Annotated in this window: 51 protein-coding genes and 3 tRNA genes (1 of these 54 cut by a window edge); 21 read left to right on the forward strand and 33 right to left on the reverse strand. The window is 56.3% G+C overall.

All coding sequences use genetic code 11. From position 1 onward, the window contains the following. The first annotated feature begins 92 nt into the window (after nt 1-92). From VNZ60_RS07665 to VNZ60_RS07690, 6 genes are all read left to right on the forward strand, one after another. Nucleotides 93-707 carry a DUF2239 family protein gene (locus VNZ60_RS07665; RefSeq protein WP_325657829.1) on the forward strand — a complete coding sequence of 205 codons (615 nt, stop codon included), beginning with the start codon at nt 93-95 and terminating at the stop codon, nt 705-707. An 83-nt stretch (nt 708-790) separates the two neighbouring features. Further along, nucleotides 791-2,287 carry a protein adenylyltransferase SelO gene (locus VNZ60_RS07670; protein WP_325657830.1) on the forward strand — a complete coding sequence of 499 codons (1,497 nt, stop codon included), beginning with the start codon at nt 791-793 and terminating at the stop codon, nt 2,285-2,287. A gap of 15 nt (nt 2,288-2,302) precedes the next feature. After that, nucleotides 2,303-2,701: a peptide-methionine (R)-S-oxide reductase MsrB gene (gene msrB, locus VNZ60_RS07675; protein ID WP_325657831.1), complete on the forward strand. Its 399-nt coding sequence runs from the start codon at nt 2,303-2,305 to the stop codon at nt 2,699-2,701. 56 nt (nt 2,702-2,757) lie between these two features. Then, the gene (locus tag VNZ60_RS07680) at nt 2,758-3,390 is read left to right on the forward strand and encodes a septation protein A (RefSeq protein ID WP_325657832.1); all 633 of its coding nucleotides are present in this window, start codon (nt 2,758-2,760) and stop codon (nt 3,388-3,390) included. Beyond that, complete coding sequence (locus VNZ60_RS07685) at nt 3,374-3,646, forward strand: BolA family protein (protein ID WP_325657833.1); 273 nt, start codon at nt 3,374-3,376, stop codon at nt 3,644-3,646. The genes VNZ60_RS07680 and VNZ60_RS07685 overlap by 17 nt, the downstream gene beginning before the upstream one ends. 119 nt (nt 3,647-3,765) lie before the next feature. After that, the gene (locus VNZ60_RS07690; protein ID WP_325657834.1) at nt 3,766-4,545 is read left to right on the forward strand and encodes a peptidylprolyl isomerase; all 780 of its coding nucleotides are present in this window, start codon (nt 3,766-3,768) and stop codon (nt 4,543-4,545) included. Between the two features lie 192 nt (nt 4,546-4,737). On the opposite strand, the gene VNZ60_RS07695 is transcribed toward VNZ60_RS07690, so the two are convergent. The 5 genes from VNZ60_RS07695 to VNZ60_RS07715 form a co-directional block, all read right to left on the reverse strand. Further along, nucleotides 4,738-6,162 (reverse strand): Dyp-type peroxidase, encoded by a 1,425-nt coding sequence (locus tag VNZ60_RS07695; RefSeq protein WP_325657835.1) that lies wholly within the window; start codon nt 6,160-6,162, stop codon nt 4,738-4,740. 95 nt (nt 6,163-6,257) lie between these two features. Further along, nucleotides 6,258-6,677 carry a hypothetical protein gene (locus VNZ60_RS07700; RefSeq protein WP_325657836.1) on the reverse strand — a complete coding sequence of 140 codons (420 nt, stop codon included), beginning with the start codon at nt 6,675-6,677 and terminating at the stop codon, nt 6,258-6,260. A 535-nt stretch (nt 6,678-7,212) separates the two neighbouring features. Next, on the reverse strand, nt 7,213-7,371 hold the full coding sequence (locus VNZ60_RS07705) for a S26 family signal peptidase (protein ID WP_325657837.1): 159 nt from the start codon (nt 7,369-7,371) through the stop codon (nt 7,213-7,215). After that, entirely contained in the window at nt 7,359-11,363 is a 4,005-nt protein-coding gene (gene purL, locus VNZ60_RS07710) for a phosphoribosylformylglycinamidine synthase (RefSeq protein ID WP_325657838.1), read from the reverse strand. Before purL ends, VNZ60_RS07705 begins: the two co-directional genes overlap by 13 nt. A 188-nt stretch (nt 11,364-11,551) precedes the next feature. Next, nucleotides 11,552-12,568, reverse strand: a complete 1,017-nt coding sequence (locus VNZ60_RS07715; protein WP_325657839.1) for a zinc-binding alcohol dehydrogenase family protein — start codon at nt 12,566-12,568, stop codon at nt 11,552-11,554. A gap of 160 nt (nt 12,569-12,728) precedes the next feature. Between VNZ60_RS07715 and VNZ60_RS07720 the strand changes: the two genes are divergently transcribed. Then, nucleotides 12,729-13,631 (forward strand): LysR family transcriptional regulator, encoded by a 903-nt coding sequence (locus VNZ60_RS07720; RefSeq protein ID WP_325657840.1) that lies wholly within the window; start codon nt 12,729-12,731, stop codon nt 13,629-13,631. 47 nt (nt 13,632-13,678) lie between these two features. Here VNZ60_RS07720 and VNZ60_RS07725 read toward each other — a convergent pair whose 3' ends face one another. After that, a complete protein-coding gene (locus tag VNZ60_RS07725; protein ID WP_325657841.1) occupies nt 13,679-14,569 on the reverse strand; it encodes a LysR family transcriptional regulator in 891 nt (296 codons plus the stop codon). Between the two features lie 128 nt (nt 14,570-14,697). Here VNZ60_RS07725 and VNZ60_RS07730 point away from each other — a divergent pair, with 128 nt between their 5' ends. From VNZ60_RS07730 to VNZ60_RS07745, 4 genes are all read left to right on the forward strand, one after another. Then, nucleotides 14,698-15,297, forward strand: coding sequence for a short chain dehydrogenase (locus VNZ60_RS07730; protein WP_325657842.1), 600 nt, complete (start codon nt 14,698-14,700; stop codon nt 15,295-15,297). 111 nt (nt 15,298-15,408) lie between these two features. After that, complete coding sequence (locus VNZ60_RS07735) at nt 15,409-16,611, forward strand: DUF2252 domain-containing protein (RefSeq protein ID WP_325657843.1); 1,203 nt, start codon at nt 15,409-15,411, stop codon at nt 16,609-16,611. 142 nt (nt 16,612-16,753) lie between these two features. Beyond that, entirely contained in the window at nt 16,754-18,031 is a 1,278-nt protein-coding gene (locus tag VNZ60_RS07740) for a D-amino acid dehydrogenase (RefSeq protein WP_325657844.1), read from the forward strand. Between the two features lie 100 nt (nt 18,032-18,131). Then, nucleotides 18,132-19,637 carry an NAD(P)H-hydrate dehydratase gene (locus VNZ60_RS07745; RefSeq protein WP_325657845.1) on the forward strand — a complete coding sequence of 502 codons (1,506 nt, stop codon included), beginning with the start codon at nt 18,132-18,134 and terminating at the stop codon, nt 19,635-19,637. 37 nt (nt 19,638-19,674) lie between these two features. Here VNZ60_RS07745 and VNZ60_RS07750 read toward each other — a convergent pair whose 3' ends face one another. From VNZ60_RS07750 to VNZ60_RS07765, 4 genes are all read right to left on the reverse strand, one after another. Beyond that, nucleotides 19,675-20,241, reverse strand: coding sequence for an NnrU family protein (locus tag VNZ60_RS07750; RefSeq protein ID WP_325657846.1), 567 nt, complete (start codon nt 20,239-20,241; stop codon nt 19,675-19,677). A 151-nt stretch (nt 20,242-20,392) separates the two neighbouring features. Next, nucleotides 20,393-22,450 (reverse strand): S46 family peptidase, encoded by a 2,058-nt coding sequence (locus VNZ60_RS07755; protein WP_325657847.1) that lies wholly within the window; start codon nt 22,448-22,450, stop codon nt 20,393-20,395. An 83-nt stretch (nt 22,451-22,533) separates the two neighbouring features. After that, a complete protein-coding gene (gene hmpA / locus VNZ60_RS07760) occupies nt 22,534-23,772 on the reverse strand; it encodes an NO-inducible flavohemoprotein (protein WP_325657926.1) in 1,239 nt (412 codons plus the stop codon). 100 nt (nt 23,773-23,872) lie between these two features. Continuing rightward, nucleotides 23,873-24,319 carry an RrF2 family transcriptional regulator gene (locus VNZ60_RS07765; RefSeq protein WP_325657848.1) on the reverse strand — a complete coding sequence of 149 codons (447 nt, stop codon included), beginning with the start codon at nt 24,317-24,319 and terminating at the stop codon, nt 23,873-23,875. A 322-nt stretch (nt 24,320-24,641) separates the two neighbouring features. Here VNZ60_RS07765 and VNZ60_RS07770 point away from each other — a divergent pair, with 322 nt between their 5' ends. The 4 genes from VNZ60_RS07770 (at nt 24,642) to VNZ60_RS07785 (ending at nt 28,702) form a co-directional block, all read left to right on the forward strand. Continuing rightward, nucleotides 24,642-25,196 carry a Csu type fimbrial protein gene (locus VNZ60_RS07770; RefSeq protein WP_325657849.1) on the forward strand — a complete coding sequence of 185 codons (555 nt, stop codon included), beginning with the start codon at nt 24,642-24,644 and terminating at the stop codon, nt 25,194-25,196. An 8-nt stretch (nt 25,197-25,204) separates the two neighbouring features. Further along, nucleotides 25,205-25,951: a fimbrial biogenesis chaperone gene (locus tag VNZ60_RS07775; RefSeq protein ID WP_325657850.1), complete on the forward strand. Its 747-nt coding sequence runs from the start codon at nt 25,205-25,207 to the stop codon at nt 25,949-25,951. A gap of 73 nt (nt 25,952-26,024) precedes the next feature. Beyond that, the gene (locus VNZ60_RS07780; RefSeq protein ID WP_325657928.1) at nt 26,025-28,232 is read left to right on the forward strand and encodes a fimbria/pilus outer membrane usher protein; all 2,208 of its coding nucleotides are present in this window, start codon (nt 26,025-26,027) and stop codon (nt 28,230-28,232) included. Then, nucleotides 28,229-28,702, forward strand: a complete 474-nt coding sequence (locus VNZ60_RS07785; RefSeq protein ID WP_325657851.1) for a Csu type fimbrial protein — start codon at nt 28,229-28,231, stop codon at nt 28,700-28,702. Before VNZ60_RS07780 ends, VNZ60_RS07785 begins: the two co-directional genes overlap by 4 nt. Nucleotides 28,703-28,798: 96 nt before the next feature. Here VNZ60_RS07785 and aceB read toward each other — a convergent pair whose 3' ends face one another. Continuing rightward, entirely contained in the window at nt 28,799-30,385 is a 1,587-nt protein-coding gene (aceB, locus tag VNZ60_RS07790) for a malate synthase A (protein WP_325657852.1), read from the reverse strand. A gap of 258 nt (nt 30,386-30,643) precedes the next feature. Between aceB and VNZ60_RS07795 the strand changes: the two genes are divergently transcribed. Further along, nucleotides 30,644-31,549 (forward strand): LysR family transcriptional regulator, encoded by a 906-nt coding sequence (locus tag VNZ60_RS07795; protein ID WP_325657853.1) that lies wholly within the window; start codon nt 30,644-30,646, stop codon nt 31,547-31,549. A 328-nt stretch (nt 31,550-31,877) separates the two neighbouring features. Beyond that, on the forward strand, nt 31,878-32,600 hold the full coding sequence (locus tag VNZ60_RS07800) for a TerC family protein (protein WP_414648795.1): 723 nt from the start codon (nt 31,878-31,880) through the stop codon (nt 32,598-32,600). Nucleotides 32,601-32,664: 64 nt separating this feature from the next. On the opposite strand, the gene fghA is transcribed toward VNZ60_RS07800, so the two are convergent. The 4 genes from fghA to alr all read right to left on the reverse strand — a co-directional run bounded on the left by fghA (nt 32,665) and on the right by alr (nt 37,233). After that, on the reverse strand, nt 32,665-33,522 hold the full coding sequence (fghA, locus tag VNZ60_RS07805) for an S-formylglutathione hydrolase (RefSeq protein ID WP_325657932.1): 858 nt from the start codon (nt 33,520-33,522) through the stop codon (nt 32,665-32,667). Next, nucleotides 33,519-34,625 carry an S-(hydroxymethyl)glutathione dehydrogenase/class III alcohol dehydrogenase gene (locus VNZ60_RS07810; RefSeq protein ID WP_325657854.1) on the reverse strand — a complete coding sequence of 369 codons (1,107 nt, stop codon included), beginning with the start codon at nt 34,623-34,625 and terminating at the stop codon, nt 33,519-33,521. Before VNZ60_RS07810 ends, fghA begins: the two co-directional genes overlap by 4 nt. 68 nt (nt 34,626-34,693) lie before the next feature. Then, entirely contained in the window at nt 34,694-36,064 is a 1,371-nt protein-coding gene (radA, locus tag VNZ60_RS07815; RefSeq protein ID WP_325657855.1) for a DNA repair protein RadA, read from the reverse strand. A gap of 92 nt (nt 36,065-36,156) precedes the next feature. Continuing rightward, the gene (alr, locus tag VNZ60_RS07820) at nt 36,157-37,233 is read right to left on the reverse strand and encodes an alanine racemase (protein ID WP_325657856.1); all 1,077 of its coding nucleotides are present in this window, start codon (nt 37,231-37,233) and stop codon (nt 36,157-36,159) included. A gap of 199 nt (nt 37,234-37,432) precedes the next feature. On the opposite strand from alr, the gene lplT reads away from it, so the two are divergent. Further along, nucleotides 37,433-38,695, forward strand: coding sequence for a lysophospholipid transporter LplT (gene lplT, locus VNZ60_RS07825; RefSeq protein ID WP_325657857.1), 1,263 nt, complete (start codon nt 37,433-37,435; stop codon nt 38,693-38,695). Nucleotides 38,696-38,748: 53 nt separating this feature from the next. Here the strand turns inward: lplT and VNZ60_RS07830 are convergent, their stop codons facing one another. Genes VNZ60_RS07830 through tsaB form a run of 4 tightly spaced genes read right to left on the reverse strand, consistent with a single transcriptional unit; the run spans nt 38,749 to nt 41,816 of the window. Continuing rightward, on the reverse strand, nt 38,749-39,735 hold the full coding sequence (locus VNZ60_RS07830; protein WP_325657858.1) for a DUF1853 family protein: 987 nt from the start codon (nt 39,733-39,735) through the stop codon (nt 38,749-38,751). Further along, nucleotides 39,710-40,633: a uracil-DNA glycosylase gene (locus tag VNZ60_RS07835; RefSeq protein ID WP_325657859.1), complete on the reverse strand. Its 924-nt coding sequence runs from the start codon at nt 40,631-40,633 to the stop codon at nt 39,710-39,712. The genes VNZ60_RS07830 and VNZ60_RS07835 overlap by 26 nt, the downstream gene beginning before the upstream one ends. Further along, on the reverse strand, nt 40,630-41,115 hold the full coding sequence (gene rimI, locus VNZ60_RS07840) for a ribosomal protein S18-alanine N-acetyltransferase (RefSeq protein ID WP_325657860.1): 486 nt from the start codon (nt 41,113-41,115) through the stop codon (nt 40,630-40,632). The genes VNZ60_RS07835 and rimI overlap by 4 nt, the downstream gene beginning before the upstream one ends. Then, on the reverse strand, nt 41,112-41,816 hold the full coding sequence (gene tsaB, locus VNZ60_RS07845) for a tRNA (adenosine(37)-N6)-threonylcarbamoyltransferase complex dimerization subunit type 1 TsaB (protein WP_325657934.1): 705 nt from the start codon (nt 41,814-41,816) through the stop codon (nt 41,112-41,114). Before tsaB ends, rimI begins: the two co-directional genes overlap by 4 nt. A gap of 143 nt (nt 41,817-41,959) precedes the next feature. Here tsaB and VNZ60_RS07850 point away from each other — a divergent pair, with 143 nt between their 5' ends. After that, nucleotides 41,960-42,382 (forward strand): thioredoxin family protein, encoded by a 423-nt coding sequence (locus VNZ60_RS07850; protein ID WP_325657861.1) that lies wholly within the window; start codon nt 41,960-41,962, stop codon nt 42,380-42,382. 23 nt (nt 42,383-42,405) lie between these two features. Here VNZ60_RS07850 and VNZ60_RS07855 read toward each other — a convergent pair whose 3' ends face one another. The 3 genes from VNZ60_RS07855 to VNZ60_RS07865 are packed head-to-tail and all read right to left on the reverse strand — an operon-like array spanning nt 42,406 to nt 44,503. Next, nucleotides 42,406-43,320, reverse strand: a complete 915-nt coding sequence (locus VNZ60_RS07855) for a LysR family transcriptional regulator (protein WP_325657862.1) — start codon at nt 43,318-43,320, stop codon at nt 42,406-42,408. A 45-nt stretch (nt 43,321-43,365) separates the two neighbouring features. Continuing rightward, nucleotides 43,366-43,704, reverse strand: coding sequence for a hypothetical protein (locus VNZ60_RS07860; RefSeq protein ID WP_325657863.1), 339 nt, complete (start codon nt 43,702-43,704; stop codon nt 43,366-43,368). 49 nt (nt 43,705-43,753) lie between these two features. Then, complete coding sequence (locus VNZ60_RS07865; RefSeq protein WP_325657864.1) at nt 43,754-44,503, reverse strand: ABC transporter ATP-binding protein; 750 nt, start codon at nt 44,501-44,503, stop codon at nt 43,754-43,756. Between VNZ60_RS07865 and VNZ60_RS07870 the strand changes: the two genes are divergently transcribed. Both VNZ60_RS07870 and VNZ60_RS07875 read left to right on the forward strand, forming a co-directional pair. Then, nucleotides 44,502-45,206, forward strand: a complete 705-nt coding sequence (locus VNZ60_RS07870) for an arylesterase (protein WP_325657865.1) — start codon at nt 44,502-44,504, stop codon at nt 45,204-45,206. The two genes, VNZ60_RS07865 and VNZ60_RS07870, sit on opposite strands and share 2 nt — an antisense overlap. 219 nt (nt 45,207-45,425) lie before the next feature. Further along, nucleotides 45,426-46,157: a carbonic anhydrase gene (locus VNZ60_RS07875; RefSeq protein ID WP_325657866.1), complete on the forward strand. Its 732-nt coding sequence runs from the start codon at nt 45,426-45,428 to the stop codon at nt 46,155-46,157. Between the two features lie 134 nt (nt 46,158-46,291). Here VNZ60_RS07875 and VNZ60_RS07880 read toward each other — a convergent pair whose 3' ends face one another. From VNZ60_RS07880 to VNZ60_RS07930, 11 genes are all read right to left on the reverse strand, one after another. Continuing rightward, on the reverse strand, nt 46,292-48,217 hold the full coding sequence (locus VNZ60_RS07880; RefSeq protein ID WP_325657867.1) for a SurA N-terminal domain-containing protein: 1,926 nt from the start codon (nt 48,215-48,217) through the stop codon (nt 46,292-46,294). A gap of 341 nt (nt 48,218-48,558) precedes the next feature. Further along, a tRNA-Asp gene (locus VNZ60_RS07885) sits at nt 48,559-48,635 on the reverse strand. A 61-nt stretch (nt 48,636-48,696) separates the two neighbouring features. Further along, nucleotides 48,697-48,772: transfer RNA gene (locus VNZ60_RS07890), tRNA-Val, on the reverse strand. Between the two features lie 105 nt (nt 48,773-48,877). Continuing rightward, nucleotides 48,878-49,150: an HU family DNA-binding protein gene (locus VNZ60_RS07895; RefSeq protein WP_325657868.1), complete on the reverse strand. Its 273-nt coding sequence runs from the start codon at nt 49,148-49,150 to the stop codon at nt 48,878-48,880. A 294-nt stretch (nt 49,151-49,444) separates the two neighbouring features. Beyond that, a complete protein-coding gene (lon, locus tag VNZ60_RS07900; RefSeq protein ID WP_325657869.1) occupies nt 49,445-51,856 on the reverse strand; it encodes an endopeptidase La in 2,412 nt (803 codons plus the stop codon). Nucleotides 51,857-52,171: 315 nt separating this feature from the next. Continuing rightward, nucleotides 52,172-53,440 carry an ATP-dependent Clp protease ATP-binding subunit ClpX gene (gene clpX / locus VNZ60_RS07905; RefSeq protein ID WP_325657870.1) on the reverse strand — a complete coding sequence of 423 codons (1,269 nt, stop codon included), beginning with the start codon at nt 53,438-53,440 and terminating at the stop codon, nt 52,172-52,174. 174 nt (nt 53,441-53,614) lie between these two features. After that, the gene (gene clpP / locus VNZ60_RS07910; RefSeq protein ID WP_325657871.1) at nt 53,615-54,241 is read right to left on the reverse strand and encodes an ATP-dependent Clp endopeptidase proteolytic subunit ClpP; all 627 of its coding nucleotides are present in this window, start codon (nt 54,239-54,241) and stop codon (nt 53,615-53,617) included. A 94-nt stretch (nt 54,242-54,335) separates the two neighbouring features. Continuing rightward, nucleotides 54,336-55,688, reverse strand: coding sequence for a trigger factor (tig, locus tag VNZ60_RS07915; protein ID WP_325657872.1), 1,353 nt, complete (start codon nt 55,686-55,688; stop codon nt 54,336-54,338). Nucleotides 55,689-55,901: 213 nt separating this feature from the next. Next, entirely contained in the window at nt 55,902-56,390 is a 489-nt protein-coding gene (locus tag VNZ60_RS07920; protein WP_414648796.1) for a CreA family protein, read from the reverse strand. Between the two features lie 144 nt (nt 56,391-56,534). Further along, nucleotides 56,535-56,621, reverse strand: a tRNA-Leu gene (locus VNZ60_RS07925). A 136-nt stretch (nt 56,622-56,757) separates the two neighbouring features. Continuing rightward, nucleotides 56,758-57,671, reverse strand: the final stretch of a protein-coding gene (locus tag VNZ60_RS07930; RefSeq protein WP_325657873.1) for an efflux RND transporter permease subunit. 2,197 nt of this gene lie beyond the right edge of the window; the window shows 914 of its 3,111 coding nt (coding positions 2,198-3,111); the start codon falls outside the window, past its right edge — the gene reads right to left on this strand; it ends in the stop codon at nt 56,758-56,760.

The raw sequence follows: 57,671 nt of genomic DNA on the forward strand, positions 1-57,671 counted from the left end.
AAGCACCTCATATTTTACCAAGGTAATATTGACTCACCAATTAAACCCGGGTAATATCCACTCATTGTCATAGCTTACAAGGAGTATCCGAGATGAGCACCACCACCCCGCACCCTGTTATCGCCTTTGCCGGCGCTCACCGTATCGCTTCCGGCCAGCTGGCGCTGGTGGCGTTGAAAGCCAAGGAACTGATCGATAGAAACGACTCGGCGGCCATCCTGATCTTCGACGACGTTACCAGCGAGCAGGTCGAAATCGACTTCCGCGGCAGCGCCGAGCAAGTGCTGCAACGCCTGTCCGCGACCGAGGCCGGCGCGGCCACAGCGGAAATAACTACGGACAACCAACAGACGGCGCGTGGCCCCGGGCGACCGAAACTGGGCGTCATCGGCCGTGAAGTCACCCTGCTGCCGCGCCATTGGGAATGGCTCAACCAGCAATCCGGCGGTGCTTCGGTGGCGCTGCGCAAACTGGTTGAAGAAGCAAAACGCCGCAGCGAAGTACGCGACCAGATGCGCCGGGCTCAGGAATCCGCTTATCGCTTCATGTCGGCGATGGCAGGCAATCAAGTCAATTTTGAAGAAGCGACGCGCGCTTTTTTTGCCGGCGACCAGCCGCGCTTCGAGGAATTGAGCGAAACTTGGCAGATCGACATCCGCGATCACGCACGGACTCTGGCGGCCAGAGCCTTCACCGCGGCGGAATGAAACCGGGGGGCTCGCCAATCGCGCAGCCATGCGATACTTGAGGCTTCCCGTCACTCTTCATCGCCATCAGGATCAACGCTTTCATGAACAACCGCTTGGCTTTTCCCACGGCACCCGGACTCGAACATCTGCGCTTCGCCAATTCGTTTGCGGACTTGCCCGCAGCCTTTTATACCAGGCTGACGCCGACACCTATACCTGCGCCGTACCTGGTTGCCGCCAGCGAGCAGGCGGCGCAACTGATCGGACTGGCTCCGACGGCATGCGCCAGCGATGATTTCATACAGATCTTTGCCGGCAACCGTGCCGCGGCCGACTCACAAACCTTGGCGGCAGTGTATTCCGGCCATCAGTTCGGCGTCTGGGCCGGACAATTGGGCGACGGCCGCGCCATACTGCTGGGCGATGTCGCCGCCAGTGACGGCGGCCGCATGGAATTGCAGCTGAAAGGATCGGGCGCGACACCTTATTCCCGCATGGGCGACGGCCGCGCCGTGCTGCGCTCGTCGATCCGTGAATACCTGTGCTCGGAAGCCATGGCGGCGCTCGGCATCCCTACTTCGCGGGCGCTGTCGGTGATCGGTTCGGATCAGTTGGCGATGCGCGAAAGACCGGAAACCACCGCGGTGGTAACCCGCATGGCGCCCAGCTTTGTGCGCTTCGGTTCGTTCGAACATTGGTATTACAACAATCAGCCTGAGGCGCTGAAAGCCCTGGCCGATCATGTCATCGCCGGTTTTTATCCTGAATTGCTGGCGGCCGAGAATCCCTATCAGGCGCTGTTGACGGAAGTGACGCGCCGTACCGCGCACCTGATCGCGCAATGGCAGGCGGTCGGCTTCATGCACGGTGTGATGAATACCGACAATATGTCCATCCTCGGGATCACCCTGGATTACGGTCCGTTCGGTTTCATGGAAGCCTACGACCCGCGTCATATCTGCAACCATAGCGACCAGCAAGGCCGCTACGCCTATAACCAGCAACCGCAGATCGGTCACTGGAACTGCTTTGCGCTGGGTCAGGCGCTGCTGCCGCTGATCGGCAGCGTCGAAGCGACCGAAGCTGCGCTAAGCAGCTATCAGGCTGAATACGGCGCAAAGCTGGATGAGTTGCTGCATGCCAAGCTCGGCTTGCTGTCGCACCAGGCCGACGATGACAAGTTGCTGGACGCCATGTTTGCCTTGATGCAGGGCAGCCATGTCGATTTCACCCTGTTTTTCCGCCGGCTCGGCAATTTGCGCCAAGAGGAAAGCAGCGGTGACGCCCCTCTGCGAGATCTGTTTATCGATCGTGCGGCGTTTGACGCATGGGCGTTACAATATCGGGCGCGCCTGAAACTGGAAAACAGCCAGGATCAAAGCCGCAAGCTTGCAATGGATGCAAGCAACCCCAAATATGTGCTGCGAAACTATTTGGCGCAAACAGCAATCGAACACGCTCAGAATAAGGACTTCTCGGAAGTCCGGAAATTGCAGCAGATTCTTGAAAACCCGTTTGACGAACAACCGCAACATGCGCAGTACGCCGAATTGCCTCCGGATTGGGCGCGCGGATTGGAAGTCAGTTGTTCGTCGTAGATTGGACACCACCACATGAGCAGCAAAGTTATTAAAACCGACGCCGAATGGCGCGCCGAGCTGGATCCGATGGAATATGAAGTGACCCGTCACGCCGCCACTGAACGCGCGTTTACCGGCAAGTTCTGGGATCATCACGAACACGGCGTCTATACCTGCGTGTGCTGCAACACGCCCTTGTTCGAGTCTGACGCCAAATTCGATTCAGGCTGCGGCTGGCCGAGTTATTTCAAGGCTATCAATCCCGATAATGTTGAAGAGCGTATTGACCGTAGTCATGGCATGATGCGCACTGAAATTTTATGCAAGGTGTGCGACGCCCATCTCGGCCATGTATTCCCCGATGGACCGCCGCCGACCGGTTTGCGCTACTGCATCAACTCGGCATCGCTGCGCTTTGACCCGGCCGGCTGAAGCACTGATTTTACGTTTCGACACTTACTTATCCTGACTGAAAGCAAACCAAACAAATGAAGTTCCTGTTCGACCTGTTCCCGGTAATCCTTTTCTTCGGCATCTTCAAATGGACCAAGGACAGCCCCGATACTGCGCAAGCGCTGGTCAGCCAGTATTTGTCGGGCTTCGTGTCCGGCGGCGTGGTCACCGCTGACCAAGCGCCGGTATTGCTGGCGACCGCCGTAGCAATCGTCGCCACGATTGCGCAAATCGGCTATCTGCTGCTGCGCCGAAAAAAAGTCGATGCGATGCTGTGGGTGTCCTTCGTCATCATTTGCGTCTTCGGCGGCGCCACCATCTACTTCCATAACCCAAACTTCATCAAATGGAAGCCAACCGTCCTGTACTGGGCGTTTGCGACGGCGTTGCTGTTCAGCCAGCTGCTGCTGAAAAAAAACCTGATCCGGACCATGATGGAAAAGCAGATCGCCCTGCCCGACCCGATCTGGCTGCGCGTAGGTTTTGCCTGGATCGCGTTCTTCATTGCGATGGGGTTCCTGAATCTGTATGTCGCGTTTAATTTCCCGACGGCGACCTGGGTTAACTTCAAACTGTTCGGCGGCATGGGGCTGATGTTTGCCTTCGTGATCGGCCAGAGCATCCTGCTCTCCAAATACATCAAGGACCCAGATGAACCCAAGGCTTGATACCATTCGTAACAAATTGACAGCAACCCTTGCACCGTTGGAATGTATAGTTGAGGACGAATCGGCGCTGCATGTGGGACACGCCGGTGCTGCAGCAGGCGGCGGGCACTACAAAGTACGAATAGTTTGCGCAGTTTTTGAGGGACAAAACCGTTTAAATCGGCATAGGCTGGTGTATGATTGCTTGGCTGACATGATGCATTCTGAAATTCATGCGCTTGCTATCACTGCATTGGCTCCATCTGAAATTAATTGAAACTAAAGCTGCGTAAAACATAGTGATCTTAAAGAATAATTGTCCTTCAAACATACTTCGGTTATTCTGCCTTGCTTCGCATTGATTTATTAACAACCTCCCCATTTTAGGATTTGATAATGACATTTAAACCTTCACGTTTACTGGTGATTCTTTTTGCAGCAGCGACATTGCCGGTTATGGCCCAAAACCTTGCGGTCGTGAACGGTAAGGCAATCCCGTCGTCGCGCGCCGACATGATGGTCAAGCAATTGTCGGCACAAGGCGGTCAAGCCGATACCCCGGAACTGCGCAGCATGGTCAAAGACGAACTGATCAACCGCGAAGTGTTGATCCAGGAAGCCGACAAACTGGGCCTGGGTAACAACGCGGACGTCAAGGCACAAGCCGACATCGCCCGTCAGTCGATCCTGATCCGCGCTCTGGTAGCCGACTTCATCAAGAAGAACCCGATCAAAGATGCCGACATCCAGGCTGAATACGACAAGTTCAAGGCACAGGCCGGCGACAAGGAATATCACGCACGTCATATCCTGGTCGAAAACGAAGCCGATGCAAAATCCATCATCACCAAGCTGAAAGCCGGCGGCAAGTTTGAAGATCTGGCCAAGCAATCGAAAGATCCAGGTTCGGCAGCTAACGGCGGCGACCTGGGCTGGGCAACTCCAGCTTCTTTCGTGAAGCCTTTCTCCGATGCGCTGGTAGCCCTGAAACCAGGTCAATTGACTGAAACACCGATCAAGACCCAATTCGGTTATCACGTGATCAAGCTGGAAGAAGTACGTCCAGCCAAGATCCCTACCCTGGCTGAAGTCAAACCGCAAATCACTGAAGCTCTGCAACAGAAAAAACTGCAAGCTTACCAAGCTGATCTGCGCGCTAAAGCCAAGGTGCAATAAACCTTTGGCGGCAATCTGCAGCGCTCGCAAGGGGCTGCAGGAAATACGAAAAATCCCTCCAGATAGCAATATCTGGAGGGATTTTTTTTTGCCATGACGACTGGATATCCACGTATTCGCAGGCGGATGGACGGGCATGCCGGCCGGGTCCAGCGGCACAGCCGCTTGTCAATATCCAAACTGAAACGCGCCTTAGCTTGTTTGCGGCAACCCCGCCAGATATCGCAAGCCTTTGATGCTCGGGAAAAAACAATAGGCACCACCGCGCGTGGTGATCGTCCGGGAAAAGCCCGTCAGCTCCTTGTTTTTGCTTCCCAGGGGTCCCTCTCGCGGCAAGGTGAAAGAACTGTCAGTCGGATTATTCACACCAAGAAAGACATCTTCACCGCTGATGTTAAAGACTGCATTGCCGGCATTTTGACCACCCGGCCCGGTCGCCGCCATCACAAATTCCGACGAATTGTTCCATTGGCTGATCAGGAATTCAAACTGATTGATGACGCTGGCGTTGATGAAATAGCCGACCAGGCCGCGCGCCTCGGTGTCGGGATGTTGCGGATCGTATGCCGGCCCATAAGGCATGGCGCGACGCACGATGCGATGATGCGGGCTGCCTGCGCCCACCACCGCTCCGTTGCGCGGATTACTGCGGCGGATATGCGATCCTATCGGGCAGTTGAATCCCAGCGTATCGTCGGTTGCGGCATCGCTGCTGACGTAAGTGAAGTTATTCAATTGCTCAGTCGGCAGCACAGGGCCTTGCTTATCCGGTGCCAATTCCAGAGGATTGCCGTTGCGCCAGCGCCCGCAGATCTGTGCCGCCAGCTTTTCGGTATCCATTTCAGCCTCGCCGGCATAACTCGCCAGCAGGGCGTCGAATCCTGCCACATCCTGCTCCAGGATACGGAAAGCCGCGTAGCTGCTGTTGATCGACAGCTCAACCGGCGACACGCGATAACTGCCACCGGTCTCGTTCTGATAGCCCAGCAAAAATTCACCTGTCTTCACCGCAGGCTGATCGTCGGGCGTCTGCCGTTTGCTCGGCGGCGCGCCTATCACGGTCGGTTGCGCGATGCTGTCGCGATAGCCGAAATGCACCTTATTATCCGGCAGCGCGGCCGCGTCTTGCGCGTATAACTCCGTCATGCAGCCGCCAAAGGCGCTGCGCAACTGTGCTGAAACCGTCTCCAGCACAGAGCCGGATTCGGCCACCCACAAGCTCAGCAAAACATGGACTTGCGCACCGTTATTCAAGCCGCCTATCCAGTTTTCCGGTGCGCTCGAGCCGACATCGCCGACTGTAGTCGCGCTCTTGGGACTGGTGGCGCCGAGCTGGAACGAAGCGTCGAAACTGCTCAATTGCTGTGCGCTGAGGCCCATCGCTGTCAGGCCGGCACTGGTAAAACTGAGATTGAGAAAGCAATCCGGCTTGGGCATGACGCGTCTGGCCGTGGTGATCTTCGGCAAGCCATTACTGCCCTCGACCAGCGCCTCGATCAGCCTGCCGGTTGCTTGCGGATTGGTGATACTCAAAATGAAGTGCCGTGCCAAATCTACGCGATAGCCGCGCAGGATGGTGCCTTGAACATCGTCGTAGTCAATCGCGGGATCGGCCATGCTGTCTCTCCGGATGGGAAATTCGATTAAATTCAGATTAAGCAGAAGAAAAAAGGTCTGCGACTGGCGCAGACCTTGTGAGGGGCAACGAACGGTTATTGCGGCGGAAACACAGCCAGAATTTTTTGCACAGTCTGAGGATAGGCTTGATACAGATCTGCGTTCGGAATGTGTTGCGAAGCATCATTGAGAGTGATGTAGGCTTGGAACGCGGCGACATTGTTGTCCACCGGAATGAGCTTCTTGCCATCCACCACGAACTCCAGCAGCGCATCGAACACACCACCCAATTTCGAGACGAAATCTTGGATGTACATATTGAAATTGCCGTCGTATTCGGTGATGACACCTAGCACCAAGGAATTTGACGCCGTTTTCGCGGTGAGGTCCGGCTGGAGGTTGGGTTTTGAACTATCCAACAGCAGGAAGCGGGCGAAATGGACAGTGCCTATTGTTTTCAGCGCATCGTCAATTTGCTTTGTATTTTCTGCCAGGGTTGCTGCAATGGCAGTCAAGCTAGTGCCTGGGATGATAGGCATGATCAAGGTAAGAGGGCTGCTCATAAAAGTCCTTAGTTGATTATCAATGGGAATATCAAAACCACATCCGCCTGCCAGAGTCGTTACACCCCGTCAGTTACACACTAAAAAAGCTCCCCCGAATTTCATGGAGAACAATGCAGATTAAGTTGGCAGCGCCGATCAGGCAGACGCCAGGCGCTGATGGTAAGCCTCGGCTTCTGACTCCGGGATTTGCTTGGCATCGATCCGGACATAAGTCGCTTCTGCTGTATCAAAAGGTTCGGGTCCAAAAAATGGCATGATTGTCCTCGCTCTTCTACATGGTCGACTGACCGGATAGTCAGCTAAACCAAGATATACGAGCAAGCAAGCTCCCGCCATCGCAAATTTGACAGCTAGACAGCGGGCTCACAATATGATTATTTGTTGGCGCCGATTAATTCAAGGGCGCTCGGGATAGCTGATAGTTGATAGTTGCTCGATCCGCTAGCCATAAGCATGCGCCAGCCTGGCTGGCGCATGCTTATGGCTAGCGGATTCGTGGCACGGCGTGGCCGGTCAGCAGTTGGCGTTTGACGAAACCGATGTATCTCGCATCTTCGCTGTTGTCGCGATCATCGCCGAACATCGGGTATTCGTCTGCCTGCACCGTATATTGTGCAGGCCCGGGAAAAATTACCCGACCCACTTCCGCGCATTACGGAACATGCGCATCCATGGCGAATCCTCACCCCACGATTCAGGGTGCCACGATTGCTGCACCGTGCGGAACACCCGCTCGGCGTGCGGCATGCAAACCGTGAAACGGCCATCCTGGGTAGTCACCGAGGTGATCCCTTGCGGCGAACCGTTGGGGTTGTACGGATAGCCTTCGGTCACTTGCCCTTGGTTGTCAACGAAGCGCATGGCGACCAGCGCTTCCTTGATATCGCCGGTTTGCGAGAAATCGGCAAAACCTTCACCGTGCGCGATGGCGATGGCGCTTTGGGTGCCCGCCATGTCCTGGAAGAAAATCGATGGCGACGATTCCACCTGCACCATCGAGAAACGTGCTTCGAATTTCTCCGATTTGTTGCGAGTGAATTTCGGCCAGGCCTGAGCGCCGGGAATGATCGCCTTCAGGTTGCTCATCATCTGGCAACCGTTGCAGACACCGAGTGCAAAGGTGTCGCCGCGCTGGAAGAAGACGGAGAACTGTTCCGCCAGCTTGGTGTTGAACAAGATCGTCTTGGCCCAGCCCTCGCCGGCTCCCAGCACATCGCCGTAAGAGAAACCGCCGACTGCGATGAAACCCTTGAAGTCGTCCAGCCGGGCGCGGCCGGCAATCAGGTCGCTCATGTGGACGTCGACTGCGGAGAAGCCAGCCTGATGCATTACATAAGCAGTCTCGACATGCGAGTTGACGCCTTGCTCACGCAAGATCGCCACCCGCGGCTTGGCAGCCAGGTTGAGGAAAGGCGCGGCAATATTCTCTTGCAAATCGAAGGGGATTTTCGGGCTGATGCCAGGATCGGCGGCATCCAGGATGCGATCGTATTCAGCGTCGGCGCTGGCAGGATTATCGCGCAGGCGGGCGATGCGCCAGCTGGTTTCGCTCCACAAGCGTTGCAGATCGATGCGGCTCTGGCTATAGATGGTCTTGGCGTCGCGGCTGAATTCGATGACGTCGCGCGTATTCGGTTTGCCGATGATATGGCTGCATGCGCCCAGGTTAAAGCTGCGCAGTACATTCATTACGTCCGATTTCTGTTCGGCGCGTACTTGCAGCACCGCGCCCAGCTCTTCGCTGAACAGCGCGCGCAAGGTCAGTTCATTGCGGCGCTCGGCCACCTGGCCAGTCCAGTTTTTCGAATCGCCCCAGTCGGCTGCGTGTTCGCTTTCCATGGTCAGGATATCGAGATTGATCGACAACCCGCTATGACCGGCAAACGCCATCTCGCACAAGGAGGTGAACAAGCCGCCGTCGGAACGGTCATGGTAGGCCAGCAGTTTTTGCTCGCTATTGAGTTGCTGGATCGCGGCGAAGAATGCTTTCAAGTCTTCGGCGCTGTCAACGTCCGGCGTCTCATTGCCGATCTGCTGCATCACCTGGGTCAAGGCCGAGGCGCCCATGCGGTTCTTGCCACGCCCGAGGTCGATCAGGATGATCGCAGTATCGCCGACATCGGTGCGCAGCTGCGGCGTCAAGGAACGGCGTACATCGCTCACCGGCGCGAAGGCGGAAACGATCAGCGATACCGGCGAAGTTACGGCCTTGGCTTGATCCTGGTCTTTCCAGGTGGTGCGCATCGACAGCGAATCCTTGCCGACCGGGATGCTGATACCCAGCGCCGGGCACAATTCCATGCCGATCGCCTTGACCGTATCGAACAAGGCGGCGTCCTGGCCCGGCTGGCCGCAAGCGGCCATCCAGTTGGCGGACAACTTGACGTCGGAGATATCGGCAATCGCTGCTGCGGCAATATTGGTCAAGGCCTCGCCCACTGCCATGCGGCCGGATGCGGCGGCGTTGATGACGGCCAGCGGTGTACGCTCGCCCATCGCCATCGCTTCGCCCAGATAACCTTCGAAGCTCATGCTGGTGACCGCGCAATCGGCAACCGGAATCTGCCACGGGCCGACCATCTGGTCGCGCACCGACGTCGCGCCCACAGTGCGATCGCCGATGGTGATCAGGAACGATTTATCGGCCACCGTCGGCAGCTTCAAAACGCGCTGCGACACTTCCAGCAATTCCATGCCGGTCAGGTCAACCGGCGGCAGGACTGGATTCAGATGCTTGACGTCACGCTGCATTTTCGGCGGCTTGCCGAGCAATACATCCATTGGCATATCGACTGGATTATTGTCGTGTTGCGGGTCGATCACCTTCAGCTGGCGTTCTTCGGTAGCCGTGCCGACCACCGCAAACAGACAGCGCTCGCGCTGACAGAAATATTCGAACAGCGGCAGGCTTTCAGGCGCAATCGCCAGCACATAACGTTCTTGCGATTCGTTGCTCCAGATTTCCTTCGGCGCCATGCCGCTTTCTTCCAGCGGCACTTTGCGCAAATCGAAAATCGCGCCGCGCTTGGCGTCGTTGGTGATTTCCGGGAAGGCGTTCGAGAGGCCGCCGGCGCCGACGTCATGGATCGACAGAATCGGATTCTTGTCGTCCATGGCCCAGCAGGCGTTGATCACTTCCTGGGCCCGTCTTTCCATTTCCGGATTGCCGCGCTGTACTGAATCGAAATCGAGATCGGCGGTATTCGAACCGGTCGCCATCGACGACGCCGCGCTGCCGCCCATGCCGATCCGCATGCCGGGGCCGCCCAACTGGATCAACAAGCTGCCGACCGGCAGCTCGTTCTTCTTGGTGTGCTTGTCGGAGATGCTGCCGATGCCGCCGGCGATCATGATCGGCTTGTGATAACCCTGCACATTGCCGCCGACGTTTTGTTCGTAGGTGCGGAAATAACCGCCCAGGTTAGGACGGCCGAATTCATTGTTGAACGCAGCGCCGCCAAGCGGGCCGTCGATCATGATTTGCAAGGCTGAAGCGATGCGCTCCGGCTTGCCGTACTGGCCTGCATCTGCTTGGCCGGCAGCAGTTACGTCGGCAGCATTCTCCCAAGCCTGCAACGCATCCGGCAACTGCAGATTGGAAACGGTGAAACCGGTCAGACCGGCTTTCGGCTTGGCGCCACGGCCGGTAGCGCCTTCATCGCGGATCTCGCCGCCGGCGCCGGTGGAGGCGCCAGGGAATGGCGAAATCGCGGTCGGGTGATTGTGCGTTTCGACCTTCATCAGGATATGCGTCAGCTCATCCGAAGCGCGATAAGTGTTGCCTTCCGCCGCGCCGCGCGCATAGAAACGCGAGACGGTTGCGCCTTCGATAATCGATGAGTTGTCGCTATAGGCGACGATGGTGCCCTTGGGTTGCAATTGATGGGTGTTCTTGATCATCGCGAACAAGGACTTGTCTTGCGCCTCGCCGTCGATGATCCAGTCGGCGTTGAAAATCTTGTGGCGGCAATGTTCGCTGTTGGCCTGGGCGAACATCATCAGCTCGACGTCGGTCGGATTGCGCTTGGCGCTGGTGAATGCGGCCAGCAGATAGTCGATCTCATCGTCCGACAAGGCCAGTCCCAATTCGCTGTTGGCTTGCTCCAGGGCGGCTTTGCCACCGGCCAGCAAATCGACAAAGGCCAACGGCTTGGCATCCAGTTCGCGGAATAGATCAGCGGCTTGCTCAGCGCTGCGCAAAACGGTTTCCGTCATACGGTCATGCAGCACATCGGCGATAGCGCGCACGCTGTCGTCGCTGAGTTTTTTAACCCCGCCCAGCAAACCGCTCTTGAGTTTTACCTGATACGCAATGCCGCGCTCGATGCGCTTGATGTGCGCCATGCCGCAATTGCGGGCAATGTCGGTGGCCTTGCTGGCCCACGGGGAAATCGTGCCGAAGCGCGGGATCACAATGAACTGTTCGCCTTCGTCGCTGCCAGTAAATGGATCGCCGTACGTCAACAACGCGTTCAAACGGCCGATATCATCCTGGCTGAGCGCGGTTGATGCATCGACAAAATGATCGAAGCGCCCGCTTATTTCGACGATATTGCTATCGATCGCTTGCAACTGGGTTAAAAGACGTAGGGAACGGAAGGCGGGGACAGCGTTGGAACCGGGCAAAATCAACATGGCGAGAAGGGGGGAGTTGATGCAGCGTGGCTGCGGGTTAAATCAGAAGCCGCCATTATACAGTGCCGATCAGCCCGCTGCCCCGGGAACTGATGACAAAATCACCTTGCCGCGCCACACAAAAGCATGGCGGGCCGGAAAAATGTCAGCTGCCTCGGACCGTCATTGCATTTCAGGCAATTTAACGCTTAAAAATCCCTCAGGACGATCTTGCCGATCACACGCCCGGTTTCCAGCGTGGCGTGGGCTTGCCGCAGGTTGGCGGCATTAATCGGCGATAAAATCTGGTTCAACGTGGTAGCAATGGTCTTGTCGTCGATCAGGCGCGCTATCTGGTTCAGCAAACTGCCCTGCTCCTGCATGTCGGCGGTCTGGAACATCGAGCGGGTAAACATGAACTCCCAGAAAAAGCCGGCGCTCTTGGCTTTCAACAGGCTGACATCGAGCGGCGCGGCGTTTTCGACGATGGTGCAAATCCTGCCTTGCGGCGCGACAGCTGCTGCCGCTGCCGGGAAGTGGCGGTCGGTATCATTCAGGATCAGCACGTAATCGACCTGCTCGAAGCCCTGCTCCTCAAGCTGCGCAGCCAGATCGCCGAAATGATTGATTACGTGCTGTGCACCGAGATCACGCACCCACTTTTCAGATTCCGGGCGCGAAGCCGTGGCGATCACGTTCAGCCCGGCGACCTTGACCGCCAACTGGATTGCAATCGAACCGACGCCGCCGGCGCCGCCGATGATCAGGATGGATTTGGCCGGTGTTGCCGGTGAGGACGCCACCTGCAGGCGCTCGAACAACGCCTCCCAGGCGGTGATCGTCGTCAGCGGCAGCGCAGCCGCCTGCTCAAAGGAAAGCGACTGCGGCATGTTGCCGACGATCCGCTCATCGACCAGCTGGAATTCGCTATTGCAGCCTGGGCGGGTAATGTCGCCGGCATAAAACACCCGGTCGCCAATCTTGAAGCGGCTGACCTCCGGCCCCACCGCCTGCACCACGCCGGCGGCGTCCCAGCCCAGCACGCGTGGCGTCTTTTCAACCGTATCCTTGGGAGCCCGTACCTTGACGTCGACCGGATTGACGGCAATCGCCTTGACTTCGACCAGGATATCCCGGCCTTGCGGTACAGGTTTGTCGAGTACCGCATCGAACAGGGATTCGGGATTATCGATAGGCAGGTAACGGCTTAATGCGATGGCTTTCATGCTGACTCCTGATTGACTAGGTGTTGATTAATTTGCGATGGCTGATACCGATTGCTATTCGGTTGGCCTCGGGTTGAACTCGGGTTGACCTCATTATGATAATGTTGAATTATTTTATAAAGACAGCAGTATTTGATTCACTTTCAAACCATATTTGATAATGTACTCAACCACCGACTTGCAGCTGTTTATTCATACCGCCGATCTGGGCAACCTGTCGAAGGCGGCGCGCCAGCTCGATTTGCTACCCGCGACCGCCAGCGCCAGCCTTAAACGACTGGAACAGCAACTCAATGCGCGCCTGTTTGTGCGCTCGACCCGCAGCATGCGGCTGACGCCGGCCGGCGCCCTGTTCCTGGACTATAGCCGTCAGGCTCTGGCCTTGCTGCAAGAAGGCCAGGCGCTGCTCAACGCCGACGGCCCGGTGAGCGGGCATCTGCGGCTGTCGATGCCGTCCGATGTCGGCCGCAATATCCTGCTGCCGTGGCTCGATGCATTTCAAAAAAACTATCCGCAAGTCACCTTGTCGCTGCAATTTTCCGACCGCGTGATCGACCTGTTTCGCGATCCGGTCGACGTCGCTTTCCGCTACGGCAAGCTGGACGACTCGACCCTGGTATCGCAGCCGCTGGCCGCCAGCCGCCGGGTGCTGGTGGCGGCGCCGAGCTACCTGGCGCAGCACGGCCGGCCGCAATCGCCGCAAGATCTGCAGAACCACAACTGCCTGCTGTATTACCTGCAACGCGGCTTGTTCAACAATTGGCGCTTTTATGCCGGCAAGACGCCAATCGACGTCAAGGTGCGTGGCGACCGCATGAGCGACGATGCCGCGATTGCGCGGCTATGGGCAATCGCCGGCATCGGCATCGCCTATAAATCCTGGCTGGATGTACGGCAAGACGTGGCCGAGGGACGCCTGGAAATCCTGCTGGAACAATTTGCTGGAGAGGAAACGCCGCTCAGCATGGTTTATCCGCATCGCAACAGCATGTCGCCGTCGCTACGCGCATTGCTGACATTCTTGCGCGAAAAATTCGAGGAGATTGAAACGACTAGCCGCTAATTAGTGGGAAATTGAGAGGGGATCGCAGACCTGTCTTAAAGCCGGGATTAAAGATGCAGTCCAAACTGCTCGACAACGAACTCGACAAACGATTTCAACTTCGGTGTCATCTTGCGGTTCGAGGCAATCACGATATGCATCGGCCGGTGTTCCAGCTCGTAGTCGCCCAGCAAACGCTGTAAGCGGCCGGCTGAGACCTCATCGCGCAGCAAGGCTTCCGGCTGCATGATGATGCCGATGCCGTTGAGGGCGGCGGTGCGCAGAGCCAGGCCGTTATTGGCGCGGAAATTTCCATGTACCTCAATCTCTTGCCGCACGCCTCCCTGCGAAAACTGCCAGAGGTTATAGCGATTGCCGTGTGCAAAGCTGAGGCAATTATGCATGGCCAGTTGTTGCGGCGTCTGCGGCGTGCCGCAACGCGCCAGGTACTCCGGAGCGGCGCACACCATGGCCCGATACGGCTGCAAGGGACGCGCAATCAGGCTCGAATCCGGCAGCGCGCCGATCCGGATCGCCACCTCGAAGCCCTCTTCGACCAGATCGACTACCCGGTCATTCAAGGACAGGTCGAGTTCGACATCGGGATAACGCTCCAGATAGGCGCGCACCACGGCAGCCAGCATCTGGCCGCCGAAAGTGGCCGGTGCAGTCACCCGCAGCACGCCGCGCGGCAGCAACTGCATTTGCTTGACCGAAGCGTCGGCCGCTTCGATTTCCAACAGCGCCTGCTTGCAGCGTTCGAAATACAACTGGCCGATCTCGGTCAGGCTCTGGCGGCGCGTGGTGCGGTTCAGGAGGCGCACCCCGAGTTGCTCCTCCAGCTGGCGCACGTGCTTGCCGACCATGGTTGGCGAAATCCCGGCCTCCTCTGCCGCAGCAGAAAACCCGCCCTTTTCGACTACCCGGACGAAAATCTGCATACTGGTTAACCTATCCATAAAACCTCTTATTGAGAATGATCATTAAGAACCATTGGTTTCAAGTGATAGGAATATTAAGGCATTTATCCACCACAGAGAAGCAATCATACTGACACCCTGATTTCAACCTCATCACGGAGTTCAACATGAAAATCGCAGTTATCGGCGCCACCGGCACAGTCGGCAAGGCAGTCGTGGCGCAACTGGCAAGCCGCCATGACATCATCGAAGTCGGCAACACTAGCGGCCAGTACCAGGTAGACATTACCGATATCAAGAGCGTGGAGCAGTTATTCGACAAAATCGGCAAGGTCGACGCCATCGTATCGACCGCTGGAAAATTGCATTTCGGCCCGCTGCAAGAACTGACGCCAGAGAAATTCGAGATCGGCTTGCGCGACAAATTGATGGGCCAGATCAACCTGGCGCTGGTGGCGCAGCATCGCTTGAACGATGGCGGCTCGATCACCCTGACCAGCGGCATCCTCAGCGAAGAGCCGATTCTGCAAGGCGTCAATGCTTCCACCGTGAACGCCGCCCTGGATGGATTTGTACGTGCTGCGGCGATCGAACTGCAACGCGGCATCCGCATCAATATCGTCAGCCCGACGGTGCTGCAGGAATCATTGGCCAGCTACGGTCCATTCTTTTACGGCTTCGAAGCAGCACCCGCCAGCCGCGTCGCCCAGGCTTACAGTCGCAGCGTCGAAGGTGCGCAAACCGGCCGCGTATATCGGGTCTGGTAAACCGGCACCGCCTGCGAGGATGCCGCATCGTTATTGTCAGCATTTTGTCAAGATGATGCAGTAAGATTGGCCGCAGATCGACGCGACCAACCCCATCCTCAAGAGGCTGTTATGGTGAATGTAGTAAAACGCATTCAGGAATACAACGCAGGCCGCGATCCGCAACGCCTGCAGATGAAATACCGCAACATCCGCAACGACCCGTTCACCTTTCTGCGTGGCACCTGCCATCTGTTCTACGAACGCCTGCCGCAAAGCGGTTTGATGCGCTCGGCGCCGCTGGCCTGGATTTGCGGTGATATGCATTTGGAAAATTTTGGCAGTTACAAGGGCGATAACCGCCTGGCTTATTTTGACCTGAACGATTTCGACGAAGCTGTGCTGGCCCCTCTCAGTTGGGAACTGGTGCGCCTGCTGACCAGCGTGTTGATTGCTGCCGACGGCACGCCCAATGGCGCCACCGACAGCCGGCTGCTGTGCCGCAACCTGATCGACGCTTACGGCGCCGCCCTGACCCTGGGCAAACCGCGCTGGGTCGAGCGCGATATCGCGCAAGGCATGGTCGGCGACTTGCTGAACAGCTTGCGCGGCCGCCAGCGCGCCTCCTACCTTGATAGCCGAACCGTAGTCAAAGGCAAACTGCGCGTGCTGCGCGTGGATGGCAAGAAAGCGCTGCCGGTATCCGATAAACAGCGCGCCAAAATCAACGCATTCATGCAACGTTTTGCCAGCGAACAGCCCAATCCCGATTTCTACAAAGTGCTGGACGTAGCACGCCGCATCGCCGGCACCGGCAGCCTCGGCGTCGACCGTTACGTGATTCTGGTGCAAGGCAAGGGTTCGCCCAACGGCAATTACCTGCTTGATTTGAAACAGGCGCTGCCGTCTTCATTGGCGCCCTATTTAAAGGTGGCGCAACCTAAATGGAAGAACCAGGCACAACGGGTGGTCACGCTGCAGCGGCGCTGCCAGGCGGTATCCATGGCTTTCCTGCAGCCGGTCATGCTGGGCAAAACTCCTTACGTGCTGCGTGGTTTGCAACCCAGTGAAGACCGAGTCGCGCTTAAGCAGCCGCGTCACACGCTGGCCGAAATCCAGCAAGTCATGAGCGTCATGGGCAATCTGGTCGCCTGGGCGCAATTGCGCAGCGCCGGCCGCCAGGGGTCGGCGATTGCCGATGAGCTGATCGCTTTCGGGCAAAGCAAGAAGTGGAAAAAGCAGTTGCTGGATGCCGCTCAGGATTGCGCGGCGCAGGTGCGCAAGGATTGGCAGACTTACAGCAAAGCGTATGATGCTGGCGCATTTGAGTTGTAGTTGCGTTGTAGTTGCGCTGTAGCCGCGTTGTAGCCACGGCCAGCACCGCCGATGACGATGTAATTGTGCTTTGCTGTCCTATTATCAAGTAATTCAAGGTATGATTCTGATCGCCTGCAACGCGTGGTGCCGCGCAGAACCCTTGAGAACAATAGTGATACAGCAGCAGACACAGAAACAAATCGTGGTTATCGGCGGCGGCGTGATGGGAGTCTGCAGCGCTTACTTTCTAGCCGAAGCCGGGCACCAGGTTGCCGTAGTGGAACAACGCAGCAATGTCGCGGAACAAGCGACGCTGGGTAATTCCGGCATCTTGTCGGCTGGTGCGGCGCTGCCTTGGTCGGTACCCGGCATGCATCGCAAGATCTTGGCTGGCATGTTTAACCAGGAAGCGCCGAATGTGCTCAACGCCCGCTTCAGCCCTTCGCTGTGGCGCTGGATGCGGCGCTGGATGGCGGAATCCGAGCTCCAGCGCTTTCGCTCCCATACCCATCAAATGCAAAGACTGGCTTCTTACAGCCAAGACTTGCTGGAGCAGATACAACAGCATTTCCAGCTCGATTTTGAACAAAGCCCGGGCTTGCTGCGCCTGTTCCGCAGCGAAGCCGAACTGGCGGCGCTAGCCCCTACCCGGGAGCTGCTGACCGAATGCGGCGTGGCGCATCAACTACTCGATGAAACCGCTGTACGGTTGCAGGAACCAACCCTGGCCGGCGCCGGCAAGCTGGCCGGCGGTGTGTATTTTCCGGATCTGGGTTCCGGCAACTGCACCCTGTTTACCAAACAATTGAAAGCCATCCTGCAAGGACTGGGGGTGCAGTTCCATTTCGACAGCAAGGTAAGCGCGATCGCGCCGCAAGGTGCGCAGGTAGGTTTGCAGATAGATGGCAATTTGCTGCTGGCCGACGCCGTGGTGTGCGCCGCCGGCAACGCCAGCGCCCATCTGCTAAAACCGCTGGGACTGCGCCTGCCGCTGCACGCGATCAAGACCTATACCGCCACTGCCACCGTAAAGAATTATGAAGTAGCGCCGCAGATGGCGGTGCTGGATGACAGTTACCAAGTCACCATGGCGCGCATCGGCGCCCGTATCCGTCTGGCCGGGATTGCCGAATTTGGCGCGCAAGACTTGTCGCTCGACGACAAGGCTCTACGCACTCTGCTGAAAGTGGCGCACGACTGGTTCCCCGACGCCGCCAATTTCAACAACGCCAGTTTCTGGTGCGGCCATACGCCGATGCTGGCGGACGAAGTGCCGCTCATCGGCCACACCGGCGCCAGCAATGTTTTTGTCAATATCGGGCATGGCGGCTCGGGCTGGAGCATGGCGCTGGGCGCCGCCAAAATATTGGCGGATCAGGTCTCCGGACGGATACCCGAGGTTGATCTGGACGGGTTGACAGTGGCCCGTTATCGCTGACAAACGTAGTTAAGTGGGGTCAGAGTTTTTTTTACGACATGCTTTATCGTCGTAAAATTACTCTGACCCCAGTTAACGGGGCACGGAGTACACAATCCAAATGAGCACCATCTACCCCGTCGCCGAAATCCGCAAAATCGAGCAAGCCGCCTTGCGCGAACTAGCGCCTTACAGTCTGATGCAACGCGCCGGTCACGCTGCCGCGCAAGCGGCTTTACGCATACTCCCCGGCCCGGCTCATGCCGCTACCATCCTGGTGCTGGCCGGCCCCGGCAACAATGGCGGTGACGCCCTGGAAGCCGCGGCCGGACTGGCTAAGGCCGGCGCCGAAGTGATGGCCTTGCTTAAAACCGCCCCCTCGCAACTACCGGCCGATGCAGCCCAGGCGCTGAGACGCGCTCAGCAACACGGTGTGCACCTGATGCCGCCCGAGCAGTTTGCCGAGATCGACAGCAATCAATGGACCTTGGTCATCGACGGCCTGTTCGGCATCGGCCTGAGCCGCGCACTGGATGGTGACTGGCGCCGCCTGGTGCAGGCGGTAAATTCTATGGCGTGCCCGGTGCTGGCGCTGGATGTGCCAAGCGGCCTGAACGCTGACACCGGCGTAGTGGTGGGCGCTGCTGCCGGCATCGCAATCCAGGCCAGCCATACCATCACCTTCATCGCCGACAAAGCCGGCCTGCATACCTGCGACGGCCCTGATTACGCCGGCAAAATCGAAGTGGCGACGCTGGCGATTGCGGAAAACCATTTTCCTACGCCCCATATGTGGCTGAACCACGCCGGATTGTTCGCCGAATACCTGCGGCCGCGCCGGCGCAATTCGCACAAAGGCAGTTTTGGCGATGTTGCTGTTATTGGCGGTGCGGCAGGCATGGCCGGCGCACCGATATTAGCGGCGCGCGCCGCCGCCAAGTGCGGTGCGGGCCGGGTGTTTGTCGGCTACGCTGAGCAGCCGCCGGCCTACGATAGCGCGCAGCCGGAACTCATGTGCCGCCACGCCGCCGATCTCGATTTTTCCTCGGCGGTACTGGTGGTCGGCCCCGGCCTCGGCATGGCCGATACCGCGTTGACATTGCTGACCCGCGCACTGGATGCGCTCAGCTGGCTGGTGCTGGACGCCGACGCCTTGAATCTGCTGGCGCGCCAGCCGCAACTGCAAGCCCAGGTGGCACAACGCCAGCATGCCGTGCTGATGACGCCGCACCCGCTGGAAGCCGCCCGCCTGCTTGGCGTCAGCACCAGCGACATCCAGGCCGATCGTATCGCTGCCGCACGCGCCCTGGCCAGCCGCTTCAATGCCGTGGTAGTGCTGAAAGGCGCCGGCAGCATCATCGCCCGCGCCGACGGCGCAGTGGTCGTCAATTCGACCGGCAACCCGGCTTTGGCCACCGCTGGCAGCGGTGATGTCTTGTCCGGCGTCTGCGGTGCTTTGCTGGCCCAGGGCTGGCCACAGTGGGAAGCGGCGCTGGCGGCAGTATGGCTGCACGGCCGCGCCGCCGATCAACTGGTGGCGCAAGGCATCGGCCCGATTGGACTGACTGCCGGCGAGTTGATCCCGGAAGTCCGGTCATTGTTGAATCAGCTGCTGCAAGATCGCTAACTCATACAACCCTTCATACATCCCTTCATACATCCCGTCACACACCCCACGGCACCACCGCCACACCCATCAGCTGGCGATGAAATGTCATCACCAGTAAAGCCAGCAGCAGGCCCGAGATAACTGCAATCACGTCAAACTTCCACGCGGGAGTGAATTGCTTGTAAGTTTTCCGCTGGATCACGGAAAATAAATCAATTACCGCATAAGCCAAAAAGGCTGAAAACAACAGCGTGGCTTTGCCATGTCCGTTCGCCAGCAAATGCACCAGCGCCCAGATTGCCAGCCCGAGCAGCATCGGGTGTTTTACCCAGGCTCGGATATGGGTTTTCATATTGGCGGCGGAAAATAGTATGAAGCTGATGACCATGGCCAACGGCGCGGCATGGCGGGCGCCGATGGACGACGCGAATAATCTGGTTCCGCCGGGTGCGCTGGCGTAGCCGGCTATGATCAAAGTCAGCCCAAACGCTGCCAGCAAGGCAAACAGGCCCTTATAGCGATTTTCACCAAAAGCGTGGACCAGCGGCGCTTTCAAAGCGGGGACAGTGGGAATCAGATGGAGGCCGAGAAAGAGCAGCAGCCCCAGGATCAATATTTCCAAAATAGTTCTCCTTGCATGACAGTCAAACGGCGGCCAGGGCCGGCTAGCATGTGCAATGAAAAAATCCCTCCCGGCGTCGCTGCCAGGAGGGATTCATTATAAGTACTAATTGCAAAACCTTGGCGCTGTTTTACCGGCTTCTGTCAGTGCCTCAATGCGCCTGGATTTCCTTGACCAGCTCGCCACTGCCATAGACCTTGCCCAAGGTTTCCAGAATGGCGCCGCTATGCACTGCAATCGAACGATTGGTGCGTGGATCGAACCAGAATGCTCCACCCAGCGAATGGATATTGCCGTCGAAAATCAGGCCGACGATTTCACCGCTGCGATTGATCATTGGGCTGCCTGAATTACCGCCGATGATGTCGTTGGTGGTGGCCAGGTTATACCGCTGCGCCAGATTCAGCTTGCTCTTGGCGCTATCCCAGGACGCAGGCAAGGCAAACGGATCAGCGCCGGTGTCGCGCTCGAACGCACCGCCAATAGTGGTGAACGGCGCGATTTTTTTATCGCCGTCTTGCCAGCCTTTGACTTCACCATATGACAGGCGCAAGGTGAAAGTGGCGTCCGGATAGGCGCTGGTGCCCTGCTGAGCAAAACGTGCCTGGGCGATCAGTTCGGAGTTCTTTTGTTGTACCGATTCCACTTCTTTTTCATAGCGCTTGCGAATTGCACGCGCGACCGGATCGAGCGCCAGCTCCATCTTGATAAACGGATCGTCGGATTTCAGGATAGCTTCTTTGCCGCCCTGCCACAGTGCCTTGCGCACCGCCGGATCGCCCAGCTTGGTATGGTCGATCAAAGCAGCGCTAAGTTGATCCGGCGATTGTTTGCCGAGCACCTGTTTGACGACGGGATCATCGGTACCGAGGATTTCGCGCAACTTGGTGAGCGAAAAGCCGAGCATCACTTTTTCGTATTCCGGATACACCGGTGCGGTCGAAAACAACTCTTGCTCAAGTTCAGGCAGCTTGGCGTCAGCATATTCCGGCAGGCGCTCGCCGTTCGGCTTGGCCCGTTCTTCCGCACCGCGTACCAAAGCCTGCGCGTAACTGAAGTACTTGCTGTAGAAACCGCGGCCGCCTTCAATCATGTTGTAAGGCGCTTCGATCTGGCGATAGGCTTGCTGCGACGCGGCGATGACGTCCCAAGCACCGCCGATCTTGGCTTGCAACGCTGGCTGCTGCGATACGAATTGACGCAAGGCGGTTTCCTCATCCTGCTTTTGCTTCATCAATACCGGATCTTGCAAGGCGCTGAGACGTCCTCTGTATGCCTTGTAAGCATTTTCCACGCCGAACAAGGCATGCTCGGCGTTACGCGCTGCTTCTGGACTATTTTTGCTGTACTGCTCCAGTACACCGCGCATTTCTGCCAGTCGAATCACATTATTGACTAACGTGAGATCGCGCAAAGTGGTCAGTTGCGATACTGTCAGCTGCCGTTGCGTCGAGCCTGGCTGGCCGGTGACGAATACCATTTCGCCCTCTTCCGCACCGCTTTTGCTGAACGGGAAATAATTCTCGATCCTGGCTGGCTTGCCGCCTTCGTAGGCGCGCAACAGAGTGATGTCGAGGTCGTAGCGCGGGAAGTTAAAATTGTCGGGATCGCCGCCGAAAAACGCTGCGGCCTTTTCCGGCGCCCAAACCAGGCGCGTATCCTGGAAACGATGGTATTTATAGACTTGGTATTGACCGCCGTGATACAGGTCGACGACGTCGCACCGCACGGTTTCCTTGTCGTTGCCGACACAGGCTGAAGTCAGTTTGGCTTTGACTGCATTTTGCGCATTCTTGAAAGCCGCACCATCCAGGCCTGCGGTCGCGCTCTTGACTTCAGTAGTGACGTCGGTGATTTGTTCCAGCCGGTTCAATTCGATCTCAGGGCAGCTCAGTTCTTGCTCGCGGCCCTTAGCCAAAAAACCGTCCTTGATCAGATTTTTTTTTGCTGTCGATAACTGATCCAGGCACTCGGACGCGCAGTGATGATTGGTCATCACCAGCCCATCTTTCGAAACGAAGGAGGCCGAGCAGCCACCGGCAATCCGCACCGAACCCAGCATGGTGCGCTTGATCCAGCCTTCGCTCGGCGTAAATCCGTATTCGGCCTGCATCTTCGCCTTCGGCAAATTATCTAAAGTCCACATTCCCTCCGCTGCCATCGTCATGCCTGGCGCCAGCAGTGCTGCAAAAAGCCAATGAATTCGCATCGTCTTCCCTATCAATAATAAATTTTTAGGAGTGAAACATTACCACAATGCAATACGAAGCGTCATCATCGGCATGTTGTGCGTTATTGCAGGTGCTGCAGCAAGGACGGGCCAAATACTTCCTGCTGAATCTGATGGGCCGCTACACCGCGCGCCAGCAAGGCCTCGCGCTGGATCTGCATGAACGGCGTCGGTCCGCACAAGAAATAAGAACCGTCATGCGGCAGCAAGGCGTCCGGCAATTGCGCCAGCTGCAAATAGCCCTGCTGCTGATAATCCTGTTGCAGGCGATCGTCGGCGGCCGGTTTTTCATAGGCGATATGCGAGCGCATCTGTGCATGCCGACGGCGCAGGTTGTTCAACTCGCCCTTGAGCGGATGGTGGCGGCCATTCAGCGTGGCGTACAAGAAATTGACCGGCCGTTGCGGGCTCTGCTGCAAGCTGCTGTGCAATATGCTCATCATCGGCGTGACACCGACGCCGGCGCTGATCAGCACCAATGGCGTGTCGTCCTTTTGCGGCAAAACAAAATCGCCGCATGGCGGACTGACCCACAGTACATCGCCTTCCCGATACTGCTCATGCAACAGGTTCGATACCAGGCCGGCCGGATAGGCAGCAGCTGCCTGTCCATCCGCATCGGCGCTGCCCTGCTCGCGCTTGACGCTGATGCGCCAGTGGCCGTTGTCCGGCGCATCGGACAAGCTGTACTGGCGTAGCTGACGCAAGGCCAGTTGTTCGATATTCACCGCGACGCTGATGTATTGACCCGCCTGGAAACTCGGCAGCGCACTGCCGTCGCTTGCCTGTAAATAGAAAGAGCTTACGGTATCGCTCTCCTTTTGTTTACGGACCACGGTGACCGAGCGAAATTCGCCAGGTTCGACGCCATGTGCCTGATACTGCTTGCGCTCTTCCTCGATCAAGGCCGCAGCCAGCAAACCGTAAGCCTCTGCCCATGCGGCCATCAGTTCTGGCGTTGCCGCGGCACCGAGGATTTCTGCAATCGCTTCCAGCAAATGTTTGCCGACGATGGGATAGTGCTCTTCCCGAATCCCCAGGCTGACATGCTTTTGAACGATACGGCTGATCACCGGCGCCAACGCTTCGGGATTATCGATATTGGCGGCGTAAGCAAAGATCGCAGAAGCCAGTGCCTGTTGCTGCTTGCCGGACTGCTGGTTCGGCATATTGAAAATATTCTTGAGCTCAGGATGGGCGGCAAACATGCGCTGGTAGAAGCAGCGAGTAATGGTCAGCCCATGTTCACGCAAGACAGGAACGGATGCGACGATATAGGGACGGGAAGCGGCGGAAAGCACGGGGGAAGCCATATAAACACTCCTATTGTGACATTTAAAATACTACAATTAATTTAAAAAAATGCGCCGCGCGATGGCGGCGCTCCGGTTTTCGACAGGATCAAGCCGCTGCCGTCGGCTGAAAATGCATGCGCGTGATGACGCTGGAGGTTGGTGGCAGGACCAACTCAGCCAGGTTGTGCCGGTTCATGCCGGCATAAAATTCTTGCTGGCCGATATCCAGCACGCGCTTCAGATGACAACTGCCTTTTAAAACGCAAGGCGGTTTGTCGCAATCGACCAGGCCGCCGTGCCCTTCCAGAGCACTGAGAATATCGCCCAGATACAAACTCGCCGGCGCCTGCGCCAGTCGCAAGCCGCCGTTGCGGCCCGGGGTTGCGCTGATCCAGCCCAGCTTGACCATGCGGTTGACCACCTTATTCAGATGATTCTTTGGAATATCGAAGTAAGCCGCCAGCTCGCCAACGGTAATCACGCCTTGTTCCGGCGTCGCCGCCAGATACATCAAGACGCGCAAGCCGAAATCGGTGAATTTGGTGAATTGCATGGTTTTGTTTCCTGCTGACGGCAGAAAGTCTCGATGGAATGACACCATCATATTATTGTTGCATTTAAAAAGCAACAATAAATATTTTTGTTAAAAAAACACATTTATTGACTACAACATTAATCTGATGGAAACTTAAGCAAGCTATTATTTTTTTAACAAAACTCAATAGCCCTTGACGCAGCTACCCTATGATGTTACTAGTAATCCAAAGAAACATTTCCTTAAGGAAAATTTAATAGAGAGGATGCTATACATAACAAATGTTCAAGCAAGCGCTTGGATTTCCATAAAGCAATAAAATGTGAGTTGGAGATTTGTCATGAAAAGATTTGTTCGGAACGGCATTTTGCTTATCGCATCGGCAGTCGCATCGCTAGTCGTATCCTTAACCGCATCGTTAATTATCAATACCAGCGCCTCGGCGACCACCGCTACCGCCACCATGACCAACACGGTCACCATCACCAATAACTGCAGCATCTCCGCCCTCGGCTTCACGACGACCTATGACCCGATCGTCACCAATGCCACCACAAACCAGGACGTCACCGCCAGCGTCACCACCACCTGCACCGTAGGCGCCTCTCCGGAGATTACGCTCGGACAGGGAGCGAATGCGAATACCGGTTCGACCGACGCCGTACCGTTGCGCCGCCTTAGCAGCGGCGGCGGCACTCCCGTCTTTCTCAACTATGCCTTGTATTCCGATTCCGGCCGCTCGGTCACTTGGGGCAACACGGTAGCAACCGCGCCTACGGCCGTCACGGCTACCGGCAGCGCTACGCCGATCACGATTTATGCGCGGGTGCCATCCGGCCAGTCTGTCAAGGCCGCCACTTATACCGACACGGTAGTTGCCACCGTCACTTTTTAGGATGGTCGATGATGCCCAATCTGAATCTATGGCGGGCTGCCTGGCAGCCCGCGCTGGTCTTGTGCCTGGCTTCTGCGCAGACTGCTGGCGCCGCCTCGTTCAACGTTAATCCGATTGGTTTCGACCTGAACGCGGAGCGCGCTTCCGGCGTGCTGCAAATCAGGAACACCGGCGATCAAGCGGTGCGTATACAAGTCTCTGCCGTCGACTGGAGCACGGATGGCCGCCAGGAAGTGCTGGCGGACACCGACGCCCTACTGTTGAATCCGCCGATCTTTGCGATAGAGCCGGGACAAACCCAGTTTCTGCGTTTCGGCGTGCGCCACCCCGAGAATTCGGCAACCGAGAAAAGCTACCGCTTGCTGCTCGACGAGGTGCCGCCCAGCGGTCCGCAGGCACCGGGCTTAAAAACTTTGCTGAGGGTCAGCATTCCGGTATTCATTGTCCCGCAGAAAAAACAGGAAAGGATTTCCTGGCAGTTAAGACGGCAAGCCAAAGGTTTAATACTGGTGGCGGCCAATGACGGCAACGTCCATAGCAAGATTATCGGTATCCAGCTGAAGAACAGTGATAGCGATAGCCAGGATGGCCTGCAAATCAGCACGCCTGCCTACGTATTGCCAGGCCAGCACAAGGAATGGTCTCTGGCAAACGGCAAAATCCGTGCCGGCGCGGTCCGACTGCAAGTTCAGACAGATAAGGGCGAGATTGAAGAACACCTCATGCTGGAGGCTGACCAAGTATCTAGCCGCTAGCCTGATCGCATGTCAAATCCCCGCTCTGGCAGCAGCTGACAAGTCAGTCGCAGAACAGGAAATCATCTTGGCTGTGGTCGTCAACGACAAAAAATTGACGGACACAGCGGTGATTGTACGGACTGCTGCTAGCGGCATCATTGTGCCGGCGCGGTTATTGATTGACGCTCGCTTGCGCTTGCCAGATGGCGCCGCCGTCAGCAGCCATCAGGAAAATTATTATCCGCTGACAGCGCTGCCGGGCGTGCGCGCGGAGATCGAGGCAAGCACCCAGACACTGAATATCCATGCGCTGCCAAGCGCTTTCATCGATTCGGAACTCAACCTTGGCGATCACCAGCCTTTGCTGCTGCAAGCCGCGGAAACCGGCGCTTTTTTAAACTACGACATCAACTACGCCAGGGGCCAGGAGCGCAGCAATCTTTCCGGTCTGGCGGAAGTGGGCGTGTTCAGCGGCGGTGGAATTTACACCAGCCGTTTCGTCGGCCAGGACTTGACCGGCCAGCGTTCGCTGTTTCGGCTCGACAGCCAATACACGCGGGATTTTCCGCAGCAACAGACTACGCTGGTGGTCGGCGACAGCATTACCGGCAACAGTTCTTTATCGCGCCAGGTATATTTCGGAGGGCTCCAATGGCGGACAAAATTCTCGACCGTTCCGGGTTACCAGGCAATCCCGCTGCCGGCGTTCAGCGGTACCGCGGCGGCCCCCTCGGTGGTCGACATCTACGTGGATAACATCCTGCGCCTCAAACAAGCTGTCGACACCGGCCCGTTCACGATCAACAACCTGCCGGTCTACGCCGGCCAAGGCAATGTGCAAATGGTGGTGCATGATGTGCTCGGGCGGCAGCAGGTCTACACGCAGGGCTACATCACCAGCGCCCAGTTATTACGGCAAGGCAGCAAGGATGTCTCTTACGAAGCCGGCGCACTGCGCAACAATTTCGGCAGCAAGGACAGCGACTACGGCCGCGTGTTCAGCTCCGCCACCGTGCGTTACGGCGTCAGTAATGCCAGCACCGTCGAAAGCCACGGCGAGATCATGCGCGGCCGCGAATCGCTGGCTGTCGGCGCTACCTTTGCAATCAGCGATATCGGTTTGTTGAGCAGCGGCCTGGCAGCCAGCAATTCGGAACGCGGCAGCGATACCGAGCAATATATGCAATTCGATCGCCAGGGTAATCAATATGCCGTGACCCTGCGCGCGCAAACCGCCGGTCGGCGCTTTTGGCAGTTGGGTTTGAGCGATGATGTTCTGGCGCCGGCGCAGCAATTCCAGGCGCAAGCCAATGTCGCGCTGGGCGAGCGCACTAATTTCTCGGCAGGCTATCTGAGCCAGACCAACCGCATCCAGGATAATGTGCGCGCGATCAATGCCGGCCTCAACGTTAACTTGCGGCAGAACGGCAGCATCAGCATCGGCTTGCTGAAATCGCTGACACAGGATCGCTTGCTTTCTGCCAACGTGGTCTGGGTCATCGCGCTGGAACATCAAAGTTTCCTGCAGCTAGTGGCCAGCGGCCAGCGAGGCAGCAAATACATGAGCGCCGAATACCAGCAAACCGCACCGCAAGAAGGTGGCTGGGGTTATCGCGCACGCAAGGCTGTGTTCGATAACGGCGGCGAAGATGTCGGCGCCAATTACATCGGCAGCAACGGCGAATACATGCTGAGCGCGAATCACGTGAATCGACAAAACAATCTGCAGCTTGAGGCGCGCGGCGGCGTCGCCCTGCTCGGCGGCCACGTCCGGACGACCCGCTGGCTGGATCAAAGTTTTGCCATGGTCGAAGTCCCGGTCAGCCAGCCCATCGATATCTACGCCAACAATATCAAGGTCGGCCGGACTGACAAATATGGCGTCGGTTTTATTCCTCGCCTGATCCCCTACGAATCCAACACCGTTTCCCTGGACGACGCCAGGCTGCCGCTGTCGATGTCGCTGGACCTGGCTCAGAAATCGGTCACACCCGGCTACCGGACCGGCAGCCTTTTGAAATTCAGCGCGCAGCAAAACCAGAGCGCAACCTTGATCCTGGTCGATGAGAACAATAAACCCTTGGATACCGGCACCCGGGTGTATGTCAATCGAAGCAGCAGCGCGCAGGAAGTCGCGCTGCGTGGCCAGGTTTTTGTCGCGGCGATCGACTATCCGGCAGAAGTCGTGGTGCGTGATAACGGCTCAGGCATAAGGTGCCGCTTCAATATCGATGTTCAACCAAAAACAGACATTTTCCCGGTGCTCGGACCTTATATCTGTTCTCAGGAGATGAAATGAAATCTTGCTTGAAATGGCTGGCAGCTATAGCGGCCCTGACGCTCCCGCTCAGCGCCTATGCACTGCTGTCCACCTGCACCGTCAGCGCGACCGGCATTTCATTCCCCGCCTATGCTTCGCCTGGCGTCGCCAACTCCGACAGCACCGGCGACATCGCCGTCACCTGCACCGCAACTCTGGTAGCAGGGACCGGCAACTACACCATCGCCATCAGTACAGGAAGCGGCACTTTTACCAATCGTAAAGTGACATCGGGCGCCAATTTCCTCGACTACAATATATACACCGACAGCGCCCGTTCTATCGTCTGGGGCGACGGCACGGGAAGCACGCAAATGGTGTCCGACAGCTACACGATCCTGCTGACCCCGACCACCCGCCATTACACACCCTACGGCCGCGTGCCTGGAAGCCAGAACAAGCCAGCTGGAACCTACACCGATACCGTGACCGTCACAATTACCTACTGAGCAGATCCGATCTATCGCTCGCCGAGGACAAAAAAAACCGATCTCTCGATCGGTTTTTTGCTCGGCATGTGCGGCTCAACAAGCCACAACTCCGATTTAGATTTCTTCGTACAGCGGCAATGTCAGGAATTCGGCAAACGATGCCGATGTCGACATTTCTTCGAAGATCTTCGCAGCGCGATCATAAGTAGCGCCATCGCCAACCAGCGCCTTGACCTTCGCCAGCTCTTGCGGAATCATCGCCACCACCATTTCGGCGGTCACTTTCTTGCCGTCTTCCAGCACGCCCTTGGTCGAGCGGATCCATTGCCATACTTGCGCGCGGCTGATCTCGGCGGTAGCCGCATCTTCCATCAAATTGTGGATCGGCACGCAACCGTTGCCGGCCAGCCAGGCGCCCAGATAGTGGATGCCGACGTTGATGTTGTAACGCAGACCGGCTTCCGTGATCGGCGCTTCCGGTTTGAAGTCGAGCAGATCGGCGGCGCTGACATTGACGTCCTCGCGCTGCTTGCTGATCTGGTTCGGCTGGTCGCCCAATACCTTCTTGAATTCGGTCATGGCCAGCTCTACCAGGCCCGGATGAGCGACCCAGCCGCCGTCGTAACCGTCGGTGGCGTCGCGCGCCTTGTCGGTACGCACGCCGCCCATGGCGATCTCATTCTTCTCGGGATCGTTCTTGATCGGGATCAACGCAGCCATGCCGCCGATCGCTGGCGCATTGCGCTTGTGGCAGGTCTTCAGCAGCAGCAATGCGTAGGAGCGCATGAACGGCGCCGTCATGGTTACCTTGGCGCGGTCGGCCAGGCAGAAGTCCTTGTCCAGCTTGAATTTCTTGATGCAAGAGAAAATGTAATCCCAGCGGCCGGCGTTCAGGCCTGAGCTATGTTCGCGCAGCTCGTACAGGATCTCATCCATTTCGAAAGCGGCCAGAATGGTTTCGATCAGGACGGTGGCCTTGATCGTACCCTGCGGCAGGCCAAGTTCGTTCTGGGTCATCACGAAGATGTCGTTCCACAGCCGCGCTTCCAGGTGCGATTCCATCTTCGGCAGATAGAAATACGGGCCGGCGCCGCGCGCCAGTTGTTCCTTGGCGTTGTGGAACATGAACAAGGCGAAATCGAAAATGCCGCCGGAGATGCGCTTGCCGTCGACCAGCACGTGCTTCTCGTCCAGGTGCCAGCCGCGTGGGCGCACCACCAGGGTTGCCACCTTGTCGTTCAATTTGTAAGACTTGCCGTTCTGCTCCAGCGAAATCGTCTTGCGGATGGCGTCACGCAGATTGATCTGGCCGGTGATCTGGTTATCCCAGACTGGCGAATTCGAATCTTCGAAGTCGGTCATGTAGCTGTCGGCGCCGGAGTTGAAGGCGTTGATCACCATCTTGCGCTCGACCGGGCCGGTAATTTCGACGCGGCGGCATTCCAGGGCGGCCGGGATCGGTGCGATCTTCCAGTCGCCGTTACGGATATGCGCGGTTTCAGGCAAGAAATCCGGGCGCTCGCCGGCATCCAGGCGTTTGGCGCGCTCTACGCGTACTGCCAGCAATTCCTGACGACGGGTTTCGAATGCGCGGCTGAGTTTGGCGACCAGCGCCAGTGCATCCGGCGTCAGAATCTCGGCGTATCCAGGTTCAATCGCGCCCTTGATTTCCATCCCTGCTGGCAGTGTCAGTTGAGTCATGCTTTGCTCCTGTTGGTTCTATGAAATGTTTATTTAATCTCTGCAACGGTCCGGACCACAAGCTATTGTGCGCCGCTACATTCTGTTTTTCACCATGCTGGATATGCAAAATCCTGAATGGCATTATCTAATTTTTACGCTATATAGTATATTTAAACCAAATCATCATAGGTGGAACGATTTATCATTTGATCTATGTGTTTTAGTCACAAGTGAGCTTAGCACAGCCTTCACATCTAACAAACCCGGATCGGCGACATGGATCAATTCAAGCAGATTTCCACTTTTGTCGAGGTAGCCGCCAAAGGCAGCCTGTCGGCAGCAGCACGCGCCGAAGGCATCGCTCCGGCCATGATCGGGCGGCGGCTGGATGCATTAGAGGAACGTCTCGGTGTGAAGCTTTTGCAACGTACCACCCGCAAAATCGCACTGACTAACGAAGGCGAAGCCTTCCTGGAGGATTGTCAGCGCATCTTGTCCGACCTGGAAAACGCCGAAACGGCGGTCTCGGAGCGCAGCGCACACGCCAGCGGCCATTTATTGATTTCGGCGCCGGCCGGATTCGGACGGCAGCACGTGGCGCCGCTGATGCCGTCTTTCCTCACCGAGCATCGCGACGTCACCCTCACCCTTAACCTGAACGACCGCGTGGTTGACCTGATCGGCGAAGGAATCGACGTTGCAATCCGCATTGCGTCGCTCTCGGATTCGTCGCTGATCGGCGCCAAGCTGGCGGACAACAAACGTATCGTGGTGGCCTCGCCGGCCTACATCAAACGCCACGGCAAACCGCGCAGCGTCGACGATTTGCAAAAACACAATTGCCTGGCGATCAGCGGCGAAGGCAGCCAGCGCGGCTGGAGTTTCCGCCAGGGCGGCAAAATTGTCACCGTCAAGGTGGCTGGCAACATGGTTTGCAACGATGGTCAGGTCTTGCACGACTGGGCACTGGCTGGCAAAGGGCTGGCGTGGCGCTCGATGTGGGAAGTCGGCAGCGAGATCGAAGCCGGCAAACTGGTCACGGTGCTGGACGAATTTGCCGCGCCGGGCAACGACATCTACGCGGTTTTCGCGCAACGGCGCCATCTGCCTTTGCGGATCCGGGTGTTTGTCGATTTCTTGCGGCGCGCCTATGCCCAGCCGGATTACTGGCGCCACGGCTGAGCTGAATTTTCTAAACCACGCCTCCACTTTTTTATCCGCTGATGTACAATAGCGCCCAGCCGCACGGCATGTCGCCTGCGGCGCCCTCTCAAAGGGGAGTAGCTCCTGAACATTGATCGACGTGCTTTATTCGTTGCCCAATGTTCTGCAAGGTAGTCGTCATCACGGAACAGGCACAACGCCTGCGCCCGGTTACCTTGGCAGCAACGCTGTTGAGCAAGACCTTTGTCAGCATGGATTCCATGCAGGCAATGTGTCGCGTATACTCTCGCCATTCCTGATGTTGTCCATGCCAGAGGCCGTTTATCAACCCTGTCGGAGACACTTTATGGATTTTTCTGGTTTACTCTCAATGCTGGGCATGGCTGACTGGAATGCAGGTGCATTCTTCGCCGCACTGCTGGCTATCGTCGTTATCGACCTGGTGCTGGCCGGCGACAACGCCATCGTGATTGCGATGGCAGCCCGCAACCTGCCCGATCATCTGCGTCGCAAAGCAATTGTGTGGGGCACCATGGGTGCAGTCGTCACCCGGGTGCTGATGACGATAGGCGTGGTCTGGCTGTTGAAGGTACCGGGCTTGCTGATGGTTGGCGGCGTCGCCCTGCTGTGGATAGCCTACCGTCTGCTGACGCAATCGGATGACGGCGAAGCGCATGGTGTGAAGGCGACCACCATGGCCGCCGCACTAAAAACCATCATCATCGCCGATACCGTGATGGGCATCGACAATGTTTTGGGCGTGGCCGGCGCCGCCAAAGGAAGCATGGCTTTAGTGATTATCGGTTTGCTGATTTCGGTGCCGATCATGGTCTGGGGTTCGACCCTGGCGCTGAAGCTGATAGAACGCTTTCCGGTCACGATCTTTATCGGCGCGGCAATCCTGGTATATACCGCGATGCACATGATCATCGCGGAACCGATAGCGCAGCCATTGTGGGATAGCATCCCCGGCTTGAGCTACATCGCTTACGCGATTGGTTTTGCCGTCGTACTTGGCGGCGGCTGGGCGGTCTCCAGACGACGCGGCGGCGAAAAAATCGCTGAATAAAACCAACTAAAACCAACTAAAACCAACAGCCCCGCCTGATCATCTGGCGGGGGCTGTTTTTAATTCAAGACTTCTGATTTGCCGTCAGTATGCGCTGATGAAAAGCCAGATGATCCTCGATCAAAGTCGAAATGAAATAATAACCGTGGTCATATGCCGGGTGACGGCGCAGTGTCAGGCTCTGCCCCACCTTCGCGCAAGCGGCTTCAAACTGTTCCGGCAATAATTGCTCGGCCAGAAATTTATCCCCCAATCCCTGATCGATCAAGATCTCCTGCGGAAACGGCTTCTGCAGCCGCAGCATCAACTGCGTCGCATCGTAAGACTGCCAGTCCGCCCGATCCGCTCCCAGGTAATTGCCAAACGCTTTCTGTCCCCACGGACAAAGGCTGGGCGCAGCAATCGGCGCAAACGCCGACACTGAACGGAACACATCCGGATTACGCAGAGCCAGCACCAGCGCGCCATGCCCGCCCATCGAATGGCCAAAGACGCCGATGCTGTCGGCTTGCGCCGGGAACTCTTGGACTATGGTTTGCCGCAACTCATGCAATATATAAGAGTACATCCGGAAATGCGTCGCCCACGGCGCTTGTGTCGCGTCCAGATAAAAACCGGCGCCGTTGCCGAAATCCCAGCTAGCGTCAACACCGGCGATCCCGGTATCACGCGGGCTGGTGTCGGGCGTCACCAGCATGATGCCGTGCTGCGCCGCGTAGCGTTGGGCGCCGGCCTTGATCATGAAGGTCTCTTCAGTGCAAGTCAGACCGGCCAGATAAAACAGCACCGGTACCGGAGCCAGCCTGGCTTGCGGCGGCTGGAACACGGAAAACCGCATGGGCAAACCGATCTCAGCCGACTGGTGCCGGTAAAACTCCTGCTTGCCGCCGAAGCAGACGTGTTCGCTGATCAACTCCATCAGTAAATCACGACCGAACGGATCGATTCGCCGCTTTTCATCAGATCGAAACCTTCGTTGATACGCTCCAGCGGCAGGCGATGGGTAATCAAGTCATCGATATTCAGCTTGCCGTCCATATACCAGTCGACGATTTTAGGCACATCGGTGCGGCCGCGGGCGCCGCCGAACGCCGAACCCTTCCAGACGCGGCCAGTCACCAGCTGGAACGGCCGGGTGCTGATTTCCTGACCGGCGGCAGCGACGCCGATCACGATCGATTGGCCCCAGCCCTTATGGCAGCACTCCAGCGCCTGGCGCATGGTAGTGGTGTTGCCTATGCATTCGAAGCTGTAGTCGGCGCCGCCATCGGTCAGGCCAACGATGGCATCGACCACGTTTTCGACTTCCTTGGGATTGATGAAATGGGTCATGCCGAATTTGCGCGCCATCGCCTCGCGCGCCGGATTGATATCGACGCCGATGATCTTGTCGGCGCCAACCATGCGCGCCGCCTGGATCACGTTCAAACCGATGCCGCCGAGTCCGAACACCACCACATTGGCGCCCGCTTCGACCTTGGCGGTGAACAGCACTGCACCGACGCCGGTAGTGACGCCGCAGCCGATATAACAAACCTTGTCGAACGGCGCATCTTCACGGATCTTGGCCAGGGCGATTTCCGGCACCACGATGTAATTGGAAAAAGTCGACGTGCCCATGTAATGGAAAATCGGCTTGCCGTCGATGGAAAAACGGCTGGTGGCGTCCGGCATCAAGCCGCGCCCCTGGGTCGAACGGATCGATTGGCACAGATTGGTTTTCTGCGACAGGCAGAATTTGCATTGGCGGCATTCCGGCGTATAGAGCGGAATCACGTGATCGTTCTTTTTCAGGCTCTTGACGTCCGGCCCGACATCGACCACCACGCCAGCGCCTTCGTGGCCCAGGATCGATGGGAAAATACCTTCAGGATCGGCGCCGGACAAGGTGTAGTAATCGGTATGACAGATGCCAGTGGCCTTGATCTCGACCAGCACCTCACCGGCGCGCGGGCCGCCCAGTTCGACTTCCTCGATAGTCAGTGGCTGACCGGCTTTCCATGCGATAGCTGCTTTGGTTTTCATGTTGCTGACCTTTACCAGAATGAAATTGGGAATACAGGATTATTCGGGATTAACGGTAATCTTGCCAACTACTCGGCGTCGCGTATCTTGCTCAAAGCGTCATCGATACGCTCCACACCGATCACTTTCAAACCTTCGATGTCTTGTTTTGGCATATTCGCCTTGGGAATCATGGCAATCGAAAATCCCAGCTTGGCGGCTTCACGCAAACGTTCCTGACCGCGTGGCGCCGGCCGGATTTCACCCGCCAGGCCAACCTCGCCAAATACCACAAGGCCACGCGGCAACGGTCGGTTGCGCATCGATGAATTGATCGCCAGCAGCACCGCCAGATCGGCTGCCGGTTCGGTGATCTTGACGCCGCCGACGGCATTGATGAACACGTCCTGATCGAATGCGGCAATCCCTGCATGCCGATGCAACACAGCCAGCAGCATCGCCAGCCGATTCTGCTCCAGCCCGACCGACAGCCGGCGCGCATTCGGCACATGCGAGGCATCCACCAGCGCCTGGATCTCAACCAGCAGCGGCCGTGTCCCCTCTTGCGTCACCATCACGCAAGAACCAGGCACCTGGTTATCGTGCTGCGACAAGAACAGCGCCGAGGGATTCGAGACCCCTTTCAAGCCCTTTTCCGTCATGGCAAAAACACCCAGCTCATTGACCGCGCCGAAGCGATTCTTGAAGGCCCGCACCAGGCGGAAGCTGGAATGGGTGTCGCCCTCGAAGTACAACACCGTATCGACAATATGCTCCAGCACCCGAGGCCCTGCCAAGGCGCCTTCCTTGGTCACGTGACCGACCATGATGATGGTGATGCCGGATTGCTTGGCGACACGCGTCAATTGCGCGGCACATTCGCGCACCTGCGCAACCGAGCCGGGAGCCGAACTGAGCGCATCCGAATACACGGTCTGAATCGAATCGATGACCGCTACTTCAGGTTTGTGTTCCACCAAGGTATTGAGAATTTTTTCCAGCTGGATTTCAGCTTGCAGCTTGAGATCCTTGGCGTCCACCGCCAGCCGCTTGGCGCGCAGAGCGATTTGCGCGCCGGATTCTTCGCCGCTGACATACAGCACCTTTTTCAATTTCGACAGGTTCGCCAGCGCTTGCAACAGCAGCGTTGACTTGCCGATGCCAGGATCGCCGCCGATCAGCACCACGCCGCCCGCCACCAGGCCGCCGCCCAACACCCGGTCGAACTCCTCGATGCCGGTGCCGAAGCGCGGCACGTCGATCGCTTCAATATCGGCCAGGGTCATCACCGGCGCCGTCTGCGCCAGGCCCTGATGCTGATTGGAAAAACGGTTGCCGACCGCTTCGACGATGGTTTCCACCAGGGTGTTCCATTGCCCGCACGACGGGCATTGACCGGTCCATTTATTGGCGACGCCGCCGCATTCGGTGCAGGTGTAATTGGTTTTAGCTTTTGCCATTCGGTTCTACAATCTTTTTCAGTGGACTCACCAGGACTTGCCAGGGCTTACCATTTTTATATCGGCAGGGGTAACTCAAACCTGCCGCGCCGTCACAAGTCCACCACTCTAACCCTTGCAGCCAAAGCGCACATCAACTCATATCCTATGGTACCGGCCGCATGCGCCACCTCATCGATCGGCAAGCCGTTACCCCACAAGGTCACCGCGCTGCCGACCCCGGCGCCCGCCACATGGCTCAGATCGACCGAAAGCATATCCATCGATACCCGCCCGACGGTTGCGGTGCGCACACCGTCGACCAGCACCGGCGTGCCGTTCGGCGCATGGCGCGGATAACCGTCCGCATAACCGCAGGCAACCACGCCGACGACCATCGGTGCTGCCGCGACAAAGCGGCTGCCGTAGCCGATCGCCTCGCCGGCGCCGACGCGCTGGATGCCGATAATCTTGCTGCTCAGCGTCATCGCCGGTTTCAGGCCGAACTGTTCAGCGCTGGCGCCGCCGGGACTGGCCCCATATAACATGATGCCCGGCCGCACCCACGCCGACTTCAGTTCCGGATGCATCAGGTCTGCGGCGGAATTGGCGATGCTGCGCTCATCGCTCAGATCCGCGACGCCTTGTTCGAACTGCTGCATCTGCTGCTGCAATGGCAAACCTGGATTCAGCGGATCGTCGGCATTCGCAAAATGCGTCATCAGCGTGATCTTGCGCACCGCAGGAATCGCTTGCAAACGCTGGTAGGCAGCGCGATAAGCCTCTGGCTTGAAACCGAGCCGGTTCATGCCGCTGTTCATTTTCAGATGGACATCCAGCGGACCGCTCAACCCGGCCCGCTCCAGCCAGACGATCTGCTCGCTGCAATGCACGGCAAAGTCGAGCCTGGCCCGCGCTACGGTTTCAAGATCGGCGGCGTCGAAGACACCTTCCAGCAGCAGGATCGGCTTTTGCCAACCCAGCTCGCGCAAACGCAAGGCATTTTCCGGTTCAATCAGGGCCAGCCCGTCCGCTTCCGCAAAGCCGCGTATGCCGCGCTCCAATCCATGACCGTAAGCATTGGCCTTGACCACTGCCCAGATTTTCGCTTCAGGGGCATGCGATTTGGCGATACGCAGGTTGTGACGTAGAGCAGAAATATCGATGGTGGCGACTAAGGGTCTGGGCATGGATTTGCTGGATTTATGAGAATGCGTTGTGAGGATTCGTAGAGCGCTCTATTTTACCGGATGCACCGGCGATGATGGATTGGCAATACCAATAAATCCGCGGAACGTTTTCTCTTTTGCATCCCTCATAATCACGAATCGGTCATATTTTCATGGTATAAAGCAGGCCGGGGACACATTGTTACATTCTGGGATGCGGATGAATCGCGGTTTTTACACCATCATGGCAGCGCAGTTTTTTTCTTCGCTGGCCGACAACGCCCTACTCATAGCGGCAATCGCCTTACTGGCTGAAATGTCCTCGCCGGACTGGATGACACCGTTACTGAAATTGTTTTTTGTCCTGTCTTACGTGCTGTTGGCCGCTTTTGTCGGCGCTTTCGCCGATTCACTACCCAAAGGCCGGGTGATGTTCATCACCAACATGATCAAGATTTCCGGCTGCCTGATGATGTTCGTCAACGTCCATCCGCTGATAGCGTATGGTGTGGTCGGCTTCGGCGCGGCCGCATATTCGCCCGCCAAATATGGCATCCTGACTGAATTGCTGCCGGCGGAAAAACTGGTGGCGGCGAATGGCTGGATCGAAGGCTTGACCATGGCTTCCATCATTCTCGGCACGGTACTCGGCGGGGCTCTGGTCAGCCCGCACGTGGTTTCCGTCATGTTGCAATGGCATATACCTGTATTCAATTGGCATCTGAACACGCCGACTCATGCGGCGCTGATGGTAATTGGTTTGCTGTATCTGATCGCCACCGGTTTCAACCTGAAAATCCCCGACACCGGCGCCCGCTACCCACATCAGCAACACAGGCCAAGCAAGCTGATCGTCGACTTTGCCAACTGCTGTGCGATCCTGTGGAAAGATAAGCTGGGACAGATTTCACTGGCCGTCACCACCTTGTTCTGGGGCGCCGGCGCCACTCTGCAATTCATTGTGCTGAAGTGGGCCGAAAAATCGCTAGGCATGCCGCTCGACAAAGCCGCCATTTTGCAGGGCGTAGTGGCGTTTGGCGTCGCCATCGGCGCCGGCGCCGCAGCACGCATGATCCCGCTGAAAAAATCGCTGACCGTCATGCCCATGGGGATTGTGATGGGCGTGGTCGTGATGGCAATGACCATCGTGCATTCGGTCTGGGTCGCCTATCCCTTGCTGATCATCATCGGCGCACTGTCCGGTTATTTCGTGGTGCCGATGAATGCGCTGCTGCAGCATCGCGGCCACGTGCTGATGAGCGCGGGTCATTCGATCGCGGTACAGAATTTCAATGAAAACCTGTCGGTGCTGACCATGTTGGTGCTGTATGCATTGATGATCAAAATTAATCTCGACGTGAATATCGTGATTTTTCTGTTCGGCCTGTTTGTTGCCGGCATCATGCTTCTCATCATGCGCAAGCATGCGGCCAATCAACGCGAACATGATTCGCTGGCCTTGATTGGTGAAGTCAAGCATTAGAAAACAGCACAACTCGGGCGAGCCTGCGATCGACTCGCTATCTGGGAAACCGACTAGGGGTTCAAATGACGCTGGGCTGCTGCCCGCCCCGCCCAGTCGTCCGGTACCACAAAACCCCTGCGGGTTTCCAGTCCGTAGCCAGCTTCAACGCGCAAAGTCGCCAACAACACCGGCGAGGCATCTGTAGCGAAATGCTGCGACAGAGCCAGGCGCGCATCTGCCGCGCTGAGCGCATGTTCAAGCGCTATTTTTGCCGGCGCCAGCCAGCGCAGGCGCGGCAATATCTGATACATGGCTGACGGCTCCAGTTGCAACGCTGACAAGCTGCACCAATAGCCGCGGCAGGCGTTGGCGGATACGCCAAGGACAGCCGGCGGAGACAAGTGATCATCGGGATAAAACAACCAGCCCTTCACCAGCGCCTGGGCCGAAGCGAGCGACTCGCTTAGATGAATCTGCGCCGCAGGATGCAGAGACAAAGCCAGCTGGCGCTGCAAAATCTTTTGCATTTTTGCACCCAGCGAATCTGCCAGATTGGGGCCGAGAAAATCATCCGCTTGCAGGCTTTCACCGCTAGTCTCAAGCAAATAGAATTTGGTCGCGAACTCCCAGTGGACCATGCCGCCGTTGAGCCGCAACAAGAAATCGAATTCACCTATGGTGTCGTTCTTGCTGGCCCGGACTTGTACGCTATGCGCCACCAGCATTTGGCGTTGCTCAAAGTAGAACGCCAGCAGTTTTTCTGCATACAGGCCGAGCCGCGTCGATGGCAGGCTGCCGATATAGCGATGCAAGGCCTGCAGTTTTTCCGGGGTCTGCTCCAGTTCGCTCAGCCATGCGGCCAGATTGGCGTCAGCGTAGCTGGCGATCTTCCCTTGCCACTGAACAGCCTGGGGATCCAGCAGATCAGGTGCATCCAGCAACCATGCCAGCGCCCTGACATGGGGATCGAGCAAATGATTCCAGCGCCGGTGAAACTGTTCCTGGCAAGCGCTGACAGGCGCCGCCGAAGGATCATTCACCGACGTTGGCATCGACATTGGCAAAAGCGCTCATGGCCAGGCATAGATCGCTCCAGACCTTGCCCTTGTCGGCCAGCTGACGCAACAGATAGGCCGGATGATAGGTCACCACCAAAGGGCGATCGGCGTAGCGATACACAGTGCCGCGCAGCTTCGAGACCGGCGTCGCCGGATCGAGCCCGAGCAAGGACAGGGCCGCAGTCTTGCCCAGCGCGACCAGGATGGTTGGCTGGATCAATTCGATCTGGCGCTGCAGATACGGCAGGCAAGCCGCCACTTCGTCAGCCGCAGGCGGACGGTCACGCCCTGTACCGTCGGTGGGCCGGCATTTGACGATATTGGCGATGTAAGCGTTTTCACCGCGCTTCAAGCCCATCGCCAGCAGAATATTGTCGAGCAACTTACCGGCCGGGCCGACGAACGGCTCGCCCTGGATATCCTCGTTGCGTCCCGGGCCTTCGCCGATAAACAGCCATTTTGCCTTGCTGTCGCCGACGCCGAACACGGTATTTTTACGTCCATGGCAAAGTCCGCAAGCAGTACATCCGGCTACGGCTTTTTGCAATTGATGCCAGTCCATGGCTGCCGGGGAATCCGCAATAGCGATGCTGACTATGGGCGAAGATGGCGACTCATCGTCATCGCCCCAGGCCGAAACGGCGGCTTTATTCACCGGCGCGCTATGCCCCTGAGTTGCTACTGCCGCTACCGTTGCCACTTCGGCACGCGGCTCCTGTTGCAGAACGGCCGTCGGCGCCGCAAGGATTTCCGCTGCCGGCGCAAACGTCTGCTCCAGCGCAATATCGGCATCAATCAAATCTGTACCCGGCAATTCAACAGCGCCATCGCGCCGCAACCAAAGCGGGCCGAGGCCGATCTCATCGAGAAAGACGCTGCGCCTGGTCATCTGACTCATAAGGGCAACCTCATCACGATGGCTTCTTCGCGCTTGTCGCCAGCCGCCGGATAATAATCTCGGCGGCGGCCGATCTCGACAAAACCGTAGAGCTGATAAATCGCAATCGCGCGCGTGTTCGACGGCCGCACTTCCAGCAATATCGATTGCATCTGCAATTGATGCGCCAGGATGCACACTTTATCGAGCAGCATTTTGCCGACGCCGCGCCCGTGCATATCGCCGTGCACGCTGATATTCAACAGATGCGCCTCATCCAATGCCGGCATCATGAAAAAATAACCCAGCAAGACCTGCGCCGCATCCCGCAATACCCAGCATTGATAACCGCTCTGGATCGAATCGACAAAATTGCCATGGGTCCAGGGATGGGAATACACATCCTTTTCGATCGCCACCACTTCATCCAGATCCTCGATACGCATCGCGGCAAACGACAGTGGCCGCAGCAAATCGGGAGTTGACCGTACATTCGCGCTCATGGGATCACCTTAGCGGCGCGCTCGGCAATGGTGAGGGCCACTTTGTTACGTAAATACAGGGGTTGCGCGTCCACCGCACTCAAGCCACGGCCTTGAGCTAGTGCAACGCTGCCCAGTTGGGCGATCTGGCTGGCGTTCGGCATCACAGCCGGCAAGCCGCCGGCGGCAAACGAGGCCGGTGCAAACGCTTCCGCATACGCCGCCAAGCCATTGCCGCAGGCTTGCAGCGTCCCGCTCTGTGTCGGCAAGGGTGATACCTGTTCCGGCGCAGATAAAGTCGGCTCGACAATCACCTGCCAGAGATTATCGGCAAACCGATATTGCGCCCAATAGACTTCGCCCATGCGTGCATCTAACACCGCCAGCACCTCATCGGCGCCGTTCAGGTCGCGGCAAGCTTGCGCCATGGCGGCCAGCGTCACCACCGGCAACACCGGCAAATCGGCGCCGAACGCCAGCCCCTGGACAATGCCGCAAGCGGTGCGTACTCCCGTGAACGAGCCGGGGCCAACGCCGAAAGCCAGCGCATCGCATTGCGCCAGGCCTATCCCAGCCTCGGCCAGCAAGCTTTGCACCATAGGCAAGATGGCAAGAGAGTGCGTCTGGACACCCGCTGATTCGCGGGTAATCATATGGCCGTCGCGCAATAAGGCGGCGGAGGCCAGTTCGGTAGATGTTTCGATGGCAAGAATGGTCTGCATGGGCGGTATTTTACCGCGCCAGACGCTGCTTCGGCTGCACTCTGCATGATTGAAACGGGCCAGATCGGCGCCAAATGCCCTGAGCCGCCCGAAACCGGTGGTATTCAAGCGAAATCCTGCGCGCTCACTGTAAAATATCGAGCATGCTGATCCTGACACTCAACAACGACAACCATCAAGAACTTGCTACCACTCTGGCCGACGACGGTTGGGTAGTGGCCTGTCTGTGCGCCGCCTGGTGCGGCAGTTGCCGGGAATATTTCACGAATTTTACGGCGCTGGCGCAACGCCACCCGCAGCTGCAATTCGCCTGGATCGACATCGAAGACCAGGCCGAGCTGATCGGCGATCTCGATGTCGACAATTTCCCTACCCTGCTGATACAGCGCGGGGATGTCGTGACGTTCCTGGGGCCGGTCGAAATGGATCTGCACCTGGCTGAACGAATCCTGCTGGCGCAAATGAGCAAAAGCGCTGAAGAATTGCGGCTTGAAGCCCAGAGCAGCGCCGAACGTCGCCATTGGCAGCTGGAAGGTAATTTATTGCGGCGCTTGACGGATGCCTGATTCGCTGAGGACTGCGTAATTGGTCAAGAGGCAAGCCAGGGATCGCAATCGGGATGCGGAAATTGCGCCATCATGAAATCGACAAAACTACGCACTTTGGCTGACAACAGGCGCCGGCTCGGATACACCAGCCGCACCGCCACCTTGTTGATTTGATAGTCTGGCAGCACCCGCACCACGCGCCCCGCCACCATATCGTCGCCCAGCGTATACGAAGTGCGCATGCCGATCCCCATTCCGGCCAGCAGGCAGTGCCGCAGCAAATCGGTATTGTTCGACATCACTTTGCTGGTGATCGGAATAATCGAAGTGCCTTGATCCGACTGGAAAGTCCAGTGATGGCGCAGATGTTCCAAGGAAAAATTCAGGCAGGAATGCTGCGCCAGGTCCTCCGGCACCTGCGGCACGCCATGTTCGGCAATATAAGCCGGCGAGGCGCACAACAACACTTCCGCGATACCGAGTTGACGCGCCACCATGCTGGCGTCGAATTTCTGGTTGACCGAAAAAACGCCGACATCGAAACCTTCTTCGATCAGATCGACGGTGCGATCCGACAAGGTCACATCCAGCTGGACGTCGGGATATTGTTTTGAGTAGAGCGGCAGCAAACGCGCCAACTGCGTCTGGCCAAAACCTATCTGTGAATAGATGTTCAAAGTGCCGGCCGGCTTGCTCGACAACACGGAAGCCGCGGCTTCCGCTTCGTCGATCTCATCCAGAATCTGCCGCACCCGTTCCAGATAAGCCTGGCCCGGTTCGGTCAAAGCCATGCGGCGCGTCGATCGATGCAGCAAGCGAATCCCGAGATGGTTTTCCAGATCGGCAACCAGGCGCGTCACTACCGCATTCGACATATCCAGTACTTGAGCGGCGCCGACAAAGCTGCCCTGCTCCACCACCTTCGCAAAAACCCGCATTGACTGCAAGCGATCCATATTCCCTCGTCCTATCTTATGCGCGGGGCGGCATAAAACACTGTTTCATTTACTAATCAAGGCCACGACAGCGACCACCAGCCCCAGCAGCGCGACGCCAAGCGCACATCCGCACAGCAAGCTGGTGCGCCGTAATCTGGCATCGGCCTGTTGCACTTCCTGTTCCAGCAATGGCAACGCGGTTTTCAATTGCTCGGCGAGCGCCTTGATGTCACCGACATTTTGCAGCGATGCCGTCTGCAGCTCGCTTACCTGTTGCTGCAAAATCTGGATCTGACTCTCTTCTGTATTTCCTTTACGGCGGGTAAACACCGGCACCGTAGCCGAAATAATATCGCCAACATACGGCAGGATTGCCTTTGTTACCGAAATCCAAGTCGACATGTACTTTCCTCCAAATTTCACTCCCTAGGTTTCAACAACTCTTTCCGGCTTATTGAAATATCTGTACATCTGCAGCGGTGGTATCGCCCGGCCGCAACAAACGACCGGCGGCGATGGTGATGGTCTGCCGACACTGCATGGCGATCGATGCATCATGCGTCACCAGAACCAGGGTTGAGCCGCGTTCCTGATTCAGATCAAACATCAACTGGATAACAGCATCGCCGGTAGCTGCATCGAGGCTGCCGGTGGGTTCGTCGGCAAACAATAGCGGCGGCTCGGTGACGAAAGCGCGCGCCAATGCTACCCGTTGTTGTTCACCGCCGGATAAATATTTCGGATAATGCTGCAGACGCGTCGCCAGGCCGACTCGCTCCAGCTTGGCTTGCGCCTTCTCCCTGGCATCTTTGTCGCCGCGCAATTCGAGCGGTAACATGACGTTTTCCAACGCGCTCAAATGACTCAGCAACTGGAACGACTGGAATACGAAACCGAGCTTCTCTTTACGCAAGCCCGCGCGGCCATCTTCATCCAGGGAAAAAATATCGTTGCCGTCGATATGCACGGTGCCGGAGGATGGCGTATCCAGCCCGGCCAGCAAGCCGAGCAAGGTCGATTTACCAGAACCGGAGGCGCCGACAATCGCCAGCGTGGTACCGCCCTGGACGTTAAAATTGATATCATCAAGAATCACCAGCTCGCCGCTGGCGTCGGCAACACGTTTGGTCAAGTGTCGGACATCGATGGCCGGCGCTTTGGACTTTACCGTTTCAGAAATAACAGAAGAGGACTGATGCATGCAGATTATCGACTCCGGGTTGGGGAATGGTTTTCAGAACTTAATCGAAGGCTCGCTCAGCAAGACTCGCAGCAAAATCGTCGGCAGCTTGCGGCTGGCTGCCCTGCTGCTTGGCCTGCTCGGTCTAGTATGGACGAACAGTGCCTATTCTGCATCAAATTCAATACTGGTGTTAGGCGACAGTCTTTCGGCAGAGTACGGGCTGGCGCGCGGCAGCGGCTGGGTTGCCTTGTTGCAGCAACGTCTGAAATCAGAAAACCTTGACAGCAGCATCACCAATGCCAGCATCAGCGGCGAAACCAGTAGCGGCGGCAAGACGCGCTTACCGGCACTGCTGCAACAGCGGCCGGATATTGTCATCATCGAGCTTGGCGCTAACGACGCCCTGCGCGGCTTGCAATTAAGCGCCACCGAAAACAATCTGCGGGCAATGATCAGCGCCGCGCAGCAAGCCAAGGCGAAAGTCCTGCTGGTGGGCATGCGGATTCCGCCCAACTACGGGCGCGATTACACTGAAAAATTCTTTTCGCTGTATGCGACGCTGGCAAAACAAACCAAGGTGCCGCTGGTTCCTTTCCTGCTGGACGGCATAGCGGACAAACCTGAGCTGTTTCAGGCGGATCGGATACACCCTGTTGCCCAGGCGCATCCGATCATGCTGAACAATGTCTGGTCAGGATTAAAACCGCTTCTGGCCAAGTAGCGTCAATGCGGCGTTTTCAAGAAGCGATTTAGCAGAAACTCCCAAAATTGGATTCTTCCAGGAGAAATCGCGCTTATTTATATATGAGATTCATATGAGATTTTTCCCAGATCTTTACGGGACTTCTTTTCTTAAAATATGGTTTGCAGTGATCCAGTCTGGACACTTCCTCCAATCCATTTTTTAGAGACCACCATGAAAAGATTTCTCAAATGCGCCTTGACCGGCAGCTTGTTGGTTAGCGCAGCGGCGGCGGCGCTTGCGTCAGAAACGGCCGCGCACTGGTCTTACCAAGGAAAAACAGATCCTACTCACTGGGCCGAGGGCAATCCCGAAAACGCCGCCTGCCAATCTGGCCGGCGGCAATCCCCGATTGCGCTGTCCGAGAGCACTGCCAAGCGGGTTGCAAGCAAGGACTTTTCTATCCAGTACGAGCCGGGAACGGTCACCCTGGTAAACAACGGCCATACCATCCAGGCAAATGTCCGTGAAGCCAACGATACCGTCAACTTCAAAGGGCAAACATACAAGCTCGATCAATTTCATTTCCATACGCCCAGCGAACATACCATTGACGGCAAATCTTATTCCATGGAATTGCATCTGGTGAACAAAAGTAATGATGGAAAAATAACCGTGGTTGGCATTTTCATCAAAGAAGGCAAAGAAAATCAGGCGTTGGAATCGGCCTTCGCCGATCTGCCCGCGAGACAAACGTGGACCGGACGGCAAGCGAAAGTCGATATCACGGCATTGATTCCGAACGACAAAAAAGCCTTGGCTTACTCAGGATCTCTGACGACACCGCCCTGCTCGGAGATGGTCAACTGGATCGTGCTGGAACAGCCGATTGAAATGTCGAAACAACAAATTGCCGCATTCAAGGCAATCTTTCACGACAATCATCGGCCATTGCAGAAATTAAACCATCGCGATATCGACGAAGAATAAGCGACCAAGAATAAGCTTTGCGCAAAGCGCCTATCGCGCACGTAGATATAAAAAATGCCCATCCCGCTTGCGCTGGATGGGCATTTCTCAAGGTAACTTAATTAAATCAGTTTTGCTTCAATTCTGCGTTAATTTTATTTGTCGTTGCCGTCAACCGGCGCAACCGCCACCGGCTTCAGAATCTTGACCTTGGCTTTCTGTTTCAGCACATCCACATACGCCAGCATTTCCTGTTGCGCCAGGACGTTGGTGATCTGCTGCTGTTCAGCGACACGCCGCGCCTGATCCTGCACCGCCGGCTGGTTGACCTTGGCGATGCGATACAGCGCATATCCTTGCTGCGGCAACACCACGCCGACATAGGCTGGCAATTTATTCGCATTAGCCTTCATCACCGCCTCGAACGCCAATGGATTGATACCCTGACTATTGGCACGCGACACGGTTTGCACTGCGCCGAAACCACTAGCATTGTCTTGCGCCTTCAAGGCAGTCAGTTTTTCTTCGCCGACTTTTTTGGCCAGTGCCGCTTCTTCGGTACGGGTAACCTTGTCACGGATAATTGCCTGGACTTCTTCAAACGAGCGTTTCGTGACCGGCTTGTACTCGACTACATGGCCAGCGATAAACGTATTCGGGGCAATTTCAATTGCTTCGGTATTGTGCTTGTTCTTCAAAGACTCGTCAGAATACAGCGCCGTCAGGAATTTCTGATTGTTGTACGGAACAGTAGGTGCAGCAGCCGGATTCGGCTGGCGGCCGAGATTCGCAGCGGATTGGATTTGCAGATGTAACTTGTCCGCTACCGTCTTCAAGCTATCGGCCTGCTCATACACCGTGTTGCTGAAGGTTTCCGCCAGTTCCGTAAATTTGCGCGCCGCCAGTTGTTTCTTGATTTCCGCTGCGATATCTGTCTTGACTTCATCCAGCGGCTTGACCTGCGCCGCCTTGATGCCGGTCAGTTCGATAATGTGATAGCCGAAATCCGACTGCACCAGATCGCCGATCTCGCCTTGTTTCAACTTGTTTGCAGCATCTTCGAAAGGCTTGACCATCATGCCGGCGCCGAAATAGCCGAGATCGCCGCCCAATTCCGCTGATGCGGTATCTTGCGAATTCGCCTTGGCCACCTTGGCAAAATCAGCTGGGTTCTTGCGCACTTCCGCCAGCAGACTCTCCGCCTTGGCTTTTGCCGCAGCCTGTTCCGCAGCCGGCGCATCTTTTTTCACTGAAATAAGGATATGGCTGGCGCGGCGTTGTTCCGCCGTGGTGTAACGGCTCAGGTTCTGGTCGTAATAGGATTTGATGTCTGCGTCGCTGACCGATATTTGAGCGGCAATCGCGGCGCCGTCGAGCAGTACATAGTCCGCCTTGATTTGCTCGGGAATCTCGAATTCCTTGGCGTTCTTTGCGTAATAGTCCTGTAGCATGGCGTCAGTGACTTTCACTTGCGCCGCATAGTCGGCAGCCTTGAACAGCAATTCCTGCACGTCACGTTCCTGATCGTTGATATCAGACAAACGGGTGGCGACTGTTTTAGGCGTAAATGCAGTCGTTTGGACAGCACCATTCAATTGCTGCATCGCCATATCCTGACGCAGGCGCGCCTCGTACATAGTCGGCGTCGAGCCTTGTGCGGCCAACAGCGCCTTGTATCTTTCATTGTCGAACTTGCCGTCCGCGCCCTGCAATTCCGGCACGCCCATGATGGTTTGCCGCAAGCTTTGATCGGATACGGAGAGATGTTCGCTGCTAACGGTGGCAAGCAACACTCGTTGCGAGATCAGATTATCCAGCACACCTTGCTTGGCTGCTGGTGTCTCGACCATCTTCGGGTCGAAACGATCGCCAAATGCCTGGCGCATGCGATCCATTTGCTGGCGCAAAGCGGCATCCCATTCCTGCTGAGTAATCGGCTGGCCGGCGACTTTCGCCACCGTGTTGGCGCCATCGCCGAAACTGCTATAGCTTTGCAGTCCGACTAAAGCAAAAGAAGGAATGATCAAGAGCATCAACAAGAACTGCATCAAGCGCTGATGGGTACGGACAAATTCAAACATGGTCGGCCGATCAAGAACAGATTGCTAATAAAGTAGGCAGCAATACAAATCAGTAAGACATATGGAAAGGGGCGAACTTTCGTTCGCCCCTTTTGTATTCTGGCGTAATAGATGGGATGACTGAAAACGCCAGCCCATCAAAAAATATCACAATAAAATCAAAAACTTAGCAACAGCTCAAACAAAAATAACAGCAAAATTGCCGGTCGCTTTGTCAGTATTGTGTAATAACGAATGATTTTAGCAGTGTTTTCTGACTTGTTACAGCCATAAGAAGCAAAAATCCCCTGATAAATTGGTTCTTGAAATAAAAACGCCCGCTTGCGCGGGCATTTGTATTCTGGCGGAGTGGACGGGACTCGAACCCGCGACCCCCGGCGTGACAGGCCGGTATTCTAACCAACTGAACTACCACTCCTAAAACTGCTGGCAAATCTTATAAAACAAATTCGCATTTATCATTTGTTGCCTGACTGCGTTGGTGGGTGCTGAGAGGCTCGAACTCCCGACCTACGCCTTGTAAGGGCGCCGCTCTACCAACTGAGCTAAGCACCCTCGCGTATCGGATTTATTCAGAATGCACTCAAAAACATTTTAATAAAACACGACAGCCTAGCCAGTCAAACATCTAATTGGCGTTTGTCACCACGCCAAAAGAAGCTAGTTTACAGCATCTTTCAACGCTTTGCCAGGCTTAAATTTAGGAACTTTAGCTGCCTTGATTTTAATTGCCTCTCCGGTGCGTGGATTACGGCCGGTGCGCGCTGCGCGTTTTCCGACCGAGAACGTGCCGAAACCAACCAGGGTAACGGAACCACTCTTCTTCAAAGTGGTTTTAACTGCGGCGATCACAGCGTCCAATGCGCGTGTCGACGCGGCTTTGGAAATGTCCGCTGACTTGGCGATGTGATCGATTAATTCGGTTTTATTCACTGAAGCCCCCCTCATTTGAATTGAAATTCCAGATGATGCGCGTTTCCGTTTTTTTGCGGAAAATCATCGCAGATGGACTGCAGAAAAAAAATCTGCAGCTGGTATTAAACAAGCCGCAAAGCCTTGTGTCAAGCGCTTTGCCGGCGATACGGGAAGGTTTAGCCTGATTTTACAAACTTGATGTATTCAACATCAAATGGATACACGCGCGCAAAAAAAAAAGCGCTCTTGCGAGCGCTTTTCAAAGAAAAAATTTGCCAATGAATTCAACAGCCTATCGATCAGAGCACAGGCTTAATGCTTGACCACGCTAGGATCCGTCTTCTCGCTGCTCTTGGCAACTGCCGCATCCAGCATCGCTTCTTCATCGGTCAAGGCCACCGGCTGCCGCTCCAGAGCTACCTCCAACACTTTGTCGATCCAGCGTACCGGCACGATTTCCAGCTTGTTCTTGACGTTGTCCGGAATCTCGGCCAGGTCCTTCACATTCTGCTCTGGAATCAATACCGTCTTGATGCCGCCGCGATGCGCTGCCAGCAGCTTTTCTTTCAAGCCGCCGATAGGCAAGACTTCGCCGCGCAAAGTGATTTCACCCGTCATCGCAACATCGGCCCGCACCGGAATCCCGGTAAAGATCGACACCAATGCGGTAGTCATCCCGACACCGGCTGAAGGTCCGTCTTTCGGCGTCGCACCTTCGGGTACGTGAATGTGGATATCGCTCTTCTCGAACGCCTCACTCTTGATACCCAATTTTGTAGCGCGGCTACGCATCACAGTGCGCGCTGCCTCGATCGATTCCTTCATCACATCGCCCAAGGTGCCGGTACGAATGATGGCGCCCTTACCCGGCATTTTCACGGCTTCGATGGTCAGCAATTCGCCGCCCACTTCAGTCCATGCCAGACCGACCACCTGGCCGATTTGATTTTCTTTCTCGGCCACGCCGTAGTCGAAGCGCCGGACACCGAGGAATTTATCGATGTTCTTGGAAGTGACTGCGACCTTCTTCTCTTGCTTCTTCAGCAGCAGCAACTTCACTACCTTGCGGCAAATCTTGGAGATTTCCCGTTCCAGCGAACGTACCCCGGCTTCACGCGTGTAGTAACGAATGATGTCGCGAATCGCACCTTCGGCCAGGCTGATTTCTTCGACCTTCAAACCATTGTTCTTGATTTGTTTAGGCAGCAGATAACGCAGCGCGATATTGGTCTTTTCATCTTCGGTGTAACCGGACAAACGAATCACTTCCATCCGGTCCAGCAGCGCCGGCGGAATGTTGAAGGAATTCGAAGTCGCCACAAACATCACATCCGACAAGTCGAAATCGACTTCGATGTAGTGGTCCGAGAACGTATGGTTCTGCTCAGGATCAAGCACTTCCAGCAAGGCCGAAGACGGATCGCCGCGGAAATCCATGCCGAGCTTATCGATCTCATCCAGCAGGAACAGCGGATTGCGCACACCAACCTTGGCCAGGCTTTGCAAGATCTTGCCGGGCATGGAGCCAATGTAAGTGCGACGGTGACCGCGAATTTCAGCCTCGTCGCGCACGCCGCCCAAAGCCATCCGCACGAATTTACGATTGGTGGCGCGGGCGATCGATTGCCCCAGCGAGGTTTTACCCACGCCTGGTGGACCGACGAAACACAGGATCGGCGCTTTCAATTTGTCGACGCGCTGTTGCACGGCAAGATATTCCAGGATGCGTTCTTTAACCTTATCGAGGCCATAGTGATCGCCTTCCAGCACTTTTTCGGCGTTACCCAGTTCGTTGTTGACCTTGGATTTTTTCTTCCATGGCAAGCCGACCAGCGTATCGATGTAGTTGCGCACCACGGTGGCCTCGGCTGACATCGGTGACATCAGCTTCAGCTTCTTCAGCTCGCTCTGCGCCTTTTCCAGTGCTTCCTTAGGCATCTTGGCGGACAGCACTTTCTTTTCCAGCTCCTCCAGATCAGCGCCTTCTTCGCCCTCGCCCAATTCTTTCTGGATCGCCTTGACCTGCTCGTTCAGATAGTATTCGCGCTGCGATTTTTCCATCTGCCGTTTGACCCGGCCGCGAATGCGCTTCTCGACTTGCAGGATATCCAGCTCGCCTTCGAGCTGACCCAGCAAGTGCTCGTAACGCTTGGCGATATTGAAGATTTCCAGGATGACCTGTTTTTGCTCAAGCTTCAGCGGCAAGTGAGCAGCAATGGTATCGGCCAGGCGGCCGGCGTCATCGATGCCAGACAGCGAAGTCAGGATCTCTGGCGGGATCTTCTTGTTCAGTTTGACGTACTGGTCGAATTGCTGAACGATGGCGCGTCGCATCGCTTCCACCTCAGCCTCGTCGCCCAGCTCCGACTCAACCGGCGTCAGATCGGCGACAAAGTGCGTATCGAGTTCGCTGATGTGGTGAATACGTGCACGTTGCGCACCTTCGACCAGCACCTTGACCGTGCCGTCCGGCAGTTTCAACATTTGCAAGATATTGGCAACGCAGCCGATTTCATAAATATCGTCCGGCGACGGCTCGTCCTTGGCTGCGGCCTTCTGGGCCGCGAGCATGATGCTTTTGCCCTGCTCCATCGCGGCTTCAAGAGCCTTGATCGATTTTGGGCGACCGACGAACAATGGAATCACCATATGCGGGAATACCACCACGTCCCGTAACGGCAAGAGAGGCAACTGAGTTTGTTCAGTAAATGTAGAAGTCGTCATGGTGAGCCCTATCAAAAAAACTTATTAATGATGTTGGCACGAGTGGCCGAAACTCAAGCCCCGGTTTCAACAATAAATCACCACTTCTATTTGCGATGCATCTGCGATGGCCAACAAAAAAGCCACACGCGAAGCTAACTTCGGGTGGCTTTGCGATTGAAGCCAAATCATATATTTTGGTAAATTGTACTACTTTTGGGTCAAAAACCTGCTTAAACCCTTGCTTTTTACATGGTTTTACAAATTTACGGATTTTATCCTGCCGGCAACGACTGGCCTGTTCCAAGGCCAGCCTGCACGGACTAGCGTTTTGCCTTATTTTGCGCCGGACACCTTAGGTTGCTCATGGTAAATCAACAATGGTTTTGCACCGCTGTTGACCGTGTTTTCATCAACCACGACCTTGGCAACATTTTGCTGACTTGGTAAATCGTACATTACGTCGAGCAACACGTGCTCCAGGATGGAACGCAGGCCACGTGCCCCGGTCTTACGCGCCAAAGCACGTTTGGCGATAGCTTGCAGCGCTGCTGGCCGGATTTCCAGCTCGGCGCCTTCCATCTGCAGCAATTTGGAATATTGCTTGACCAGAGCGTTCTTAGGCGCAATCAGAATCTCGATCAACGCCTCTTCGTTCAGCTCGGCAAGTGTTGCAATCACCGGCAGACGACCAACCAGCTCCGGAATCAAGCCGAAGCGCGTAAGATCCTCAGGCTCGGCGTCCAGCAATACTTCGCTGGAGGTGCGCTGGCTTTGGCTCTTCACATTTGCCGAAAAGCCAATACCGCTCTTTTCCGAACGTTCGGAAATGATCTTGGTCAGGCCATCGAAAGCGCCGCCGCAAATGAACAGGATATTGGTGGTGTCGATCTGCACGAAATCCTGATTCGGATGCTTGCGCCCGCCCTGTGGCGGCACCGAAGCCATAGTGCCTTCGATCAGCTTCAGCAAGGCCTGTTGCACGCCCTCGCCCGACACATCACGGGTGATCGACGGGTTATCCGATTTACGTGAAATCTTGTCGATTTCATCGATATACACGATGCCTCTTTGCGCCTTCTCGACTTCGTAATTGCAATTTTGCAGCAATTTTTGAATGATGTTCTCGACGTCCTCACCGACATAACCGGCTTCGGTCAAGGTGGTAGCGTCGGCAATCACGAAAGGCACGTTCAGCATGCGCGCCAGAGTCTGCGCCAGCAAGGTTTTACCGGAGCCGGTTGGGCCGACCAGCAAAATATTGCTTTTTGCCAGTTCGATGTCATCCTTCTTGCCGAGATGCTTGAGGCGCTTGTAATGGTTGTACACTGCCACCGACAAAATCCGCTTGGCCGGTTCCTGGCCGATCACATATTGATCAAGCAGTTCGCAAATCTCTTGCGGGATCGGCAGTTCCGATTTTTGACCATCCAGCGTTTCGACGTTCGAAGCTTCATCAGTAATGATGTCATTACAGAGATCGATACATTCATCACAAATGAATACCGATGGCCCGGCGATGAGTTTTTTCACTTCATGCTGGCTTTTGCCGCAGAAGGAACAATAAAGCAGTTTTTCGCCGCTGGAAGATTTTTTATCAGACATAAAGGCAGAGTTTAAGTAAAACTATGGAGGGGGACCGCCGCATTGAATTGCATTGAAAAATCGCATTGAAAATTTATATTACCCGCGAAATCCAGATTCGTCACGCTCGGACGATTTTTGAAAAGCAAAACGCCCGTACCTTTGGGGCCGGGCGTTTTATTCATCACTTAATAATCAAGCGCGTGTCGCCAGGACTTTATCAATCAGGCCGTATTCCACAGCTGCATCTGCAGACATGAAATTATCCCGATCCGTATCCTTGCCGATCTGGTCAATGCTTCTGCCGGTCTTGTCAGCCAGAATACCATTCAGGCGCTCGCGCAAATACAGAATCTCGCGCGCCTGGATTTCGATATCCGAAGCCTGCCCTTGAGCACCGCCCAAAGGCTGATGAATCATGATGCGCGAGTTGGGCAGCGAAAAGCGCTTACCCTTGGCGCCCGCAGCCAGCAAGAAAGCACCCATCGAAGCCGCCATGCCGGTACACAAGGTAGAAACGTCCGGCTTGATGAACTGCATGGTATCGTAAATCGCCATGCCGGCAGACACCGAACCGCCAGGAGAATTGATATATAAGGAAATATCCTTGTCAGGATTTTCGCTTTCCAGGAACAGCAGTTGCGCCACGATCAGGTTGGCGGTCTGGTCGTTGACCGGACCCACCAGGAAAATCACCCGCTCGCGCAGCAAACGCGAATAAATATCGTAGGAACGCTCACCGCGGCCACTCTGCTCAATCACGATAGGCACCATGCCGAGCATGTCAGTATCCAGTGCCGAATTACGATCAAAGCCTGTCATATTTTTCCTTATGGAGAGCGCTCAAAACTTAATCAATCCACCGAACAGGTCCAGGCATGCGCCTGAACCTGAGGCCAGCTGAAATTCAAGCTGATTAAGCCTGTTGCCCGTTGTTGCTCATTAATTCATCGAATGCGACCGATTTTTCAGTCACTTTCGATTTGCCCAGCACATAGTTAACGACGTTTTCTTCCAAAACAAGAGCTTCGACCTCAGCCAGACGGCGACGATCGCTGAAATAATATTTCAGGACTTGTTGTGGATCTTCGTAGCTTTGCGCAAAGTCTTCAACCTGGGCCTTGACTTGCTCTGGAGTTGCCTGCAGCTTGTTTTCCTTGACTACTTCAGCCAGGATCAAACCCAGACGCACGCGACGTTCAGCCTGGGCTGTGAACAGCTCTGGCGGGAACGGCATGTCGTTGACCTTCATGCCGCGCTGCGCCATGTCTTGACGGGTCATTTCAACCAGACGCTCGACGTCTTGCTCGACCAGCGCTTTTGGCACTTCCAGATCGCTGACCTTGATCAGTGCATCCATCACGCTGTCTTTATTCTTCGCTTTGACGCGGGAACCGACTTCACGCTCCAGATTGAGCTTGATGTCAGCGCGCATTTTTGTCAGATCGCCGTCTTCGATGCCCAGGGTTTTTGCAAACTCGGCATCAACTTCCGGCAGATGCGCCCATTCCAGCTTCTTCAGCGTGATGGTAAATTCTGCAGTCTTGCCGGCTACGTCCTTGCCGTGGTAATCCGCTGGGAAAGCCAGTTCAAAGGTCTTGGCTTCGCCGACTTTCAAGCCGATAGTCGCGTTCTCGAACTCAGGCAACATACGGCCTTCGCCCAGTACGTAAGCGTAATCATCAGCTTTGCCGCCTTGGAATTCAACGCCGTCGATCTTGCCGACGAAATCGACAGTCACGCGGTCGCCGTTCTTGGCTGTCAGATCGCTGCCGCCATCGCCGTGCGCGCCTTGCTCGCCCTTGACGTGGTAATGCACGCGCTGCTTGCGCAGGATGTCGATGGTCTTGTCGATTTCAGCGTCGCTGACTTCAGCCTTGGTTTTTTCGACTTCAACGCTGGCCAGATCGCCGATCTTGACTTCAGGGTAGATTTCGAAAGTAGCATCGAATGCCAGCGTGCCTTCAGCCACGCCTTCGCTAGTCTTCGGCTCGATCTTCGGGTAACCGGCAACGCGCAGATTGTTTTCGTTGGCAGCGGTGTTGAAAGCATTGCCGACTTTGTCGTTCAGCACTTCGGTTTCGACCTGGTAGCCATATTGTGCAGCGACCATCTTCATCGGCACTTTACCTGGGCGGAAGCCAGGCGCTTTAGCGGTGCGCGCGCGAACCTTCAGGCGCTTCTCGACTTCGGTTTGCACTTCGCTCAGAGCGATGGTGAGGGTAAGGCGGCGTTCAAGTTTATCCAGAGTTTCGACTGCAGTTGCCATGTGGATCGTCCAAAAATTAAAAATTCCGTGGTGCGACTAGAGTAAATTCGAGGTAAAAGCGAAACAAAACAGCAAATTATTGCCATTTTGACCCCGACCCCGTCGCGCTAAAGTCCGATATTCTATACGTAAAACAGCCGGTTGCGCCAAAACGCGTCACTCCGCTCTCGTAATAAACCCGTAATTATTCTGCAATAAGCTCCAACAAATCGCTTATTTGAGCGGAATCGGGCTGCTGGCCGGCACCGGCACCGCCGTCACGCTGTTTTGCGGGCTGCCGTCGATCAATTTATCCGAATAGGTAAGATAGACCAGTGTATTCCGTTTGGGATCGACCAGCCGCACAATGTGCAAGCGCTTGAACAGCACCGACATGCGTTCGGTAAATACATCTTCCTGTAACGGCAGCTTGGCGCTGAACTGCACCGTGGCGACCTGGCGACAGGCAATCGACGCTTCAGCCCTATCCTCTGCCAGCCCTACCGTGCCCTTGACACCGCCGGTACGCGCGCGCGACACATAACAAGTGACGCCCTGCACCTTGGGATCATCGTAAGCCTCAACCACCACTCGGTCATTCCGACCGAGCCAGCGGAATGCGGTACTCACCTCGCCCACTTGTTCCGATGCCGCTTGCGCCGCGCTGCTCGTGATTGCAGCAACACCAAGTAATGCGATCGACATCAAGGATTTTGTACGCATGTTTATTCCCAGAAAGAAATTACGATTGTATGCCGGACCAGCCACCCATCGCCTGCAAAAATTGCAGACGTAAAAAAACCCTCGTCAGAGGGTTCTTCTGGTCTTGCTTTATATCCAGCTAGCCGCCAGTAAATTCCGGCAGACTGGTGCGACCGAGAGGACTCGAACCTCCACAAGATTGCTCTCGACAGGACCTAAACCTGTTGCGTCTACCAATTTCGCCACGGTCGCGCTTATTACAAATTTCAACAAATACAGTGCAATCCTGCTCAGCAAGATTGGACAGCCCGCTATTCTACTGCAAGCCGTCCGATATGGCGAGTGATCAACTCATTTTCACAGCAAATTTCTGCTCATTGTGCGTGCGTCAAGCATGCTCGCCCGATTGCGGCTTTTTCACCCGGAACCAGGCCGCATACAACGCCGGTAAAAACAGCAAGGTCAAGCCGGTCGCAACGATCAAGCCACCCATGATCGCCACCGCCATCGGTCCCCAGAACACTGAATGCGACAAGGGGATCATGGCCAGCACCGCCGCTGCCGCAGTCAGCATGATCGGCCGGCAACGTCGCACCGCCGATTCGACAATCGCATCCCACGGCGCCACGCCACTGGCGATATCGTGCTCGATCTGATCGATCAGGATCACCGAGTTACGGATGATCATGCCAAACAGCGCGATCACTCCCAATTGGGCAACAAAGCCGAACGGCCTCTGCAACAGCAGCAATGCCGCGGCAGCGCCGGCGATACCCAGCGGCCCGGTCAGGAACACCAGCAAGGAACGCGAAAAACTATGCAATTGCAGCATTAGTAAAGTGAAGATAATGAAAATCACCAGCGGCACATTGGCGGCAATCGAAGCCTGCGCCTTGCCGCTGTCGTGGGCGGCGCCGGCGACATCGATAATATAGCCAGGCGGCAGCTGCGCTCTTATCTTGTCAAGCTGCGGATTGATCTGCTCGGTGACGGTCGGTCCCTGCACACCGTCGATCACATCGGCTTGCACCGTAATCGCCCAGTTGCGCCATTCACGCCACACCACACCCGGCTCCCACACCAGTTTGACAGTGGCGATTTGCGCCAGCGGCACCGATTTACCGCTGGCCGTCGGCACATTGGCCTGGTTCAAGGCATCGATGGTGGCCCGCTCGTCCAACGGTTGCCGCACCGTGATATCGATCAGACGATCGTGCTCACGATATTGGCCGATGGTGGTGCCGGTCAACAGGGTGTTGACGGTCTGCATCACGGTCTGCGAACCGATGCCCAGCGTGCGCA

This window comes from Collimonas sp. (genome assembly GCF_035566375.1).
Classification (GTDB): domain Bacteria; phylum Pseudomonadota; class Gammaproteobacteria; order Burkholderiales; family Burkholderiaceae_D; genus Collimonas.

Bases quoted from the DNA above. Each gene is read 5' to 3' on its own strand.
- VNZ60_RS07730 (WP_325657842.1), top strand. From the start codon at position 14,698: ATGAAAATCGCAGTTATCGGCGCCACCGGCACAGTCGGCAAGGCAGTC.
- VNZ60_RS07920 (WP_414648796.1), bottom strand. From the start codon at position 56,390: ATGCGTACAAAATCCTTGATGTCGATCGCATTACTTGGTGTTGCTGCA.
- tig (WP_325657872.1), bottom strand. From the start codon at position 55,688: ATGGCAACTGCAGTCGAAACTCTGGATAAACTTGAACGCCGCCTTACC.
- VNZ60_RS07775 (WP_325657850.1), top strand. From the start codon at position 25,205: ATGATGCCCAATCTGAATCTATGGCGGGCTGCCTGGCAGCCCGCGCTG.
- VNZ60_RS07855 (WP_325657862.1), bottom strand. From the start codon at position 43,320: ATGGATCGCTTGCAGTCAATGCGGGTTTTTGCGAAGGTGGTGGAGCAG.
- alr (WP_325657856.1), bottom strand. From the start codon at position 37,233: ATGCCCAGACCCTTAGTCGCCACCATCGATATTTCTGCTCTACGTCAC.
- msrB (WP_325657831.1), top strand. From the start codon at position 2,303: ATGAGCAGCAAAGTTATTAAAACCGACGCCGAATGGCGCGCCGAGCTG.
- purL (WP_325657838.1), bottom strand. From the start codon at position 11,363: ATGTTGATTTTGCCCGGTTCCAACGCTGTCCCCGCCTTCCGTTCCCTA.
- rimI (WP_325657860.1), bottom strand. From the start codon at position 41,115: ATGAGCGCGAATGTACGGTCAACTCCCGATTTGCTGCGGCCACTGTCG.
- VNZ60_RS07785 (WP_325657851.1), top strand. From the start codon at position 28,229: ATGAAATCTTGCTTGAAATGGCTGGCAGCTATAGCGGCCCTGACGCTC.
- VNZ60_RS07795 (WP_325657853.1), top strand. From the start codon at position 30,644: ATGGATCAATTCAAGCAGATTTCCACTTTTGTCGAGGTAGCCGCCAAA.
- VNZ60_RS07695 (WP_325657835.1), bottom strand. From the start codon at position 6,162: ATGGCCGATCCCGCGATTGACTACGACGATGTTCAAGGCACCATCCTG.
- VNZ60_RS07665 (WP_325657829.1), top strand. From the start codon at position 93: ATGAGCACCACCACCCCGCACCCTGTTATCGCCTTTGCCGGCGCTCAC.
- VNZ60_RS07690 (WP_325657834.1), top strand. From the start codon at position 3,766: ATGACATTTAAACCTTCACGTTTACTGGTGATTCTTTTTGCAGCAGCG.
- VNZ60_RS07850 (WP_325657861.1), top strand. From the start codon at position 41,960: ATGCTGATCCTGACACTCAACAACGACAACCATCAAGAACTTGCTACC.
- VNZ60_RS07865 (WP_325657864.1), bottom strand. From the start codon at position 44,503: ATGCATCAGTCCTCTTCTGTTATTTCTGAAACGGTAAAGTCCAAAGCG.
- VNZ60_RS07745 (WP_325657845.1), top strand. From the start codon at position 18,132: ATGAGCACCATCTACCCCGTCGCCGAAATCCGCAAAATCGAGCAAGCC.
- VNZ60_RS07880 (WP_325657867.1), bottom strand. From the start codon at position 48,217: ATGTTTGAATTTGTCCGTACCCATCAGCGCTTGATGCAGTTCTTGTTG.
- VNZ60_RS07835 (WP_325657859.1), bottom strand. From the start codon at position 40,633: ATGAGTCAGATGACCAGGCGCAGCGTCTTTCTCGATGAGATCGGCCTC.
- VNZ60_RS07680 (WP_325657832.1), top strand. From the start codon at position 2,758: ATGAAGTTCCTGTTCGACCTGTTCCCGGTAATCCTTTTCTTCGGCATC.
- VNZ60_RS07860 (WP_325657863.1), bottom strand. From the start codon at position 43,704: ATGTCGACTTGGATTTCGGTAACAAAGGCAATCCTGCCGTATGTTGGC.
- VNZ60_RS07725 (WP_325657841.1), bottom strand. From the start codon at position 14,569: ATGGATAGGTTAACCAGTATGCAGATTTTCGTCCGGGTAGTCGAAAAG.
- VNZ60_RS07685 (WP_325657833.1), top strand. From the start codon at position 3,374: ATGAACCCAAGGCTTGATACCATTCGTAACAAATTGACAGCAACCCTT.
- VNZ60_RS07800 (WP_414648795.1), top strand. From the start codon at position 31,878: ATGGATTTTTCTGGTTTACTCTCAATGCTGGGCATGGCTGACTGGAAT.
- tsaB (WP_325657934.1), bottom strand. From the start codon at position 41,816: ATGCAGACCATTCTTGCCATCGAAACATCTACCGAACTGGCCTCCGCC.
- lon (WP_325657869.1), bottom strand. From the start codon at position 51,856: ATGACGACTTCTACATTTACTGAACAAACTCAGTTGCCTCTCTTGCCG.
- aceB (WP_325657852.1), bottom strand. From the start codon at position 30,385: ATGACTCAACTGACACTGCCAGCAGGGATGGAAATCAAGGGCGCGATT.
- VNZ60_RS07735 (WP_325657843.1), top strand. From the start codon at position 15,409: ATGGTGAATGTAGTAAAACGCATTCAGGAATACAACGCAGGCCGCGAT.
- VNZ60_RS07715 (WP_325657839.1), bottom strand. From the start codon at position 12,568: ATGAAAGCCATCGCATTAAGCCGTTACCTGCCTATCGATAATCCCGAA.
- VNZ60_RS07830 (WP_325657858.1), bottom strand. From the start codon at position 39,735: ATGTCGATGCCAACGTCGGTGAATGATCCTTCGGCGGCGCCTGTCAGC.
- radA (WP_325657855.1), bottom strand. From the start codon at position 36,064: ATGGCAAAAGCTAAAACCAATTACACCTGCACCGAATGCGGCGGCGTC.
- VNZ60_RS07810 (WP_325657854.1), bottom strand. From the start codon at position 34,625: ATGAAAACCAAAGCAGCTATCGCATGGAAAGCCGGTCAGCCACTGACT.
- VNZ60_RS07670 (WP_325657830.1), top strand. From the start codon at position 791: ATGAACAACCGCTTGGCTTTTCCCACGGCACCCGGACTCGAACATCTG.
- VNZ60_RS07765 (WP_325657848.1), bottom strand. From the start codon at position 24,319: ATGCAATTCACCAAATTCACCGATTTCGGCTTGCGCGTCTTGATGTAT.
- VNZ60_RS07870 (WP_325657865.1), top strand. From the start codon at position 44,502: ATGCAGATTATCGACTCCGGGTTGGGGAATGGTTTTCAGAACTTAATC.
- VNZ60_RS07720 (WP_325657840.1), top strand. From the start codon at position 12,729: ATGTACTCAACCACCGACTTGCAGCTGTTTATTCATACCGCCGATCTG.
- VNZ60_RS07770 (WP_325657849.1), top strand. From the start codon at position 24,642: ATGAAAAGATTTGTTCGGAACGGCATTTTGCTTATCGCATCGGCAGTC.
- VNZ60_RS07755 (WP_325657847.1), bottom strand. From the start codon at position 22,450: ATGCGAATTCATTGGCTTTTTGCAGCACTGCTGGCGCCAGGCATGACG.
- clpP (WP_325657871.1), bottom strand. From the start codon at position 54,241: ATGACAGGCTTTGATCGTAATTCGGCACTGGATACTGACATGCTCGGC.
- clpX (WP_325657870.1), bottom strand. From the start codon at position 53,440: ATGTCTGATAAAAAATCTTCCAGCGGCGAAAAACTGCTTTATTGTTCC.
- lplT (WP_325657857.1), top strand. From the start codon at position 37,433: ATGAATCGCGGTTTTTACACCATCATGGCAGCGCAGTTTTTTTCTTCG.